54 protein-coding genes and 1 rRNA gene (1 of these 55 running past the window's edge) are annotated in these 57,671 nt (G+C 73.9%); 16 read left to right on the top strand and 39 right to left on the bottom strand.

Features of this window, described 5'->3' with window-relative positions:
- The 4 genes from ACI794_RS10860 to ACI794_RS10845 form a co-directional block, all read right to left on the bottom strand.
- Positions 1–2,572: the 5' portion of a vitamin B12-dependent ribonucleotide reductase gene (locus tag ACI794_RS10860; protein WP_456616357.1), read on the bottom strand. The gene continues 308 nt to the left of window position 1, outside the view; 2,572 of the gene's 2,880 nt are visible here — the first part of the coding sequence; it begins with the start codon at positions 2,570–2,572; the stop codon falls past the left edge of the window.
- Between the two features lie 143 nt (positions 2,573–2,715).
- Complete coding sequence (nrdR, locus tag ACI794_RS10855) at positions 2,716–3,237, bottom strand: transcriptional regulator NrdR (protein WP_456580000.1); 522 nt, start codon at positions 3,235–3,237, stop codon at positions 2,716–2,718.
- Between the two features lie 460 nt (positions 3,238–3,697).
- Positions 3,698–4,438, bottom strand: a complete 741-nt coding sequence (locus tag ACI794_RS10850; protein ID WP_456616356.1) for a hypothetical protein — start codon at positions 4,436–4,438, stop codon at positions 3,698–3,700.
- Positions 4,439–4,548: 110 nt separating this feature from the next.
- Positions 4,549–5,043 carry a LysM peptidoglycan-binding domain-containing protein gene (locus ACI794_RS10845; RefSeq protein ID WP_456616355.1) on the bottom strand — a complete coding sequence of 165 codons (495 nt, stop codon included), beginning with the start codon at positions 5,041–5,043 and terminating at the stop codon, positions 4,549–4,551.
- Positions 5,044–5,248: 205 nt separating this feature from the next.
- Between ACI794_RS10845 and lexA the strand changes: the two genes are divergently transcribed.
- Entirely contained in the window at positions 5,249–6,013 is a 765-nt protein-coding gene (gene lexA, locus ACI794_RS10840; protein ID WP_456616354.1) for a transcriptional repressor LexA, read from the top strand.
- A gap of 64 nt (positions 6,014–6,077) precedes the next feature.
- Here the strand turns inward: lexA and ACI794_RS10835 are convergent, their stop codons facing one another.
- The 5 genes from ACI794_RS10835 to ACI794_RS10815 all read right to left on the bottom strand — a co-directional run bounded on the left by ACI794_RS10835 (position 6,078) and on the right by ACI794_RS10815 (position 12,375).
- Positions 6,078–6,866, bottom strand: a complete 789-nt coding sequence (locus tag ACI794_RS10835; RefSeq protein WP_456616353.1) for an enoyl-CoA hydratase/isomerase family protein — start codon at positions 6,864–6,866, stop codon at positions 6,078–6,080.
- On the bottom strand, positions 6,863–8,698 hold the full coding sequence (locus ACI794_RS10830; protein WP_456616352.1) for an ABC transporter permease: 1,836 nt from the start codon (positions 8,696–8,698) through the stop codon (positions 6,863–6,865). The genes ACI794_RS10835 and ACI794_RS10830 overlap by 4 nt, the downstream gene beginning before the upstream one ends.
- A gap of 52 nt (positions 8,699–8,750) precedes the next feature.
- Complete coding sequence (locus ACI794_RS10825; RefSeq protein WP_456603113.1) at positions 8,751–9,806, bottom strand: extracellular solute-binding protein; 1,056 nt, start codon at positions 9,804–9,806, stop codon at positions 8,751–8,753.
- A gap of 101 nt (positions 9,807–9,907) precedes the next feature.
- Complete coding sequence (locus ACI794_RS10820; protein WP_456603112.1) at positions 9,908–11,089, bottom strand: ABC transporter ATP-binding protein; 1,182 nt, start codon at positions 11,087–11,089, stop codon at positions 9,908–9,910.
- On the bottom strand, positions 11,086–12,375 hold the full coding sequence (locus tag ACI794_RS10815) for a CaiB/BaiF CoA transferase family protein (protein ID WP_456603111.1): 1,290 nt from the start codon (positions 12,373–12,375) through the stop codon (positions 11,086–11,088). Before ACI794_RS10815 ends, ACI794_RS10820 begins: the two co-directional genes overlap by 4 nt.
- A gap of 108 nt (positions 12,376–12,483) precedes the next feature.
- Here ACI794_RS10815 and ACI794_RS10810 point away from each other — a divergent pair, with 108 nt between their 5' ends.
- Positions 12,484–13,239: an IclR family transcriptional regulator gene (locus ACI794_RS10810; protein WP_456603110.1), complete on the top strand. Its 756-nt coding sequence runs from the start codon at positions 12,484–12,486 to the stop codon at positions 13,237–13,239.
- A gap of 3 nt (positions 13,240–13,242) precedes the next feature.
- Here ACI794_RS10810 and ACI794_RS10805 read toward each other — a convergent pair whose 3' ends face one another.
- From ACI794_RS10805 to ACI794_RS10780, 6 genes are all read right to left on the bottom strand, one after another.
- Entirely contained in the window at positions 13,243–14,328 is a 1,086-nt protein-coding gene (locus tag ACI794_RS10805) for a hypothetical protein (protein WP_456603109.1), read from the bottom strand.
- Complete coding sequence (locus tag ACI794_RS10800; protein WP_456603108.1) at positions 14,300–15,022, bottom strand: phosphatase PAP2 family protein; 723 nt, start codon at positions 15,020–15,022, stop codon at positions 14,300–14,302. Before ACI794_RS10800 ends, ACI794_RS10805 begins: the two co-directional genes overlap by 29 nt.
- 48 nt (positions 15,023–15,070) lie before the next feature.
- Positions 15,071–16,534: a GTPase HflX gene (hflX, locus tag ACI794_RS10795; RefSeq protein WP_456616351.1), complete on the bottom strand. Its 1,464-nt coding sequence runs from the start codon at positions 16,532–16,534 to the stop codon at positions 15,071–15,073.
- A gap of 142 nt (positions 16,535–16,676) precedes the next feature.
- Complete coding sequence (gene dapF, locus ACI794_RS10790) at positions 16,677–17,549, bottom strand: diaminopimelate epimerase (RefSeq protein WP_456603106.1); 873 nt, start codon at positions 17,547–17,549, stop codon at positions 16,677–16,679.
- A complete protein-coding gene (gene miaA, locus ACI794_RS10785; RefSeq protein ID WP_456616350.1) occupies positions 17,546–18,466 on the bottom strand; it encodes a tRNA (adenosine(37)-N6)-dimethylallyltransferase MiaA in 921 nt (306 codons plus the stop codon). The genes dapF and miaA overlap by 4 nt, the downstream gene beginning before the upstream one ends.
- Positions 18,463–19,188 carry a hypothetical protein gene (locus tag ACI794_RS10780; RefSeq protein WP_456603104.1) on the bottom strand — a complete coding sequence of 242 codons (726 nt, stop codon included), beginning with the start codon at positions 19,186–19,188 and terminating at the stop codon, positions 18,463–18,465. Before ACI794_RS10780 ends, miaA begins: the two co-directional genes overlap by 4 nt.
- Before the next feature lie 40 nt (positions 19,189–19,228).
- Between ACI794_RS10780 and ACI794_RS10775 the strand changes: the two genes are divergently transcribed.
- Positions 19,229–20,767 carry a DUF349 domain-containing protein gene (locus tag ACI794_RS10775; RefSeq protein ID WP_456616349.1) on the top strand — a complete coding sequence of 513 codons (1,539 nt, stop codon included), beginning with the start codon at positions 19,229–19,231 and terminating at the stop codon, positions 20,765–20,767.
- A 72-nt stretch (positions 20,768–20,839) separates the two neighbouring features.
- Here the strand turns inward: ACI794_RS10775 and miaB are convergent, their stop codons facing one another.
- Complete coding sequence (miaB, locus tag ACI794_RS10770; protein WP_456616348.1) at positions 20,840–22,315, bottom strand: tRNA (N6-isopentenyl adenosine(37)-C2)-methylthiotransferase MiaB; 1,476 nt, start codon at positions 22,313–22,315, stop codon at positions 20,840–20,842.
- Between the two features lie 203 nt (positions 22,316–22,518).
- Between miaB and ACI794_RS10765 the strand changes: the two genes are divergently transcribed.
- The 5 genes from ACI794_RS10765 (at position 22,519) to ACI794_RS10745 (ending at position 26,436) form a co-directional block, all read left to right on the top strand.
- Positions 22,519–23,274: an amino acid ABC transporter ATP-binding protein gene (locus ACI794_RS10765; protein WP_456580012.1), complete on the top strand. Its 756-nt coding sequence runs from the start codon at positions 22,519–22,521 to the stop codon at positions 23,272–23,274.
- Positions 23,275–23,297: 23 nt separating this feature from the next.
- A complete protein-coding gene (locus ACI794_RS10760; protein ID WP_456603101.1) occupies positions 23,298–24,194 on the top strand; it encodes a glutamate ABC transporter substrate-binding protein in 897 nt (298 codons plus the stop codon).
- Positions 24,195–24,267: 73 nt separating this feature from the next.
- The gene (locus ACI794_RS10755) at positions 24,268–24,915 is read left to right on the top strand and encodes an amino acid ABC transporter permease (RefSeq protein WP_456603100.1); all 648 of its coding nucleotides are present in this window, start codon (positions 24,268–24,270) and stop codon (positions 24,913–24,915) included.
- Positions 24,912–25,802, top strand: coding sequence for an amino acid ABC transporter permease (locus ACI794_RS10750; RefSeq protein WP_456603099.1), 891 nt, complete (start codon positions 24,912–24,914; stop codon positions 25,800–25,802). The genes ACI794_RS10755 and ACI794_RS10750 overlap by 4 nt, the downstream gene beginning before the upstream one ends.
- Before the next feature lie 163 nt (positions 25,803–25,965).
- Positions 25,966–26,436: a hypothetical protein gene (locus tag ACI794_RS10745; protein ID WP_456603098.1), complete on the top strand. Its 471-nt coding sequence runs from the start codon at positions 25,966–25,968 to the stop codon at positions 26,434–26,436.
- Positions 26,437–26,510: 74 nt separating this feature from the next.
- Here ACI794_RS10745 and ACI794_RS10740 read toward each other — a convergent pair whose 3' ends face one another.
- From ACI794_RS10740 to ACI794_RS10725, 4 genes are all read right to left on the bottom strand, one after another.
- Positions 26,511–27,158 (bottom strand): regulatory protein RecX, encoded by a 648-nt coding sequence (locus tag ACI794_RS10740; protein ID WP_456616347.1) that lies wholly within the window; start codon positions 27,156–27,158, stop codon positions 26,511–26,513.
- A gap of 7 nt (positions 27,159–27,165) precedes the next feature.
- A complete protein-coding gene (gene recA, locus ACI794_RS10735) occupies positions 27,166–28,203 on the bottom strand; it encodes a recombinase RecA (protein WP_456603096.1) in 1,038 nt (345 codons plus the stop codon).
- A 175-nt stretch (positions 28,204–28,378) separates the two neighbouring features.
- Positions 28,379–28,573, bottom strand: a complete 195-nt coding sequence (locus tag ACI794_RS10730; RefSeq protein ID WP_456580019.1) for a DUF3046 domain-containing protein — start codon at positions 28,571–28,573, stop codon at positions 28,379–28,381.
- A 146-nt stretch (positions 28,574–28,719) separates the two neighbouring features.
- Positions 28,720–29,997: an MFS transporter gene (locus ACI794_RS10725; protein WP_456616346.1), complete on the bottom strand. Its 1,278-nt coding sequence runs from the start codon at positions 29,995–29,997 to the stop codon at positions 28,720–28,722.
- Between the two features lie 91 nt (positions 29,998–30,088).
- Between ACI794_RS10725 and ACI794_RS10720 the strand changes: the two genes are divergently transcribed.
- Entirely contained in the window at positions 30,089–34,693 is a 4,605-nt protein-coding gene (locus ACI794_RS10720; protein ID WP_456616345.1) for an ATP-dependent helicase, read from the top strand.
- An 11-nt stretch (positions 34,694–34,704) separates the two neighbouring features.
- Here ACI794_RS10720 and ACI794_RS10715 read toward each other — a convergent pair whose 3' ends face one another.
- Positions 34,705–35,289: an antibiotic biosynthesis monooxygenase gene (locus ACI794_RS10715; RefSeq protein WP_456616344.1), complete on the bottom strand. Its 585-nt coding sequence runs from the start codon at positions 35,287–35,289 to the stop codon at positions 34,705–34,707.
- Between the two features lie 98 nt (positions 35,290–35,387).
- Here ACI794_RS10715 and ACI794_RS10710 point away from each other — a divergent pair, with 98 nt between their 5' ends.
- The gene (locus ACI794_RS10710; protein WP_456603092.1) at positions 35,388–36,245 is read left to right on the top strand and encodes a DNA-formamidopyrimidine glycosylase family protein; all 858 of its coding nucleotides are present in this window, start codon (positions 35,388–35,390) and stop codon (positions 36,243–36,245) included.
- A 108-nt stretch (positions 36,246–36,353) separates the two neighbouring features.
- Here ACI794_RS10710 and ACI794_RS10705 read toward each other — a convergent pair whose 3' ends face one another.
- On the bottom strand, positions 36,354–37,244 hold the full coding sequence (locus ACI794_RS10705; protein ID WP_456603091.1) for a PspA/IM30 family protein: 891 nt from the start codon (positions 37,242–37,244) through the stop codon (positions 36,354–36,356).
- 64 nt (positions 37,245–37,308) lie between these two features.
- On the opposite strand from ACI794_RS10705, the gene ACI794_RS10700 reads away from it, so the two are divergent.
- Positions 37,309–38,316, top strand: coding sequence for a PfkB family carbohydrate kinase (locus ACI794_RS10700; RefSeq protein ID WP_456603090.1), 1,008 nt, complete (start codon positions 37,309–37,311; stop codon positions 38,314–38,316).
- Positions 38,313–38,831, top strand: coding sequence for a GNAT family N-acetyltransferase (locus ACI794_RS10695; protein ID WP_456616343.1), 519 nt, complete (start codon positions 38,313–38,315; stop codon positions 38,829–38,831). The genes ACI794_RS10700 and ACI794_RS10695 overlap by 4 nt, the downstream gene beginning before the upstream one ends.
- Here the strand turns inward: ACI794_RS10695 and ACI794_RS10690 are convergent.
- From ACI794_RS10690 to nthA, 9 genes are all read right to left on the bottom strand, one after another.
- A complete protein-coding gene (locus ACI794_RS10690; RefSeq protein WP_456603088.1) occupies positions 38,807–39,298 on the bottom strand; it encodes a TetR/AcrR family transcriptional regulator in 492 nt (163 codons plus the stop codon). The genes ACI794_RS10695 and ACI794_RS10690 overlap by 25 nt on opposite strands.
- Before the next feature lie 19 nt (positions 39,299–39,317).
- A complete protein-coding gene (locus ACI794_RS10685; RefSeq protein WP_456603087.1) occupies positions 39,318–39,719 on the bottom strand; it encodes a helix-turn-helix domain-containing protein in 402 nt (133 codons plus the stop codon).
- Between the two features lie 106 nt (positions 39,720–39,825).
- Positions 39,826–40,365, bottom strand: coding sequence for a CinA family protein (locus tag ACI794_RS10680; protein ID WP_456603086.1), 540 nt, complete (start codon positions 40,363–40,365; stop codon positions 39,826–39,828).
- A 6-nt stretch (positions 40,366–40,371) separates the two neighbouring features.
- A complete protein-coding gene (pgsA, locus tag ACI794_RS10675) occupies positions 40,372–41,037 on the bottom strand; it encodes a CDP-diacylglycerol--glycerol-3-phosphate 3-phosphatidyltransferase (protein ID WP_456580030.1) in 666 nt (221 codons plus the stop codon).
- A 6-nt stretch (positions 41,038–41,043) separates the two neighbouring features.
- Complete coding sequence (gene rimO, locus ACI794_RS10670; protein WP_456603085.1) at positions 41,044–42,498, bottom strand: 30S ribosomal protein S12 methylthiotransferase RimO; 1,455 nt, start codon at positions 42,496–42,498, stop codon at positions 41,044–41,046.
- 185 nt (positions 42,499–42,683) lie between these two features.
- Entirely contained in the window at positions 42,684–45,191 is a 2,508-nt protein-coding gene (locus tag ACI794_RS10665; RefSeq protein WP_456603084.1) for a DNA translocase FtsK, read from the bottom strand.
- 148 nt (positions 45,192–45,339) lie between these two features.
- Positions 45,340–45,702 (bottom strand): nitrile hydratase accessory protein, encoded by a 363-nt coding sequence (locus ACI794_RS10660; RefSeq protein WP_456580033.1) that lies wholly within the window; start codon positions 45,700–45,702, stop codon positions 45,340–45,342.
- Complete coding sequence (gene nthB, locus ACI794_RS10655) at positions 45,702–46,334, bottom strand: nitrile hydratase subunit beta (RefSeq protein WP_456616342.1); 633 nt, start codon at positions 46,332–46,334, stop codon at positions 45,702–45,704. Before nthB ends, ACI794_RS10660 begins: the two co-directional genes overlap by 1 nt.
- The gene (nthA, locus tag ACI794_RS10650) at positions 46,331–46,957 is read right to left on the bottom strand and encodes a nitrile hydratase subunit alpha (protein WP_456603082.1); all 627 of its coding nucleotides are present in this window, start codon (positions 46,955–46,957) and stop codon (positions 46,331–46,333) included. The genes nthB and nthA overlap by 4 nt, the downstream gene beginning before the upstream one ends.
- 286 nt (positions 46,958–47,243) lie before the next feature.
- On the opposite strand from nthA, the gene ACI794_RS10645 reads away from it, so the two are divergent.
- Positions 47,244–49,178, top strand: a complete 1,935-nt coding sequence (locus ACI794_RS10645; RefSeq protein ID WP_456616341.1) for a prolyl oligopeptidase family serine peptidase — start codon at positions 47,244–47,246, stop codon at positions 49,176–49,178.
- Between the two features lie 85 nt (positions 49,179–49,263).
- On the opposite strand, the gene ACI794_RS10640 is transcribed toward ACI794_RS10645, so the two are convergent.
- The 6 genes from ACI794_RS10640 to thyX form a co-directional block, all read right to left on the bottom strand.
- Positions 49,264–49,746 (bottom strand): DinB family protein, encoded by a 483-nt coding sequence (locus ACI794_RS10640; protein ID WP_456616340.1) that lies wholly within the window; start codon positions 49,744–49,746, stop codon positions 49,264–49,266.
- Positions 49,743–51,443, bottom strand: a complete 1,701-nt coding sequence (locus ACI794_RS10635; RefSeq protein WP_456603079.1) for a ribonuclease J — start codon at positions 51,441–51,443, stop codon at positions 49,743–49,745. Before ACI794_RS10635 ends, ACI794_RS10640 begins: the two co-directional genes overlap by 4 nt.
- Positions 51,440–52,336, bottom strand: coding sequence for a 4-hydroxy-tetrahydrodipicolinate synthase (dapA, locus tag ACI794_RS10630; protein ID WP_456603078.1), 897 nt, complete (start codon positions 52,334–52,336; stop codon positions 51,440–51,442). The genes ACI794_RS10635 and dapA overlap by 4 nt, the downstream gene beginning before the upstream one ends.
- Before the next feature lie 9 nt (positions 52,337–52,345).
- Positions 52,346–52,867: a dihydrofolate reductase gene (locus ACI794_RS10625; RefSeq protein WP_456603077.1), complete on the bottom strand. Its 522-nt coding sequence runs from the start codon at positions 52,865–52,867 to the stop codon at positions 52,346–52,348.
- Positions 52,864–53,670, bottom strand: coding sequence for a thymidylate synthase (locus tag ACI794_RS10620; RefSeq protein ID WP_456603076.1), 807 nt, complete (start codon positions 53,668–53,670; stop codon positions 52,864–52,866). Before ACI794_RS10620 ends, ACI794_RS10625 begins: the two co-directional genes overlap by 4 nt.
- Before the next feature lie 74 nt (positions 53,671–53,744).
- The gene (gene thyX / locus ACI794_RS10615) at positions 53,745–54,497 is read right to left on the bottom strand and encodes an FAD-dependent thymidylate synthase (protein ID WP_456603075.1); all 753 of its coding nucleotides are present in this window, start codon (positions 54,495–54,497) and stop codon (positions 53,745–53,747) included.
- Between the two features lie 39 nt (positions 54,498–54,536).
- Here thyX and ACI794_RS10610 point away from each other — a divergent pair, with 39 nt between their 5' ends.
- The gene (locus tag ACI794_RS10610; RefSeq protein WP_456603074.1) at positions 54,537–54,968 is read left to right on the top strand and encodes a YkvA family protein; all 432 of its coding nucleotides are present in this window, start codon (positions 54,537–54,539) and stop codon (positions 54,966–54,968) included.
- Here ACI794_RS10610 and ACI794_RS10605 read toward each other — a convergent pair.
- Entirely contained in the window at positions 54,931–56,154 is a 1,224-nt protein-coding gene (locus ACI794_RS10605; protein WP_456603073.1) for a winged helix-turn-helix domain-containing protein, read from the bottom strand. The two genes, ACI794_RS10610 and ACI794_RS10605, sit on opposite strands and share 38 nt — an antisense overlap.
- 65 nt (positions 56,155–56,219) lie before the next feature.
- Between ACI794_RS10605 and ACI794_RS10600 the strand changes: the two genes are divergently transcribed.
- A complete protein-coding gene (locus ACI794_RS10600) occupies positions 56,220–56,777 on the top strand; it encodes an N-acetyltransferase family protein (RefSeq protein ID WP_456603072.1) in 558 nt (185 codons plus the stop codon).
- Positions 56,774–57,436, top strand: a complete 663-nt coding sequence (locus tag ACI794_RS10595) for a DUF2461 domain-containing protein (protein ID WP_456616339.1) — start codon at positions 56,774–56,776, stop codon at positions 57,434–57,436. Before ACI794_RS10600 ends, ACI794_RS10595 begins: the two co-directional genes overlap by 4 nt.
- Before the next feature lie 109 nt (positions 57,437–57,545).
- Here the strand turns inward: ACI794_RS10595 and rrf are convergent.
- A 5S ribosomal RNA gene (gene rrf, locus ACI794_RS10590) occupies positions 57,546–57,662 on the bottom strand.
- Positions 57,663–57,671 lie beyond the last annotated feature (9 nt).

Below are 57,671 nucleotides of genomic sequence, written 5' to 3'. Positions count from 1 at the left end.
CGGTGAAGATGCCCAGGCCGGCCCGCTTCTCGACGGGCAGGTGGTCCAGCGCCAGGCGCCGGAAGATGTAGTCCATCACCGACTGGGCGATCCGGATGTCCGGGTCGTCGGTCATGCCGGCCGGCTCGAAGCGCATGTTGGTGAACTTGGAGATGTAGGTCTCCAGCGGCACACCGTGCTGCAGCGCCAGCGAGATGCCGATCGAGAAGGCGTCCATGACACCGGCCAGGGTCGAGCCCTGCTTGCCGAGCTTCAGGAAGACCTCGCCGAGGCTGCCGTCCTCGTACATCCCGGCGGTCATGTAGCCCTCGGCGCCGGCGACGCTGAACGAGGTGGTGACGCTCGTCCGCTTCTTGGGCAGGCGCTTGCGGACCGGGTGCGACAGCGCGGTGGAGGTCGTGGCCTCGACCTTGACCTCGTCCTTGGTCCCGTCGTTCTTGCCCTTGCCACCGGAGAGCGGCTGGCCGACCTTGCAGTTGTCGCGGTAGATCGCGAGCGCCTTCAGACCCATCTTCCAGCCCTGGAAGTAGATCGTCTCGACGTCCTCGACGGTCGCCGTCTCCGGCATGTTCACCGTCTTGCTGATCGCGCCGGAGATGAAGGGCTGGACGGCGGCCATCATGCGGACGTGGCCCATCGGGGAGATGGCCCGCTCGCCCATGGCGCAGTCGAACACCTCGTAGTGCTCCGGGCGCAGGCTGGGCGCGTCGACGACGTGGCCGTGCTCGGCGATGTACTCGACGATCGCCTCGATCTGCTCCTCCTGGTAGCCCAGGCTGCGCAGCGCCCGGGGCACCGTCTGGTTGACGATCTGCATGGAGCCGCCGCCGACCAGCTTCTTGAACTTGACCAGCGAGAAGTCCGGCTCGATGCCGGTCGTGTCGCAGTCCATCATGAAGCCGATCGTGCCGGTGGGGGCCAGCACCGAGGCCTGGGCGTTGCGCCAGCCGTTGTCGGCGCCGATCTCCAGGCACTCCTGCCACTGCTGGGTGGCGATCTTGAGCACGTCGGCGTCGTCGGCGCCGACCGGGCGGATGGCGTCGTTGGCCGCGGCGTGCTTGCGCATGACCCGGGCGTGGGCGTCGGCGTTGCGGGCGTAGCCCTCGTACGGGCCGACGATCCCGGCGAGCTCGGCCGAACGCCGGTAGGCGGTGCCGGTCATCAGCGAGGTGATCGCCGCGGCGAGCGTCTGGCCGCCGCGCGAGTCGTAGGCGTGGCCGGTCGCCATGAGCAGCGCGCCCAGGTTGGCGTAGCCGATGCCCAGCTGGCGGTAGGCCCGGGTCGTCTCACCGATCGGCTCGGTCGGGAAGTCTGCGAAGCAGATCGAGATGTCCATCGCGGTGATGACCAGCTCGACGGCCTTCACGAAGTTCTTGGCGTCGAACGTGCCGTCGTCCTTGAGGAACTTCATGAGGTTCAGCGACGCCAGGTTGCACGAGCTGTTGTCCAGGCTCATGTACTCCGAGCACGGGTTGGACGCGTTGATGCGGCCGGTCTCGGGGTTGGTGTGCCAGTCGTTGATCGTGTCGTCGTACTGGATGCCCGGGTCGGCGCACTCCCAGGCGGCCTGGGTGACCTTGCGGAACAGGGCCTTGGCGTCCACGGTCTCGATCACCGAGCCGTCGAGGCGGGCGCGCAGCCCGAACTCGTCGCCCTCCTCCACGGCGCGCATGAACTCGTCGGAGACGCGGACCGAGTTGTTGGCGTTCTGGTACTGGACGCTGGTGATGTCCTTGCCGCCGAGGTCCATGTCGTAACCGGCGTCGCGCAGCGCGCGGATCTTGTCCTCCTCGCGCGCCTTGGTCTCGATGAACTCCTCGATGTCGGGGTGGTCGATGTCGAGGACGACCATCTTCGCCGCGCGGCGGGTCGCGCCACCGGACTTGATGGTGCCCGCGGAGGCGTCGGCGCCGCGCATGAAGGACACCGGCCCGGAGGCGGTGCCACCGGAGGACAGCAGCTCCTTGGAGGAGCGGATCCGGGAGAGGTTCAGGCCGGCACCGGAGCCGCCCTTGAAGATCAGGCCCTCCTCGCGGTACCAGTTGAGGATCGAGTCCATCTCGTCGTCGACGGCGAGGATGAAGCAGGCGCTGACCTGCTGCGGGGCGCTCGTGCCCACGTTGAACCAGACGGGACTGTTGAAGCTGAAGTACTGGTGCAGCAGCATCCAGGTCAGCTCGTGCTCGAAGATCTCGGCGTCGCCCTCGGTGGCGAAGTAGCCGTGCTCGCGGCCGGCCTCGGTGTAGGTGAGCACCACTCGGTCGATGAGCTGGCGCAGGCTGGTCTCGCGCTGCGCGGTGCCGACGGCGCCGCGGAAGTACTTCGTGGTGACGATGTTGGTGGCGTTGATGCTCCACTCGGCGGGGAACTCGACACCGCGCTGCTCGAAGTTGATCGAGCCGTCCCGCCAGTTGGTCATGACGACGTCGCGACGCTCCCAGGTCACCTCGTCGTAGGGGTGCACACCAGCGGTGGTGAAGACGCGCTTGATCTTGAGGCCCTTGCCCCGGCTGGGCGTCTTGGTGCTGCGGCGGGTGCGGGGGCCGGCCACGCGGTCGTCGGTGTCGGTCATGGTGTGGAGCTCTCCCTGGTCGTGTGTCGCGTGGTGCGTCGCGGGGTTGCGCGGTGGTGCTGCGCGGTGGCGGATCGGGGGCTGGGGAAGAGCCGCGATCGGTAACTGCTCGAACTGCTGTCTATCGGGTGGTACCGACACTTCTAGGTGCCGGCGCCGGTGCCGGTGGGGACCGGCTGCCGGGGCGCGGGCGGGCCCGTCTCCCCCGGTGACGAGGCGGGCTGCCGGGCCTTGAGCTCGGCGATCTCCCGTTCGAAGTCCGCCACCGAGGTGAAGGACCGGTAGACGCTGGCGAACCGCAGGTAGGCCACCTCGTCGAGCTCGCGGAGCGGGCCGAGGATGGCCAGGCCGACCTCGTGGCTCGGCACCTCCGCGGCGCCGGTGGCGCGGACGGCGTCCTCCACCTGCTGGGCGAGGAGCTTGAGCTGGTCCTCGTCGACGGGCCGGCCCTGGCAGGCCCGCCGGACGCCGGCGACCACCTTGCTGCGGTTGAACGGCTCGCTGACGCCGTTGCGCTTGACGACGGCGAGCACCGCTTCCTCGACGGTGGTGAACCGCCGCCCGCAGGCCGGGCACGAACGACGACGACGCGTGGTGGCGCCCTCGTCGGTCTCCCGGGAGTCGATGACCCGGCTGTCGGAGTTGTGGCAGAACGGGCAGCGCACGGTGGTTCACCTCCTCCGCCGGTGGGCCTGCCACGGGCCGCCTGTGGAGCCCCCTGGGGACATCCGGTGGATGCGACGGGGAGAACCTGAGGATCGGCCTGTGGACGGGCTTACAGCTCTGTAACTACTAGATGTGGGGGAACCCTAGGACGGCCCACACAAGATGTGCAAGTGATCGTCGGCTCGGCGTGTTCCGCCCCGACACTGCCGTGCGCAGGCGGAACAGCGGGCCCCAGCCGTCACAGACACACCGCGGCGACACGCCGGCGCGGGCCCCGCCGCGGCGGGCCGGCTGCACAGGGGTCGGTCGGCGCGAGGCGGGCAGGGAGCTCCGGCCGCCCGCGCCGGCGCGGGGGCGCAGCCGCCGGGCGCTCCGCCCGCACAACCGCGGACGCACGGCCGGACGCGGCGGGGCGCGCAACCGCGAGGGCCCGGCGCCGGTGCGCGCGCCACCTGCCGATCAGGCGCTGAGGGACCCGTCCACCCGGCGTCGGCGGGAGTGCGGGATCTGGTCGCTCAACCGCATGGGACGGGTCAGCAGCTCGGGCTCGAGACCGGCCGGCGGGGTCCAGTCGCGCCCGAGCGGTCGCAGCTCCACGGGCGGCGCGGAGCGCGCGGCCGGGATCACCCAGGCAGGCACACCCCCATCCCGGACCGGGGCGGCGGACGCGGCCGGCGTGCCGCCGGCGACGAGGGGGGCGAGCTCGGCGTCGGCCGCCCGGTGCCGCCCGACGACCGGGCCCGGCGCGATGGCCGGTGCCCGGTGCCGACCGGACGGGTGCACGGGCACGGAGGAGGCGGTCGCCGCCCGGATCTCGTCGCCCTCGGGTGCGCGTCGGCGACCACCCGTGCGAGCCGGAGCCGACCGCTCGGGGCGGCTGTCGCGCACCCGAGGGAGGCTGGCGGTCGCCTCGGGGTCGGTCGAACGACCACCACCCGACCGGAGCGCCGGCTGCGCGGCCATCAGCTGCGTCCCGGGACGGGCGGACGCGGGTTCCGGGAGCCGCACGGTGTCCAGCGCCGTCCACATCGCCTGCTCGACCCCGTCGACCACGGTCCGCACCCGCATCTGGCACGCGCCGGAGTCGTCGTGCCGCCAACCCAGCAGCTCCCCCGCCCGCCAGGCACCCGCGTGCAGCACCTCGACGGCCTGGGGATGACGGGTGAACACGGCGGCGCGGTTCTCCATGACGCTCGACACGCGACGACCGTAAACGGACGACCAGCACTCAGCGTAAACGTCCCCATACGCAGGGTTGACGAAGTCGCCGATCCGCATTGTGAACGTCTCGCGTGGTGCAGGGGCACCCGTCAGGGCAACAGCAGCACCTGACCAGGGGTGATCTGTGCGGTGTCGAGCCGGTTCAGCCGCCGGATGTCGACGATGACGTCCCGCACGTCCCGCCCCTCGGCCACCGCGCCGGCGATGGACCACAGGGTGTCGCCCGGCTCGACGATGACCTGGGTCGTCCCCATCAGCTGGAGCCCGCCGTCTGCCTCACCCAGCACCGCACCGGCCAGGGGCACCAGGGCGAGGCCGAGCAGCAGAACGGCCACCGCCACCGCCCGGCGCCCACGCGCGGTCAGCCGCAGCGGCGGCGGCGGAGCGGCGCTCCTGCTACCGGGGGCCGTCCGCACGACGGTCAGGCGCCGCCCGGGCTCTCCCACCCGGGGCGCGACGGCCGCCGAGTAGGACGTCGGTGGCGGCAGCACCCGGAGGTGCCGGGCGGGCCGGGCCCCGGCGCCCGCCTCACCTCCACCGACCGCCGACCCGCCGGAAACCCGCAGCGCAGCGCCGCCGTCCATGTCTCCCACCCTCCCGACCGACGCGAGCCGGTCCGAACACACGTTCGATTCGAACGTCTGTCCGATGTCTACCGGACAGGACCGACAGAAGCGATGCGACACGGGAAACTTTCGAACACGTGTTTGAACTGGGCGCCGATCGGCGCTACGGTTCCACCCGACGACGACGGTCGAGCGCTGCACGGGCAGCCGGCGAGGAGGAGACGTGGCGGACTCGAAGGGGACCTCCGGCGCCGGTCGCGGCACCAGGGCAACGGCCCGGGAGGCTGACGGTTCCGCGTCGGTGCGGGCGTTCCCCGACCGCACGGCGGACGGCGACGGCCTCACCCAGCGGCAGCGCCGGGTCCTCGAGGTGATCCGCGACTCGATCGACCGCCGTGGGTACCCACCCTCGGTCCGCGAGATCGGCGAGGCGGTGGGCCTGTCCTCGGCGTCCTCGGTCGCGCACCAGCTGTCGGTCCTGCAGAAGAAGGGGTGGCTGCGGCGCGATCCGAACCGTCCGCGCGCCCTCGACGTCCGGCTCCCCGGCGACGCCGCCCGCGGGGTGGTCGCGCACACCGAGCCGCCGGTGGTCGGTGACGGCATGCAGGCGTCGGCGCCCACCTACGTCCCGCTCGTCGGGCGGATCGCTGCCGGTGGCCCCGTCCTGGCCGAGCAGGCGGTGGAGGACGTCTTCCCCCTGCCGCGCGAGCTGGTCGGCGAGGGCACGGTCTTCATGCTCAAGGTGGCCGGCGACTCGATGGTCGAGGCGGCGATCTGCGACGGCGACTGGGTCGTCGTCCGCCAGCAGCCGACCGCCGAGAACGGCGAGATCGTCGCCGCGATGATCGACGGCGAGGCGACGGTCAAGACCTACAAGCGGCGCGACGGCCACGTCTGGCTGCTGCCGCACAACCCGGCGTACGAGCCCATCCCGGGCGACGAGGCGACCATCCTCGGCCGGGTCGTGAGCGTTCTCCGACGGGTCTGAGCCGCTGACGTCGACGGCCGGCCGGGTTCTCCTCCCGACCGGCCATCGACGTCAGCGGGGTCGATCAGCGCCGCTGGTAGTCGCCGTCCCGCTTCTCGAAGAACGCCCGCAGCGCCTCCTGGTGGTCATCGGTGCGGAACATCTCCAGGAAGCGCTTGGTCTGCAGCGCCTGACCCTGCGCGAAGTCCATCTCGAACGCGCCGGTGACGGCCTCCTTGGTCGCCTCCACCGACAACGGCGCGCGGGTGGCGATGCGCTGGGCTTTTGCGAGCGCCGCGGGCATGAGGTCACCGGGCTCGTGCACCTCCGTGACCAGTCCCCAGTTGAGCGCCTGCTGGGCCGTGTAGCGGGCGCCGGTCAGCAGGATCTCCTTGGCCGGGCCGAGCCCGATGACGCGCGGCAGACGCCAGAAGCTGACGATGAGGCCCACGTTGACGCCGGCGGCCACGAAGAACGCCTCCGTCGATGCGATGCGGATGTCACAGCAGAGCGAGAACTCCAGGCCGCCGCCGATCGTGGCCCCGTTGATGGCGGCGATCACGGGTGCCCGGAAGTTCTGCACGCCGTTGAGCACCCGGCTGAACTCGGCGAGGTAGTCGGTCAGCTGCTCGTCGCTCATGGACTGGTCCTCGCCCAGGTGGGCCCCGGCGGTGAATGCGCGCCCCTCGCCGGTGATCACCAGGCAGCGGACGTCCTCGTCGGCGTCCAGGATGTCCAGCGCCCTCATGAACGACCGCCGGCTCTCCCAGCTGAACGTGTTCGACGGAGGGCTGTCCAGCGTGAGGACGGCGATGTGCGGCGTCTCGTAGCGCAGGTGCACGCCGGTGCCGACATCAGTGGTGGTCTCGGTCATGCTGCTTCCTCCGGGGGTGTGTTGAGTGCGACGGACGGCTCGCGGCGGGACCGCCGGGTGGGCTCGCCGGGTTTGCGGTCGAGCAGGCGCATGGCGATCACGGTCACGACGATGTTGATCAGCAGGATCACCACGGAGAGGGCGCCGACCCGCTGGTACAGCGACTCGCTCGCCAGGTTGTAGAGCACCGTGGCGACGGTCGGGTTCGCGCCGGTGTAGAGGAACACCGACATCTCCAGCTCCCGGAACAGGAGCACGAAGTTGAGCAGGCCCGCCGCCAGGAGCGACGGCCGCAGCAGCGGCACGGTGATCCGCCGCCAGGTGCGCGCCCAGGAGGCCCCCAGGCTGCGCGATGCCTCCTCCACCTCGGCCCCGATCTGGCCCATCCCGGCGTGGACGTAGGCGAACGTCAGTGGCAGGGCGCTGCCCGTGTAGGCGATCAGCAGGATCGTCAGCGTCCCGCCCAACCCGAACGGCTGGGCCGCGTAGGCGATGATCAGCCCGATACCGAGGACCGCACCCGGGAAGGCGAGCGGCGCGGCCATCGCGCCCACGATCACCGCGTTGCTGCGCGCCTTGGTGCGGTGCACCAACCACGAGGCGAGCAGCGCCACGGCCAGGGCCAGCACCGTGCCGCCGATGGCCAGCACGAAGCTGTTGCCCATGGCCGCGGCGATGAGGGGCCGGCCGAAGACCTCCTCGTAGTTGCCGGTCAGGGTGAAGTTGTCCCACCCGAGCGGGCGCCCCAGGGCCTTGCGGAACGACGTCACCAGCAGCATGCCGAACGGCAGGACCAGGCTCAGCACCACGACGGCCACGCAGAACGCCACCGCCGCGTAGCGACCGGCGCCCAGGTGCGTCACGTCCTGCCGGCCCGGCTTGCCTCCGATGACGGTGAACTTCCGGCCGCCCACGATCTTGCGCTGGATCAGCAGCAGCGCCGCGATGATGACGAGGATCGGCACGGAGATCACCGCCGCCACCTCGATCCGCGGCGGGAACTGCATGAGGCTCAGCAGCACGGTGGGGATCGTCTGGAACCCGGTCGGCGCGCCCAGGATCGCCACGGGACCGAAGATGATCGCCGAGGAGACGAACACCAGGATCGAGCCGGCGATCAGGGCAGGCGCGATGACCGGGAACGTCACCGTCCGCAGCACCCGCCAGCGCGACGCGCCGAGGCTGGCCGCGGCCTGCTCCAAGGCGGGGTCGATGCCTTCGAGGGCCGCCGAGACGGGCAGGAAGACCAGCGGGTAGAGGAACAGGGAGAGCACGAAGATGATCCCCCACGGCGTGAAGATGTTGAACGGCGACTCCTCGAGCCCGAACAGCGACATGAGCGCCGTGTTCAGCACGCCGTTGCGCGGCCCCAGGAGCAGCACCCAGCCCAGTGCGGCGATGAAGCTCGGCGCCGCGAACGTCAGGACGGCGCTCCCGCGGAAGAACCGGCGCATCGGCATGTCCGTGCGCACGGTGAACCAGGCCAGCGGCAGCCCGATCAGGAGACTCCCGAGCACCGTGCCGCACGCGATCCAGACCGAGTTGCGGATCGCCTCCAGCAACTGGGGCTCGGAAGCCAGCAGCGCGTAGTTCGACAGGGTGAGGCCGCCGTCGTCCGCCACGAAGCTCTGCCCGAAGACCTGCGCGATCGGGTAGCCGACCAGGATCAGCAGCGCCAGCACCCACACGATGCGCATGGCGCGCTCGAACCCGGTCGACCGGCGGCGGCGCGGCGCCCGTGCAGGGGGCGGGCCCCCGGCGGTGCCGGACGCCGACCGCTCGCGCGGATCGGCGCCCGGCGCCGTGGGGGTCGCGGAGCGGCTCAGCGCCACGTCCCGCTCCGCCTGCGCGAGCCGGCGGTTGCGCCGGCCCGACCCGCCGCGCTCACCGGCTGAACAGTTCGGCGAAGCGTGCCACCACCTGGTCTCCCCGGGCGGCGATCTCCTCCAGATCGGCGGGGAGGAGCGTGGCGTCGGAGAGGTCGGCACCCTCGGCCGGCTGCGGCGCGCCCTCGAGCACGCTGCGCCCGCCGAGCTCGACCAGCGCGTTCTGGTAGTCCTCGCTGAGCTGGTACTGCAGCAGGAGCTTCGCTGCGTTGGGCCGGGGTGCGTCGGCGAGCATGGCCAGCTCGCTGGTGAAGGTCGGCACGCCGTCCTCCATGAACGCGATGGCCAGCGGCTCACCCTCGTCGGCAGCGCTGATCACCGCGGACTCGATCGCGGGGACGCCGATGTCCGCCTCGCCGGTCAGCACGAGCTGAGCCAGGGCCAGGCTGCTGTCGGTGACGATCACCTCCCGCTCGGCCAGCTGCTGGAGCCATTCCTCGCCGTACAGCCCGGTGAGCGTGGTGTAGTAGGCGAGGGCGGTGCCCGACGCTCCCGGGTCGGAGCTCACGATGGTGCCCTCGGCCGAGGAGGCGAACTCCTCCCACGTGGTGGGCAGATCGGCGGGATCGGTGCTGGCGTCGTTGTACATGATGCCGAGCGGCACGAGGCTGTACGGCACCTGCGGGTTGTCGGGGTTGTCGAGGCCCTCGATGATCTCGTCGGCGTTCGGGATGTCGGCGTCGACGATGATGCCCTCGTCGGCCCACTGCTGGAGCGTGTCCGGGTCGGTCAGGCTGACCACGTCGGCGTTGAGCGAGCCGCTGGCGAGCTCCGCGGAGATGGAGTTGGCGACCGCGCCGGAGTCCTCGCGGGTGAACGTCACCTCGACGTCGAAGAGCTCCTGCATCCGCTGCTGGAGGAGCTCGACCCCGGGGCGGGTGTGCCCGCCGGCGTAGATGACGACGCCGCCCTCCTCCTGGGCGGCGGCGATGAGGTCCTCGCTGATGCCCTCGACCCCGGCTGCTCCACCGCCGCTCCCCTCACCGCCCTCCGCTGCCGGCTCGGAGCCGTTGCCGCACCCGGCGAGGAGGACGGCGGACAGGGGGAGCGCCAACAGGGCGTTCCTGCGACGGGTGGTGTGACGAGTCGACACGGTGCCTCTTCTCGGACGGCGGTGCGGGGCGGGTGGACGGACGGCGGTGCGGGAGATCCCGGTCATGCGGCGGACCGCCGGGCCGGAGCTGGGGCGGGCGTGGCGCCCTCGGTCGTCGAGGGACCCGGGTGGTCGTCGCGGCCCGGGGCGGGGGCGGCCGGGCCGTCGCTGACGATGGCCACCGCGGCGCCGTCCACCTGCACGACGACGTCCTGACCGGCGTCGAACCGGCCCAGGCCGGGGCCCGTGGCCTTCAGCGGCTCGGCGAGCCCGGGCAGATCGACGGCGTACTGCACGTGGTCGCCGAAGAACAGCGCCTCGCTGACCCGCGCGACCCCGGCTGCGCCGGCGTTGCCGGCGACGAGCCGGAGGTCGACCGGCCGGATCGACACGGAGACCTGGTCGCCCGCACGCACCACCACGTCCGCCGGGTGGGGCGCGGTCACCGTGATCCCGGCAGGGAGCCGGAGGGGCACGCCGTCCGAGGAGGGCGGACCGCACACGGTGGCGGTCAGCAGGTTCGTCGCACCCAGCGCCCGCGCGACGAAGCCCGTCCGCGGTCGCCGGTAGACCTCCTCCGGCGGGCCGACCTGCACCACGCGACCGGAGTGCATGACCACCAGCCGGTCGGCCAGCGAGAGCGCCTCCGCCTGGTCGTGGGTGACGTAGACCATGGTGACGCCGAGCGACCGGTGGATCCGCTTGATCTCCGAGCGCATCTCCTCTCGCAACCGGGTGTCCAGGTTGGACAACGGCTCGTCGAGCAGCAGCAGGGCGGGGTCGTTGACCAGCGCGCGGGCGAGGGCGACCCGTTGCTGCTGACCGCCGGAGAGCTGGTGGGCGTAGCGGTCGGCGAGACCGTCCAGCTGCACCATGGCCAGCGCCTCGTCGGTGCGGCGGCGGACCTCCGCGCGGCTCACCTTCGCCGTCGTCGGTCCGTAGCCGACGTTCTCGCGCACGCTGAGGTGCGGCCAGAGGGCGTAGCTCTGGAACACCACGGACATCTGGCGGCGCTCCGGCGGGACGAAGACGCGGGGGCCGACCAGCACTCTGTCGCGCAACCGGATCTCCCCCGCGTCCGGGCGCTCGAAGCCGGCGATCATGCGCAGGCACGTGGTCTTGCCGCAGCCACTGGGCCCCAGCAGGACGACGGCCTCGCCCTCCTCGATCGACAGGTCCACCTGGTCGACGACCGGGGCCGCGCCGAAGCTCTTGGTCAGACCGGACAGGACGAGATGCGTCACGCGGGGACCTCCGTCGGATCGAGGGGGCTGGGCGCCGCACCGGGCGTCGGGCGGGCGTGGTCGTCCGGCGGCGTCGTCACGAGGACACCGACGGAGAGGAGCTCGTCGATCTCCTCGGCGGCCATCCCGGCTTCGGCCAGCACCTCGCGGCTGTGCTCGCCGAGGAGGGGAGCCGGACGGCGGATCGCCGACGGGGTGCCGGAGAGCTTCACCGGTGCGCCGATGTGGCGCACGGTGCCCATCCGCGGGTGGACCGTCTCGACGAGCATGTCCCGGGCCTGCACGTGCGGATCGGCGTAGACCTGCTGGATGTCGTAGAGGGGCCCGCTGGGCACGCCCGCCGCGTGCATGACCTCGAGCCACTCTGCGGTCGTCCTCTGCCGCAGCGTCGCCGCCAGCTCGCCGGCCAGCTCGAAGCGGTACTCCATCCGCGCGGCGTTGGTCGCGAACCGAGGGTCCTGCAGCAGGCGCTCCAGCCCCAGGCCCGCGCAGAGCCGCTCCCAGTTCCGGTCGTTGGCCGCGCCGATGGCGATCCACCCGTCGGCCGTGGGCAACGCCTCGTACGGAGCCGACAGGCGGTGCGCCGACCCCATCGGCCGGGCGACGTCGCCCAGGCTGAAGAACATCGCCGTCTCCCAGACGGTGTAGGCGATCCCCGCCTCCAGCAGCGACGTGTCGACGAACTGGCCCTCCCCCGTCCTCAGCCGGTGGATGTAGGCAGACAGGACGCCGTACGCGCCGAACAGCCCGGCGTTCAGGTCGCAGATGGGGACGCCGACCTTGGCCGGCGGCCGTCCGGGCTCACCGGTCATGCTCATCAGCCCGCTCATCGCCTGGGCGATGAGGTCGTAGCCGCCGCGACCGGCGTAGGGGCCGGTGGCACCGAATCCGGAGATGGAGCAGTACACGAGCGCCGGGTTCGCGGCCCGGAGGGCCTCCTGCCCCAGCCCGAAGCGGTCCAGCAGCCCGGGCCGGAAGTTCTCCACGAGGACGTCGGCGTCCCTGGCCAACCGCCGGACGACCTCGGCACCGCGGGGGTCCTTCAGGTCGACGGCGATGCCACGCTTGTTGCGGTTCATGGCGTTGAAGGCCGGCGAGTGCTCCACGTCGGGGCCGCGGGACATCCGGCGGGTGTCGTCCCCGCCTCCGGGTCGCTCGATCTTGATGACATCGGCGCCCATGTCGGCCAGCAACATCGAGCAGTACGCCCCCGCCATGACCTGGGTGAGGTCGAGGACCCGTACGCCCGAGAGGGCGCCCGAAGGGACCTGGTGCGACACGTGCATCTCCCGACCGCCCTGGCGACACCGTGCCACTGTGTGGCACACTTTGCCGCGCAGTGGCACGAAGTGGTGCGCGCCACAGTAGGTCGGAGGAAAGGTGGCGTCAATCACATGAGGTCGGTGTCCGTCGCGCTGGCTGTCCTGGAGGCGGTGTCGGAGCAGCAGCCCGTCGGCGTCAGCGACCTCTCCCGGTCCATGCAGCTGCCCAAGTCGACGGTCCAGCGCATGCTGCTGACGCTCGGGGACCTGGGGTGGATCCGCGCCGGCGCCGAGGAGCCCACGCGCTGGTCGCTCACCGCCAAGGCCCAGGCCATCGGGTCACGGCACCGGGGCGACGAGGAGATCCGGCGCATCGCGCTGCCGGCGATGCACCGGCTCTCCGCGGCGACCGGCGAGACCGTGCACCTGTCCGTCCCGGAGGACCGGCGGATCGTCCTGCTCGACAAGATCGACGGCGTCCACCCGGTGCGGACGCACACCTCCGTCGGGCACGGCGCACCCCTCCACACGACGGCGTCCGGGAAGGCCGCCCTCGCCGCGATGCCCGAGCCGCGGGCCGCAGCCCTGCTGCGCGCGGCGCCCCTGGAGGCGCTCACGCCGCACACCGACACCGACCCGGAGGCGTTGCTCCGGGAACTGCCGCGGGTGCGCCGGCAGGGCTACGCGGTCACGGTCGGCACGCGGCACCCGGACATCGCCGCCGTCGGGGCCGCCATCCTGGACCGCGCAGGCCTGCCCGTGGCGACCCTGAGCCTGTCCCTGCCCTCCCAGCGCTTTCCCCGGCGCCTGTGGCCGGTGCTCGGGGAACAGGTCACCAGGGCCGCAGAGGAGTGCAGCCGGCAGCTCGGCTGGCAGCCGGAGGCCTGACCCTCAGGTCCGGCGGCGCAGCCGTCCGGTCAGCCAGACCACGATCGTCGCCACGCCGGCGGCGATCAGGGCCGCGGCGATCGGCGACCGGTCCGACCGGGTGAGCTCGGCGAAGGACTGCACGGGGACAACGTCGGTGGGAGGCGTGCTCGCCGCTCCGGCCGGCACCGGCACCACCGCGACGGGGCTGGGCAGCCCCTCGCTCGCGACCACGAGCGCTCGGCTGTCGGCGGTGAAGCTGATCGCCTCGCCCTGCGGCGACTCCGGGAGCGCCACCCGCGTCGGCTCCCCGGCCAGCGCACCGACGACGTCGGAACCCGCCAGGGGCCAGACGTAGGCGTCGGTGTAGGTGCGCAGGGCCAGCGCACTCCCGTCGCCCGCCACTGCGCCACCGGTGACGAGGAGCTGACCGGCTCGGCCCACCGGCCCACCCGGGGTCCCGGTGAGGGTGATGTCCACCGTGCCCACCCGCTCCAGCGGCACCACGCCGCCGTCCACGAGCGCCCCGGCGGGCCGGTACACGCCACTGGACCCGAGGACCTCCTTGGTGACGAGGTAGGGGGTCCCGTCCGGGGCCAGGAGCAGCGCCTCGGCGTCGTGCGCGCCGTCGGGGTAGGTCAACCGGTGCAGCGCGGCCGTGCCGTCGGGCCGGAGCACGTGGAACGCCACGGTCGGGCGGACGCCGCCGTTGTCACCGATGTCGGCCACCCAGACGCTGCCGTCGGACGCCACGCCGAGGTCCTCGGGGTCGAACGGGTCGGCCGCACCGGTCTGGACGTCGACGACGGCGCAGGTGGAGTCCAGCCCGTGCACCGCGACCTGGTCGCCGCCGTCGTTGAGGGCGAGCATCTGCTCCCCCACGACCACCAGGCCGGAGAGCTCGGCGAGCCGCGGGTCGGTGATCGAGCACCGGACCTCGGGGGCCGGCGCCGGCGCGGCGGGCGAGCCGGCGGTGGGTGCCACCGGGGCGGGCGCCTCCGCGTGAGCCGGAGCGGGTGCCAGCACGACCGTGCCGACGACCAGCGTGCTCGCGGCGAGGAGCCGGCACGTCCGGGCGCGGTCAGGGACGAGGACGGCCTGCTCGGGCACGTACCCAGCGTGACAGAACCACCGCGTCCAGTGCATGAACCACGCCCAACAGGACGATCCCGACGGCGGCCCCGACGAGCGCGTCGGTGACCCAGTGGAAGTCGAGCGACACCATCGCCACCCCCGTGGCGACCGGTCCGACCACGCTCAGCCACCAGAACGCCCGCTGCACGGTCGCCGGCAGTCCGTACTCGACCGCCTGCCAGCGGGCCACCCCCCACATGAGCACCGCGTTGGCCACGTGCCCGGAGGGGAACGAGACGCCGTCGGCGTGGAAGAAGTAGGACCCCGGGAACGCCGGCGCCGTCCGCCCGAGGCCGTGCTTGATGGCGTAGACGACCGCGGTCAGCACCCCCAGGGCGAGGAGCACCCGGACCGCCGGCAACCAGGCGCCCCGTCGCCAGAGGAGGTGGCCGACCAGGACGGCGAGCACGACGAGGATCGTGACCCGCCCGCCGAGCTGGGTGACCACCCACACCGCCGGGTAGCCCGGCGTGTCCCGCAGTCCCCAGTCGCTCACGATCTCGGAGACCCGCAGGTCCAGCCGCTCGGTCGGGCCGTGGGCGAGGAGGTCGGCGGTGATGAGCACCGCCACGACCAGCGCCGCGGCGACCAGCCACCACGGCGGCCGGCCGACGGGGACCACGGGCGCGGCCCGCGGTGCCTCCGTCGCCTGCACGGCTCCCCTGGTCACGCCGCCACGGTACCGGGCCGTGACCGGATCGTGATCAGTGCAGGCCGGTCAGCCGACCGGGACCGCGAACTCCTCGAGCACCGCCGCCAGGGCGCCGTCGACCCGGGCGGTGAGCCGGGTGCCGCCGGCCTCGTGCAGTTCGCCGAGCACCTCGCCGTCGCGGTGCACCCGCGCCACCAGGTCCCCGCGCTCGTAGGGCACCAGCACGTCGACGTCGACGTCCGGGTGCGGCAGCCGCTCGGCCACGAGCCTGCGCAGCGAGTCGATGCCGAGCCCCGTGCGTGCGGACACCCACACCGCACCCGGCAGGGCCTGCCGGAGCATGATGATGTCCTCCTCGCTCATCGCATCGACCTTGTTGACCACGATCAGCTCGGGCACCGCGGCGGCGTCGATCTCGCTCAGGACCACGCGCACCGCGTCGATCTGGCCGAGCGGGTCGGGGTCAGAGCCGTCGACGACGTGCAGCAGCAGGTCGGCCGCGGCCACCTCCTCCAGCGTGGAGCGGAAGGCGTCCACCAGCTGGTGCGGCAGGTGGCGCACGAAGCCGACGGTGTCGGTCAGCGTGTACTCCCGGCCGTCGGGCGACTGGGCCCGGCGGACCGTCGGGTCGAGGGTCGCGAACAGCGCGTTCTCCACGAGCACGCCGGCGCCGGTGAGCTGGTTGAGCAAGCTGGACTTGCCGGCGTTGGTGTACCCGGCGATCGCGACGCTCGGCGTCGCGTTGCGGTCCCGGCTGGAGCGCTGGGTCGCCCGGGCGGTCGCCATGCCGGCGATCTCCCGCCGCAGCTTGCTCACGCGGGCGCGGATGCGCCGGCGGTCGGTCTCGATCTTCGTCTCACCCGGACCGCGGGTACCGATGCCGCCACCGCCGGCGACCCGGCCACCGGCCTGCCGGGACATCGACTCACCCCAACCGCGCAGCCGCGGCAGCATGTACTGCATCTGGGCGAGCTCGACCTGCGCCTTGCCCTCCCGGCTGGTGGCGTGCTGGGCGAAGATGTCGAGGATCAGCGCCGTCCGGTCGACGACCTTGACCTTGAGCACCTTCTCCAGCTGGTTGAGCTGGCCGGGGGTCAGCTCGCCGTCGCAGATCACGGTGTCGGCGCCGGTGGCGGCGACGATGTCGCGGATCTCGGCGGCCTTGCCCGAGCCGACGTAGGTGGCGGCGTCGGGCTTGTCGCGTCGCTGGCTCACGGCCTCGAGGACCTGGGAGCCGGCGGTCTCGGCGAGGGCGGCGAGCTCGGCCAGCGACCGGTCGGCGTCGGCCTGCGTGCCCTCGGTCCAGACGCCGACGAGGACGACGCGCTCCAGCCGCAGCTGGCGGTACTCGACCTCGGTGACGTCGGCGAGCTCGGTGGAGAGGCCGGCCACCCGGCGCAGGGCGCCGCGCGCCTCGAGCGTGTAGGAGCCGGTGGTGTCGTCGGCCTCGTCCCACCGCCCGGCCGGGGCGGTACGGGGCTCGAGATCGGCCTGCTCGTCGACGGGCAGGGCATCGGGGGCGGTCGTCATCGTGTCCAGCGTGGCACGGTCCTTCGAGGAAAGCACCTGAGTTGTCATCGCCGGGTACAACGCATCTGCCCTCCGCCTGCATCCCGATCGGCGGCACGAGTACGGCCTCCGCGAGCGGAGGGCCCCGGGAACCCACGCCGGCTCAGCCCGTGAGCCACTCCGCGCACAGGGTGCCGGCCGAGACCAGCACGGCCGGGCCGCTGAGCACCGTCGTCGTCGCGGTCACGTGGACCGACAGGCGACCCCCGGGGACGTCGACGACGACGGTCCCCTCTCCGGCGCCCTCGGCCCGGAGTGCCGCGTAGGCGGCGGCACACGCGCCCGTGCCGCAGGACCGGGTCTCGCCCACACCTCGCTCGGAGACCCGCAGCCGCACGTGCGCGCCGGGCTCCAGGACGTTGACCAGCTCGACGTTGACCCCCTCGGGGAACAGCGCCGGGTCGAACCCTGGCGTGCCGGTCAGGTCGAGCTGCTCGACGGGCACCTCGGTGAGGCAGGCCAGGTGTGGGTTGCCCATGCTGACGGCGAGCCCGGCGAAGGTCCGGCCGTCGACGACCGCCTCCCCCTCGCCGAAGGGGCGCGCCGGGCCCATGTCCACCCAGTAGCCGCCGTCGGCGCCGGCCCCGACCCGCCGGGCCCCGCCGCGGGTGCCCACCAGCAGGCCGCCGGCGCAGGAGCCGCGGTCCACCAGCCCCTCGCCGACGAGCGCGTGCAGGAACAGGCGGATGCCGTTGCCGCACATCTCTGCGTAGGAGCCGTCGGCGTTGCGGTGGTCCATGAACCACTCGCACCGCTCGAGGTCATCCCCCAGCACGTCCGCCGCGTCCGGGACGTGGGCGCTGCGCACCAGCCGCAGCACGCCGTCACCGCCCAGGCCGGCCCGCCGCTCGCAGAGCCGCCGGACCATCGCGGCGTCGAGGCGGTCGCCGGCCCACACGGTGCCGTGGGGGTCGGGCAGCACGACGAAGTCGTTCTCGGTGCCGTGGCCGATCAGCACGCGGGGCGAGGAGGTCACCGGTCGATCGTAGGCCTGGTGATCACCGCCGCCGCCGCGTCGGCCAGGTCGGTCCGGGCGGCGTCGAACCACGTCGTCGCTGCGTCCCGGCGGAACCACGAGCGCTGCCGCCGGACGAAGCGGCGGGTCGTGGTGACGGTGCGCTCCCTCGCCTCGTCGGACGTCAGGACGCCGTCGAACTGCGCCAGCACCTGCGCGTAGCCCAGGGCGCGGGAGGCGGTCGGTCCCTCGCGCAGCCCGTCGGCGGCGAGCGCCGCGACCTCGTCGACGAAGCCCGCCGCCCACATCCGGTCCACGCGCGCCGCGATCCGCTCGTCGAGCTCGGCGGGCTCGCGGTCCAGGCCGAGCACCACGGCCGGGTAGTGCGGGCGCGGTTCGGGCAGCTGGGCGCGGAACGGCCCGCCGGTGAGCTCGACGACCTCCAGCGCGCGCACGATCCGCCGTCCGTTGCTCGGCAGGACGGCGGCGGCGGCCTGCGGATCGAGCTCGGCGAGCCGGGCGTGCAGCGCGGCCGGGCCGACGGCGGCGAGCTCTTCCTCCAGCCGGGCGCGGACGGCCGGGTCGGTGCCCGGGAAGTCCAGCTCGTCGAGGACGGCCCGCACGTAGAGCCCCGAGCCGCCGACGAGCAGCGGCACGGTGCCGACGGCACGCAACCGGTCGATCTCCGCCCGCGCCCGCCGGCGGTACTCCGCGACCGAGGCCGGCTCGCGCACGTGCCAGAGGTCCAGCAGGTGGTGCGGCACACCGCCCCGCTCGGCGAGGTCGGGCTTGGCCGTGCCGATGTCCATGCCGCGGTAGAGCTGCATCGAGTCCGCGTTCACCACCTCGCCGCCCAGCCGCCGGGCCAGTTCGACGGCGAGCGCGGTCTTGCCGGTGGCCGTCGGCCCGACGACCGCGACGACCGGCGGCGGCGTCACGCCACCATCCAGTCGGCGACGGGGTAACCCACCCCGAACGGCGCGGCATCGTGGCGCAGCCGGGCGGTGACGTGCCGGCCGGCGAGCGCGGCCCCCACCGCGCGCCAGACGGGCACCCCCGCGGCCAGCAGACCCGCCTCCGCGGCCGGGTCCAGCGCCGCCAGCGCGGCGGCATCCCCCGACGCCAGGGCGGTGGCGACCGCCGCGTCGAACGGCTCGGCCGCCGGGTCCAGGTACCCGGGCGCCTTCACCGAGCGCCGTGCCGAGCCGTCCCCCATGACCAGCACCCCGACCGGCGCCGGCAGGTCGCGCATCAGCTGGCCGACGTCGGCCGGGCCGACCCCCACGCGGGTGCCGGCGAACGCCGCCTGGTCGAGCAGCCAGGCGCCCACCGTGTGCGCGAGCGGGAGCCGCCTCCCCTCGGGGCGCAGCCGGCCGTCGAACGGCAGGTCGAGGTCGACGCCGAAGCCACGGAGGTCGCCGCCGTCGCCGGGACCGAACCGCTCCCCCGGCAGCGGCCCCGGCCCGACCACCACGACCACCTCCGGTCCGGCGCCGAGCAGCGCGGTGACCGCCTCTGCACAGGCCTCGCGCAGGGCGGTGCTCTCCGGCGAGGGCCGCCCCTCCACATCCGTGACCAGCAGGGGCGGGCACGGGCAGAAGGCGACGGCGGCCGACGGACTGGGCGCCCGGACCGGGACGCCGCCGGGGAAGGAGGTCACGGCAGCAGTCTCGCCGATGGGACGTGGGACACTGCCGGACGTGTCGAGCACGGACGACCCCGGCAACGGGGTGCAGCAGGCCGCTCCGCCGATTGCGGAGACCACCGAGACCCCTGAGACCCCCGCCCCGGAGGAGGCGACGCCGACCGGCGGCCCGGACGCGGTGACCCCCGCGGCCGGCACCGCGGCCGCGCCATCGCCCGCGGAGGCGGCGCTCGCCGACCCCACGGCGGATCCGGGCGCGCCCACCGGGGAACCCGACGCCTCCGTCGAGGCCCCGGGAGCGGCGGTGGCAGCCGCCGCGCCGACGCCGACGCCGGCGCCCGCCCCCGCCCCGGCGCCGACGGCCGCGCCGGTGGAGACCGTGGTGAGCGACCCGTCGCAGTGGGGTCGCGTGGACGCCGACGGCACCGTCTTCGTGCGCACCGCCGACGGCGAGCGCGAGGTCGGTTCCTGGCAGGCCGGCGAGGCCGAGGCGGGGCTGGCCCACTACGGCCGCCGCTACGACGACCTCGCCACCGAGGTGTCCCTCCTCGAGGCGCGGCTCAAGGCGCACACCGGCAACCCCGCGGAGATCAAGGCCAAGGCCGAGGCGCTGGCCGGGTCGATCCCGACCGCCGCCGCCGTCGGCGACCTGGAGGGCCTGGCCACCCGGGCCCGCGCGATCGTGGAGACCGCCGAGGCCGCCGCCGTCGAGTACCGCGCCGAGAAGGCCGCCGCCCGCGCCGCGCAGGTGGCGCGCAAGGAGGCCCTGGCCGCCGAGGCCGAGCAGATCGCGGCCGAGTCGACGTCCTGGAAGGCCGCCGGGGACCGTCTCAAGGCGATCGTCGAGGAGTGGAAGACCATCCGCGGCATCGACCGCAAGACCGACGACGCCCTGTGGACGCGGTTCGCCGCCGCCCGGGACGCCTTCGGCCGCCGCCGCGGTGCCCACTTCGCCCAGCTCGACGCCCAGCGCAGTGAGGCCCGCTCGGCCAAGCAGGAGCTGATCCAGGAGGCGCAGCGGCTGTCGGCCTCGACCGACTGGGGCCCCACCAGCGCGGCGATGCGCTCGCTGATGGACCGCTGGAAGGCGGTGCCGCGCACCGGCCGCGACGGCGACGACGACCTGTGGAAGCAGTTCCGCGCAGCGCAGGACGTCTTCTTCAGCGCCCGTGCCGAGCAGGACAAGGCGCGCGACGCCGAGCAGGTCGCCAACCAGCAGGCCAAGGAGCAGCTGCTGGCCGAGGCCGAGCAGCTGGACCCCAGCAAGGACCTGCGGGGGGCGCAGAACGCGCTGCGCAAGATCCAGGAGCGCTACGACGCCATCGGTCACGTGCCCCGCGGCGTGATGCGCCAGCTCGAGGACCGGATGCAGGCGGTGGAGCAGAAGGTGCGCGGCGCCGCCGACGCCGGCCGCGTGCGCACCACTCCGGAGAACCCGATGGTCGCCTCCATGCGGGCCGCCGTCACCAAGGCCGAGGAGCAGCTGGCCAAGGCCGAGGCGGCGGGTGACGAGCGGCGGATCGACGAGGCGCGGGCCAACCTGCAGACCCGCCGGGAGTGGCTCGCCGAGGCGGAGAAGTCCGCCCGCCGGTAACCCCCCGGGCATAGGAGGCTCCACCTGCGGAATCGGCCCCGCGGGACGCAGGTAGAGCCTCCTATGCCTCCGTCAGCAGCCGGTGACCACCGGCAGCGGTGCGGGGACGCCGACCTGCGGCATGCCCAGCGAGACGCCGGGCGTCGTCGGCCGGGTGCCGGCCTCGCTCGCGTCGCCGGCCCTCGTGCGGCGGTGGGACACCAGCGGGCCGTCCGCGACCAGGTGGTGCGGCGCGGCCTGGGTGACGACGGTCTCGACGACGTCGCCGGGCCGCACCCCGTCGGCCGCGGTGAAGTGGACGAGGCGCCCGTCGCGGGCCCGGCCGGAGAGGCGGCCGCGTGCGGCGTCCTTGCTCCCCTCCCCGGCGGCGACGAGCAGCTCCACCCGCCGGCCGACGAGCCGGCGGTTCTCCTCCCAGCTGACCTCGTCCTGCAGCGCGGTGAGCCGGAGGTAGCGCTCCTGCACGACCTCCTTGGGCAGCTGCCCGTCCATCTCGGCGGCCGGGGTGCCGGGCCGCTTGGAGTACTGGAAGGTGAAGGCGCTGGAGAACCGGGCGGCCCGGACCACCTCGAGCGTCTGCACGAAGTCCGCCTCGGTCTCGCCGGGGAAGCCGACGATGATGTCGGTGGTGATCGCGGCGTCGGGCATGGCGGCGCGGACGCGGTCGATGATGCCGAGGTAGCGCTCCTGCCGGTACGCGCGGCGCATCCGCTTGAGCACGTCGTCCGACCCCGACTGCAGCGGCATGTGCAGCTGGTGGCAGACCGCCGGCGTCTCGGCCATCGCGGCGATGACGTCGTCGGTGAACATCGCCGGGTGCGGGCTGGTGAACCGGACGCGCTCCAGCCCCTGGATGCGGCCGGTGGCGCGCAGCAGGTCGGCGAACGCGCTGCGGTCGCCGAAGTCGCTGCCGTAGCTGTTGACGTTCTGCCCGAGCAGGGTCACCTCGAGCACGCCCTGGTCCACCAGCGCCTGCACCTCGGCCAGGATCTCGCCGGGGCGGCGGTCCTTCTCCTTGCCGCGCAGCGCCGGGACGATGCAGAACGTGCAGGTGTTGTTGCACCCGACGCTGATCGACACCCAGCCGGAGTAGGCGGAGTCCCGCTTGGCGGGCAGCGTCGAGGGGAAGACCTCGAGGGACTCCACGATCTCGACCTGCGCCTCGGCGTTGTGCCGGGCGCGTTCGAGCAGAACCGGCAGCGAGCCGACGTTGTGCGTGCCGAAGACGACGTCGACCCAGGGTGCCCGCGTGACGATCTCGCCGCGGTCCTTCTGCGCGAGGCAGCCGCCGACGGCGATCTGCATGCCGGGGCGGGCGTCCTTGACCGGGCGCAGGTGCCCGAGGTTGCCGTACAGGCGGTTGTCGGCGTTCTCGCGCACGGCGCAGGTGTTGAGGACGACGACGTCGGCGTCGTCCCCGTCCGCGGCGGCGGTGTACCCGGCCGCCTCGAGCAGGCCGGAGAGCCGCTCGGAGTCGTGCACGTTCATCTGGCACCCGTAGGTGCGCACCCGGTAGGTGCGGGCGGGGCTCGCGGTGGGGCTGCTCATCTCGACACGGAGGATACGGCGCGGCCCGGGACGACCGGGGGCGTTCCGGGCCGACCGTCACGGAGGGGGTTCAGCACCCAGCGCGGCAGCGGTCACCCGAACGGGCGGATCGGGCCCGGTGACCCCCTGACCGGCCGTGTTCGTTACGCCTTCGTGATCCCACGGTGCGGGAACCGCGACCTCCCGCCCCTAAGGTCCCCAGGGTGACCAGCCGTCCGAACGGAGAGCCTCTCGTCCGCCTGTCCGGGGTGAACAAGTGGTTCGGCGAACTGCACGTCCTGCAGGACATCGACCTCGAGATCGCCCGGGGCGAGGTGGTCGTCGTCATCGGCCCGTCGGGGTCGGGCAAGTCGACCCTGTGCCGCGCCATCAACCGCCTCGAGTCGATCGAGAAGGGCGAGATCGTCATCGACGGCGAGCGGCTGCCCGAGGAGGGCAAGCAGCTCGCCCGCCTGCGCGCCGACGTCGGCATGGTGTTCCAGAGCTTCAACCTCTTCGCGCACAAGACCATCCTGGAGAACGTCACCCTCGGGCCGATCAAGGTGCGCAAGCGGTCGAAGGCCGACGCCGAGAAGCGGGCCCGCGAACTGCTCGACCGCGTGGGCGTCGGCGCGCAGGCCGACAAGTACCCGGCTCAGCTCTCCGGCGGCCAGCAGCAGCGCGTGGCCATCGCACGGGCCCTGGCCATGGACCCCAAGGTCATGCTGTTCGACGAGCCCACGTCGGCGCTGGACCCGGAGATGATCAGCGAGGTCCTCGACGTCATGGTCGGGCTGGCCGCCGACGGGATGACGATGATCGTCGTCACCCACGAGATGGGCTTCGCGCGGAAGGCGGCCAACCGCGTCGTCTTCATGGACGGCGGCCGGGTCGTGGAGTCCTCCGACCCCGAGACGTTCTTCAGCACCCCGAGCTCCGACCGGGCCAAGGACTTCCTCTCCAAGATCCTGAACCACTGACCGTTCCTACGGAAGGACAGCTCATGCGCACCACCCGCTACGCCGCCTCGCTCGCGGCCCTCGGCTTCATGCTCGCCGCCTGTGGTGGCAGCGAGGCCGGCAACCAGGCCGAGGACGCCGCCGACTCGACCGTCGAGGTCCAGGAGGAGGTCGACTTCGAGGCGGGTACCACGATGGCCGAGCTCGCCGAGGCGGGTTCCATCACCGTCGGCACCAAGTTCGACCAGCCCGGGTTCGGTCTCCTGAACCCCAACACCGAGACCCCCGAGGGCTTCGACGTCGAGATCGCCAAGCTGATCGCCGCGGAGCTCGGCATCGCCCCCGAGGACATCGAGTGGACCGAGACCGTCTCGGCCAACCGCGAGCCCTTCCTGCAGAACGGCCAGGTCGACATGGTGGTGGCGACCTACACCATCAACGACGCCCGCAAGGAGCTCATCGACTTCGCCGGCCCGTACTACGAGGCCGGCCAGGACATCATGGTCGCGGCCGGCAACCCGGAGGGCATCGAGGGCCCCGAGGACCTGGCCGGCAAGAACGTCTGCTCGGTCGAGGGATCCACGCCGGCGCAGAACATCCGGGACAACTACCCGGAGGCGACCCTCACGCTGTTCGACGTCTACTCCAAGTGCGCCGACGCCCTCGCCAACGGCCAGGTCGACGCCGTGACCACGGACAACGTCATCCTCACGGGCCTGGTCGCCGGCAGCGACGGAGCCTTCGAGCTCGTGGGCAACCCGTTCACCGAGGAGCCGTACGGCATCGGCGTGCCGAAGGGTGACGACGAGTTCCGCGCGTTCATCAACGACACGCTGGAGGAGGCCTACGAGAGCGGCGCCTGGGCCGACGCCTGGGACCGCACCGCAGGCGCCATCAGTGGCCAGGAGGCCCCCGAGCCGCCGGCCGTCGACCGCTACTGAGCACCCCGGCGCTGCGGGGCGGGAACTCCTGCCCCGCAGCGCCGCTCCATGACCAGCCCCGAGAGGAGGCGGCGTGCAGTTCCTCGCTGAGAACTTCGACCTGCTGTGGGACGCGTTCCTGACGACGCTGAGCCTGTCGCTGCTCGCCGGCCTGCTCGCCCTCGTGCTGGGCACGCTGCTGGCGGCCGCGCGCGTCAGCCCCATCCCGCCGCTGCGCGGGCTGGCGACCTTCTACGTCGAGACCTTCCGCAACACGCCGCTGACGGTCGTCTTCTTCTTCCTCATCTTCGGGCTGCCGCAGATCGACTTCATCCTCGGCTTCTACACCGGGGCGGTGCTCTCCCTCGGGCTCTACACCGCGGCGTTCGTCTGCGAGGCGGTGCGCTCGGGGATCAACGCGGTCTCGACCGGTCAGGCCGAGGCGTCCCGCGCGATCGGCCTCACCTTCGGGCAGTCGCTCCGCGAGGTCGTCCTCCCGCAGGCGTTCCGCACCGTCGTCCCGCCGCTGGGCAACGTCTTCATCGCCATGGTGAAGAACAGCTCGATCGCCGCCGGCTTCGCCACCAGCGAGCTGAGCTCCCTGCTCCCCCGCCTGGTCAACGCGGACGCCGGGCAGTTGACCGCCGTCCTGCTGGGGGTCGTGATCGCCTACATGATCATCACGTTGCCGCTCGCGTTCGGCGTGCACAGCCTGGAGCGACGGGTGGCGATCCTCCGATGACCACGCCGGTCCTCTTCGACATCCCCGGCCCCAAGGCCCGCGCGCGCATCCGGATCGGTACCGGCGTCGGGATCCTGCTGATCCTGGGGATCCTCGCGCTCGTCCTCATCCGGCTCGCCGGCAACGGCCAGCTGGAGAGCCAGCGCTGGGCCGTGCTGTTCGACGCGCGCACCGGCGTGCCGCAGACGCTCGGCCGCGCGTTGGTCAACACGCTCCAGGTCGCCGCGGTCGGCATGGTCGTGGCCACGGTCCTCGGCCTGCTGCTGGCCGTCGGACGGCTGTCGGATCACCGCGCGGTGCGCTGGCTGGTCGGCACCTACATCGAGTTCTTCCGGGCCATCCCGCTGCTGGTCGTCATCTTCGCGCTCTACTTCGTCCTGCCGAAGTACGACGTCGAGCTCTCCGCATTCCAGGCGCTCGCCGGCGGGCTCATCCTCTACAACTCGGCGGTGCTCGCCGAGATCTTCCGGGCCGGCATCCTGTCGATCGACAAGGGCCAGCGCGAGGCCGCCTTCGGCATCGGGATGCGCAAGTACCAGGTGATGTCGCTGGTGCTGCTCCCCCAGGCGACGAGGCGCATGCTCCCGGTGCTCATCGCGCAGCTGGTGGTCCTGCTGAAGGACAGCTCCCTCGGCTTCATCATCGGCTACTTCGAGCTGCTGCGAGGTGCGCGCAGCCTCGTGGAGTTCTTCTCCCTGAGCTTCGGCAACCAGTACACCTTCCAGCTGTACGTCGCCGCGGGCCTGATCTACATCATCATCAACGTGCTGCTCTCCCAGCTGGCGAAGATCGTCGAGCGCCGGACCCGCCGGGCGGCGACGACGGGCGGCGGTGCGCCGAAGCTGCCGGCGGACGTGCAGATGGGTGGCGGCGGGGGCGCAGTCTGAGCCTCCGCACCGTTCCGCGGCGGTGCGGACGACGCGGTCGCCGGCTCCGCCCGGAGTGCTGCGGACTGCGCCTCCGACCAGGCCGTTCCCGTCCGGCTCAGTCGTCCCACCCGGGCGCGCCGGAGTACGGCGGAGCGCATCCGTCGCGAGACTGGTCGGCACGATGGAGACGATGCACGCGGCCGGTCGCCGCACCCTTCCCCCGGTCCCGCGGACCGCTGCCGAGACGAGCCCGCCGGTCGTCCACCTCACGATGGCCGCCCCCGCTCCCCTCGACGCGCTCGCCCGGCTCGACGAAGGGCAGGCGTTCGTCGCCCGCCTGCGGTCGGCGGCTACGGCGTTCGCCGACGCCGCCGGGGCGGAGAGCGCCGTCGTCCGGGAGGTCGTGCCGCCGGCCCGGCACCGGCGCTCGCGCTGCCGGGTGGTGTTCCGGTACGCCGACGGCGCCGAGACCGACCTGACGTTGCTCGGCGAGCGCCGGCGCTCGGGGACGTCCGCGGCCGACGGGTTCGACGCCGAGATCACCCGGTGGCTCGCCGACGGTCAGCGCCGCGACCCGGCCTGGCTGGTGGCCGACGACGAGGCCCCCGACGGCGTGGCCGTCGACGTGACCGCCTGGGTCACCACCGGCTGAGCGCGGAGACGCGACCGGAGGTGGTCCGGTGCCCCCGGGCCGCCTCCTGTCGCGTCGGGCGAGGCGCGACCGGCTCAGGGCAGCGCGCGCTCCTCGTCGACGCCGGCGTACTCGTCCTCGTCGGCGGCGCCGACCTCGTCCAGGACGTCGCGGACGACGGCCGCCGCGAGCCCGCCGTTGTAGCCCTTGCGCGCCAGCATGCCCATGAGGCGCCGGGTGGCCGTCTGGCGGTCCAGCCGGCGCATCCCGGGCGCGCGACGCTCCACGAGCCGGCGGGCCGCCGCCCGTTCGTCGTCGTCGTCGACCAGCTGGACGGCTTCTGCGGCGGTCTCGGGGTCGACCCCCTTGGCGCGCAGCTCCGCGGAGAGCGCTCGCCGGGCGAGCCCGCGGCCGGCCTGCCGGCTGCTGACCCACGCCCGGGCGAAGGAGGCGTCGTCGATCAGCCCGACCTCGGTGAACCGGTCGAGCACGGCCTCGGCCGCGTCGTCCGGCACCCCTCGCTCGGCGAGGAGGTCGGCGAGCTGCCGCCGCGTCTTCGGTGCCCCCGTCAGGGCGCGCAGGCAGATGCCCCGCGCGACCTGCTCGGGGTCACCAGGCTCGTCCTCCGGGGAACCGGGGGCGACGTCCGGGGTCAGGGGATCGTCGCCACCCGGCGTCCGCGGGCGCCGGGCGGCCCGGGTGTCCCCGAAGCCGCGCCGGCGGGACGGTCGCCGCTGGTCCACCGGCAGGTCAGAAGTCGGTGGCGTCGACCGGCGCCGGGGCGTCCAGCTTCGGGCCGATGCCGAGCTTCTCCTTGACCTTCTTCTCGATCTCGTCGGCGAGGTCGGGGTTGTCCTTCAGGAAGTTGCGGACGTTCTCCTTGCCCTGGCCCAGCTGGTCGCCCTCGTAGGTGTACCAAGCGCCGGACTTCTTCACGATGCCCTGCTCGACACCGGCGTCGACGATGCCGCCCTCCCGGCTGAAGCCCTGACCCCAGAGGATGTCGAGCTCGGCCTGCTTGAACGGCGCGGCCACCTTGTTCTTGACGACCTTGATGCGCGTGCGGCTGCCGATCGCGTCGGTGCCCTGCTTGAGGGTCTCGATGCGGCGGACGTCGAGGCGGACGGACGAGTAGAACTTCAGCGCGCGACCACCGGTGGTGACCTCGGGCGAGCCGTAGACCACGCCGACCTTCTCGCGCAGCTGGTTGATGAAGATCGCCGTCGTGCCGGAGTTGCTCAGCGCACCGGTGATCTTGCGCAGCGCCTGGCTCATCAGACGGGCCTGCAGACCCACGTGGCTGTCACCCATCTCGCCCTCGATCTCGGCGCGGGGCACCAGAGCCGCCACGGAGTCGATGACGATGATGTCGAGCGCACCGGAGCGGATCAGCATGTCGGCGATCTCGAGGGCCTGCTCACCGGTGTCGGGCTGGCTGACCAGGAGGGCGTCGGTGTCCACACCGATGGCGCGGGCGTACTCCGGGTCGAGCGCGTGCTCGGCGTCGATGAAGGCGGCGATGCCGCCGTTGGCCTGGGCGTTGGCCACCGCGTGCAGGGCGACCGTGGTCTTACCGGAGGACTCCGGCCCGTAGACCTCGATGACCCGGCCGCGCGGGAGGCCGCCGATGCCGAGGGCGATGTCGAGGGCGATCGACCCGGTCGGGATGACCTTGATCGCCTGGGCGGCCTCGTCGCCCAGCCGCATGACCGAGCCCTTGCCGAACTGCTTGTCGATCTGGGCGAGGGCCATGTCGAGGGCCTTGTCGCGGTCGAGCGTTGCTGCCATGGTGCGTCACCTTCGGTTCGCGAGAAGCGGGTCGGGACCGACGCTAGGGCGAGGCACCGACAGTTTTCGGATTCCAGGGCGGGCTGGGGAGAACCGGCCGGCCTGTGGACGCCACAGTAGGCCGAACACGTGTTCGATCGCCAGGCCGACACGCCGCACCGGGGAACCGGCCGGCTCAGCGCTCCTTGACCGGCACGTCGAAGGCCTCGCAGACGGCCAGCCACACCTTCCGCACCGGCACGCCGGCCTCGATGGCGTCCAGCGCCGTGCGGCCGCCGAGGTCGGAGAACACGTGGTCGCGCGCCACGCTCTGGGCGCGCATCGACCCGAACTGACCGTCCAGACGGGACCAGAACTCCTGCAGCCGCACGCCACGACGCTAACCCGTCCGCCCCCGGCCGCGCTGCCGCCGCCCTACCCTTGCGCGCATGATCCCGGGCACCGGCTCCTCGACGCTCGACACCGTCCTCGAGATCGGCATCGTCATCGCGCTCGTCGCGCTGATCGTGCTGCTGATCAGGAACTACCGCGGGCGCTGACCCGCCAGCCCAGCCAGACCACGACGAGCGGGAGCACCAGGGCGGCGGAGACCCCGGAGACCAGCCCGAACCCGCCCCAGGCCAGCAGCGGGCCACCGACCACCCCCGCCAGCGCGGCACCGAGCCCCATCAGCAGGTCGGTGCCGCCCTGCGCGGTCGGCCGCAGCTCGGGCCCCACCGACGCCGTCACCAGCGCCGAACCCGCGATGAGCCCGCAGGACCAGCCGAGGCCCAGCAGGAGCAGCCCGGCACCGAGCTGCACCGAGTCCGCCGGCGCCGCCGTCCCCGAGATCGCGGCCGCGGCCAGCAGCAGCCCGGCGCCCAGGGCGACGACCGTGGGGGCCCCCGCCCGGTCGGCGAGCATGCCCACCAGCGGGGAGAAGAGGTACATCCCGGCGACGTGCACGCTGATGACCAGCCCGACGAGGCGGAGCACCGCCCCCTCCGGGCCGCCGGCGTGACCCATGTGCACCGGCGTCATCACCATGACGCCGACCATCACCGAGTGGGCGACCACCACCGCGGTGAGGCCCAGCCGCCCGGCCGGGGTGGCCCAGACCGCCCGCAGGGCGGCACCGGTGGCGTGCCGCGGCCGCGGACCGCCACCACCCCCGCCCAGCGCCCGGGCCACCAGCAGTGGATCGGGGCGCAGGAGCAGCAGGAAGCCCACCGCCACCACCGCGAACACGATCGCCGACACCACGAAGACGCCGCCCAGCGCGGGCAGGCCCAGGGCCTCGCCGAGCTCGGCACCGGGTGCGGCCAGGTTCGGGCCGACCACGGAGCCGACGGTCGTGGCCCACACGACGAGCGAGAGCGAGCGCCCGCGGTGCTCGGGCTCGGCGAGGTCGGCGGCGGCGTAGCGGGACTGGAGCCCGCACGCCGTGGCGGCACCGAACAGGAACAGCCCGCCCAGCAGCAGGAGCAGGGAGGACACCGCCGCGGCCACGACGGTCACCACCGCGCCGACCACGCTGAGGCCGTAGCCGACGGCGAGCCCCGCCCGCCGGCCGGCCGAGTCGCTGATCCGGGCGAGGGGCACCGCCAGGACCGCAGCCCCCAGGACGCCGGCGGTCTGGCCGAGGCCGGAGGCGGTGTCGGTGCCGGCGACGTCGCGGGCCAGCAGCCCGCCGGCGGTGATGCCGACCGTGACGCCGAGCCCCGCCAGGGCCACGCCGCCGCTGAGGACGCCCAGCGTGCGGCGCTGCACGCGGGCGACGTCGACCGTGGCCTCGGGTTGCTGCAGCGGTGTCACGTGCGCTCCCGTCTCCCCGGGCGGGTGGTTCCCGCCCTCCGGCGTCCGCGCCGGTCAGCGAAGTGTCGTACACGGCGGGGACACTGAGCGCGTGCCCGCCCGCCCGACCTCCGGCCGCCCCGAGGGCCGGGGCGCCCTGACCAGGTTCTCCGAGCCCACCCGCGCGTGGTTCACCGGCGCCTTCGAGCAGCCCACGGGCGCGCAGGAGGGCGCCTGGGAGGCGATCAGCAGCGGCGAGCACGCCCTCGTGGTGGCGCCCACGGGCTCCGGCAAGACGCTCGCCGCGTTCCTGTGGTCCCTCGACCGGCTGGCCGCCACCCCACCGGCCGACGAGCGGACCCGGTGCCGGGTGCTCTACGTCTCCCCGCTGAAGGCCCTCGCCGTCGACGTCGAGCGCAACCTGCGGGCCCCGCTCGCGGGCATCGGCCAGGCGGCGGCGCGGCTCGGGCTGTCCCGGCCGGAGATCACGGTCGGCATCCGCTCCGGCGACACCCCGGTCGACGAGCGGCGCACCTTCGCCCGCCGGCCACCCGACATCCTCATCACCACGCCCGAGTCGCTCTTCCTGCTGATCACCAGCCAGGCCAGGGAGGCGCTCCGCGGCGTCGAGACGGTCATCGTCGACGAGGTCCACGCCGTCACCGACTCCAAGCGCGGCGCGCACCTGGCCGTATCCCTCGACCGGCTCGACGAGCTGCTGGAGCGGCCGGCGCAGCGGATCGGGCTCTCGGCGACGGTGCGGCCGATCGAGGAGGTGGCCACCTTCCTGGCGGGTGGGCGCCCGGTGCAGGTCGTCTCCCCCGCCTCGACCAAGGAGTGGGACCTCTCGGTGGTCGTCCCGGTCGAGGACATGAGCGAGCTGGGCCAGCCCACCGGTGAGCTGGAGGGCTCGGCCGCCGGGCACCAGCCGCGCACCTCGATCTGGCCGGCGGTCGAGGAGCGGGTGCTCGACCTGGTGCAGGCGCACCGCAGCACGATCGTCTTCGCCAACTCCCGCCGGCTGGCCGAGCGGCTGACCAGCCGGCTGAACGAGCTGGCCTACGAGCGGCAGACCGGTGAGCCCGTGCCACCGGGCACCAACGCCGCGGCGCTGATGGCGCAGGCCGGCTCCGGCGGCGGCCTGCCCGAGGCGTTCCAGCCGGTGGCGGCGGCCCACCACGGGTCGGTCTCCCGCGAGCAGCGGGCGATCGTCGAGGAGGCGCTGAAGTCGGGTCGGCTGCCCGCCGTCGTCGCGACCTCGAGCCTCGAGCTCGGCATCGACATGGGCGCGGTCGACCTCGTCGTGCAGGTGGAGGCGCCACCCACGGTGGCCAGCGGCCTGCAGCGCGTCGGCCGGGCCGGGCACCAGGTGGGGGCGGTCAGCCGTGGCGTGCTGTTCCCGAAGTACCGCGGCGACCTCGTGCAGTGCGCGCTGGTCGCCGAGCGGATGCAGGCGGGTGCCATCGAGTCCATCCGCTACCTGCGCAACCCGCTCGACGTGCTGGCCCAGCAGATCGTCGCGATCGTCTCCGAGCGGCCGCGCACCGTCGACGAGGTCGGCGCGCTGGTCCGCCGCTCGGCGGCGTTCTCCTCGCTGCCGGAGTCGGCGCTGCACGCCGTCCTCGACATGCTCGCCGGGCGCTACCCCTCCGACGCCTTCGCCGAGCTGCGCCCGCGGCTCACCTGGGACCGCGTCACCGACACCCTCACCGCCCGCGCCGGCGCCCAGCGGCTGGCCGTCACCAGCGGCGGCACCATCCCCGACCGCGGCCTGTTCGGCGTCTTCCTCGTCGGTGGCGAGGGGACCGGCGGCCGCCGGGTCGGCGAGCTGGACGAGGAGATGGTCTACGAGTCGCGGACGGGTGATGTGTTCCTCCTGGGCTCCTCGTCCTGGCGGATCGAGGAGATCACCCACGACCGCGTGCTGGTCACCCCCGCGCCCGGCCAGCCGGGGAAGATGCCGTTCTGGCACGGCGACGCCCCCGGGCGCCCACTGGAGCTCGGCCGGGCGCTGGGCGCCTTCCTCCGCGAGGTCGGCTCCGCGACGCCGGAGGCGGGCCTGGAGCGCGCCCGCGCCGCCGGCCTGGACGAGTGGGGCGCGGCCAACCTCGCCGCCTACCTGGCCGAGCAGAAGGCGGCCACCGGCCACCTCCCCGACGACCGCACGCTGCTCGTCGAGCGGTTCCGCGACGAGCTCGGCGACTGGCGGCTGGTGGTCCACTCCCCCTTCGGCGCGCAGGTCAACGCGCCCTGGGCGCTGGTCCTCGCCGCCCGGCTGCGCGAGCGCCACGGCGTCGACGTCTCGGCCATGCACTCCGACGACGGCATCGTGCTGCGGCTGCCCGACACCACCGGGGAGCCGCCCGAGGCCGACCTCGCCGTCCTCGACCCCGACGACGTCGAGCGCGAGGTGACCGCGGAGGTCGGCAGCTCCGCGCTGTTCGCCAGCCGGTTCCGCGAGTGCGCCGCCCGCGCGCTGCTCCTCCCCCGGCGTGACCCCCGCCGTCGCACGCCGCTGTGGCAGCAGCGCCAGCGCGCCGCCCAGCTGCTGGGCGTGGCCAGCGAGTTCTCCTCGTTCCCCATCACGCTCGAGGCCGCCCGCGAGGTGCTGCAGGACGTCTACGACGTGCCGGGCCTGGTCGAGCTGATGCGCGACGTGCGGGCCCGGCGGGTGCGGCTGGTCGACGTGCAGACCGAGACCGCCTCGCCCTTCGCCCAGTCGCTGCTGTTCGGCTACGTCGGCCAGTTCCTCTACGAGGGCGACGCCCCGCTCGCCGAACGGCGCGCCCAGGCGCTCGCCCTCGACACCGGCCTGCTCGCGGAGCTGCTCGGCCGCTCGGAGCTGCGCGAGCTGCTCGACGCCGAGGCGATCACCGAGATCGAGGCGGAGCTGCAGCGGCTCCCCCAGCAGCGGCACCCGCGCGACGTCGACGGCGCCGGCGACCTGCTCCGCGTGGTCGGCGACCTCACCGCGGCCGAGGCTGCGCGCCGGGGGGTGCCGCAGCCGTGGCTCGACGAGCTGGTCGCCGCCCGCCGGGCGCTGGTCGTCCGCATCGCGGGCGAGGAGCGGCACGTCGCGATCGAGGACGCCGGCCGCCTGCGCGACGCCCTCGGCACCGCGCTCCCCGTCGGGGTGCCCGAGGTGTTCACCGAGCCCGTCGCCGACCCCCTCGCCGACCTCGTCGGCCGCTACGCCCGCACCCACGGCCCGTTCCAGCCGGCCGAGGCCGCCACCCGGCTGGGCCTGGGGGTCGCCGTGGTCACCGCGACGGTGCAGCGGCTGACCGCCACCGGCCGGCTCGTCTCCGGCGAGTTCCGCCCCGGCGGCACCGGCCAGGAGTGGTGCGACGCCGACGTGCTCCGCTCCATCCGCCGGCGCAGCCTGGCCAAGCTGCGCCAGGAGGTCGAGCCGGTGCCCACCGGGACGCTGGCGCGGTTCACGCCGTCCTGGCAGGCGGTGGGCGGCCGGCTGCGGGGCGCCGACGGCGTGCTGGCGGTCGTCGAGCAGCTCGCCGGCGCCCTGGTGCCGGCCAGCGCCCTGGAGTCGCTGGTCCTGCCGGCCCGGGTGCGGGACTACTCCCCCGCGATGCTGGACGAGCTCACGAGCGCCGGAGAGGTGCTGTGGGCCGGTGCCGGCGGACTGCCGGGTGGGGACGGCTGGATCAGCCTGGTGCCCGCCGACCTCGCCCCGCTGCTGCTGCCCGAACAGCTCGAGGTCGCCGGCGAGGGGCAGCCGCTCCTCGACCTGCTCGCCGGCGGCCAGGCGCTCTTCTTCCGCGGCCTCTCCGACGCCCTGGGCGCCACCGACGACGCCGCGCTCGCCGACCTGGTCTGGGACCTGGTGTGGGCCGGCGCGCTGACCAACGACACCCTGGCCCCGCTGCGCACCCGCCTCGGTGGCGGCGGCACGCACAAGCGGGCCGCCGCCGCGCCGCGGGTCACCCGCAACCGGTACGGGCGCCCGCGGCTGACCCGCGCCGCCATGCCGAGCCGCGGTGGCCCACCCACGGTGGCCGGGCGCTGGTCGCGGCTGCCCGACCGGGAGGCCAACGCCACCCGGCGCACGACCGCCCGCGCGGAGGCGCTGCTGGAGCGGCACGGCGTCCTCACCCGGGGCGCGGTCATGGCCGAGCAGGTGGTGGGCGGCTTCTCCGCGGTCTACCCGGTGCTGCGCGCCTTCGAGGAGAACGGTCGCGCGCGCCGCGGCTACTTCGTCGAGACCCTCGGCGCGGCGCAGTTCGGCACCCCCGGCTCGGTCGACCGGCTGCGCAGCTTCGCCTCGGCCGACCGGCTGCCGGCCGGCGCCGTCGTGCTGGCCGCGACCGATCCGGCGAACGTGTACGGGGCGGCGCTGCCGTGGCCGGAGCGGCCCGGCAGCGAGGACGCCGCCGCCGACATCGGCGAGGGCACCGGCACCGGGCGGAAGGCCGGGCACCGGGCCGGGCGCAAGGCGGGGGCGCTGGTGGTCCTGGTCGACGGCGACCTGGTCCTCTACGTCGAGCGCGGCGGGAAGACGCTGCTGTCCTGGACCGAGGACGAGCAGACCCTCAAGGAGGCGACGACGGCGCTGTCCGGCGCGGTGTCGGCCGGGGCGCTGGGTCGGATGGTGGTGCAGAAGGCGGACGGCGCGTCGGTGCACGAGTCGACGCCCCTGAGCAGCGCGCTGCAGGCGGCCGGGTTCGCCGCCACCCCCCGCGGCCTGCGACTGCGGGGCTGATCAGCCGGGGGTCAGCGGCGCCGTGAGCCGTGCAGCCACGGGGCGCACCAGCGGCTCAGCCGCGGCATGAGCAGGCGCAGCGCCGTCACGACGTAGACGGCCGACAGCAGGAGCCGCAGCGGCCAGGGCCAGCTGCCGAGGAACGGCACGGCGAGCACCTGGAACAGCGAGGTGAACAGCAGGACGACGGCGACGGTGAGCAGCCAGCTCCGCCACGCCGGCCCCGGCCGCGGCGGGACGGCGAAGAAGCTCTCCAGACCCACCGCCCGTGCGACCCGCTCGTCCTCGACCATCCCGGGCAGCCGCGCGAGGAACGCCTGCCGCTCCGGCGAGCGCTCCCAGGCGGCCAGCGAGTCGGCGTCGGCGAACCGGTAGACCAGGTGGTACTCGGAGCTGCCGGGCCCCGGCTGGAGCAGCGACGCGCCCAGGTTGCCGGGGTAGCCGGCGGCCTCCGCCAGCACCGCGCGGGCCGCCCGCTCGAACGCCGCCCGCCGGTCGGGCCGCACCACGCGGGCGACGGTCACGGTGACCGGCTGGGCGTCGGGGGACGTCGCCGCGCCCCCGAGCCGGGTGCGCAGTCGCAGGGGCACGCTCACGCTGAGGGCAGCGCACGGGGCCGCGGCCGCCTTCCCGGATGTCGGCGCTCTCACACACCCAGGGGGCAGGTGGGGACGCAGCCGGGGATCATGGTCGCGTGCCCGAGGGAGACACCGTCTGGCTGGCGGCGAAGCGGATGAACACCGCGCTGGCCGGCGGCACGCTGCGCCGCGGGGAGTTCCGGCTCCCCCAACTCGCCGGGCTCGACCTCACCGGTGCCGCGGTCACCGAGGTCGTCCCGCGCGGCAAGCACCTGCTCATCCGGCTCGTCGACGGGCGGACGCTGCGCACCCACTTCCGCATGGACGGCAGCTGGCACATCTACCGGCCGGGCGCCCGTTGGCGGGGTGGCCCGGCCTTCGAGGTGCGCGTCGTCCTGGCCACCGACGAGTGGGAGTGCGTCGGCTACCGGCTGCACGACGTCGAGATCGTGCCGACGGCGGAGGAGGACCGGCTCGTCGGCCACCTGGGCCCCGACATCCTGGCCCCGAACTGGGACCTCGACGAGGCGCTGCGCCGGCTGCGCGCCCAGCCCGAGGAGCAGGTGGGCGTCGCCATCCTCGACCAGCGCAACGTGGCCGGGATCGGCAACCTCTACAAGGTCGAGTCGCTGTTCCTGCTCGGCCTGAACCCGTGGGCACGGGTGGCCGACGTCGACGACCGGCTGGCGCCGCTGCTGCAGCGGGCGCAGCGGCTGATGCGCGCCAACCTCGAGCACCCCGAGCAGAGCACCACCGGCGACCTCCGCCGCGGCCACGACCACTGGGTCTACGGGCGGAAGGGCAAGCCCTGCCGCCGCTGCGGGACGCCGATCCTGATGGGCGACCAGGGGCCGCACCTGCAGGAGCGGGTCACCTACTGGTGCCCCCGCTGCCAGGCCGCGGACTCCCCGATCGCCCCCACCGCGCGCACCGGCGAAGCCGGCCGGCCCCGACCGGTCGCCACCCCGGGCTGAGCGCCCCCCGCCCCGCACCGGTCACGGCGCGGGGCCGACCCGTACAGCCCCCTGCAGGGTTCCCGCCGCGAGCGTGCGAGCGGCGGGGGCAGGGGGTCCGCCTACTGCTCACGCCTGCTCGGGGCGCTCCACGGGCTGGGCCTGCGGCTGGGTGGCCGCTTCGGGCGCCGGGGCGCCCTGCTCGATGGCGCCCGCGGTGGCGCTGCCCTCGACGGCCTGCGTGCCGCCGCCCATGGAGGCGCGGATCTGGTCCAGCCGCGAGGCGCCGGCCACGTCGAGCGTCGCCTTCTGCACCTCGAGCATGCGGCCCTCGACCGACGACTGCGCCAGCTCGGCCTGGCCCAGCGCGTTGGCGTAGCGGGCCTCGATCTTGTCCCGCACCTCCGCGAGGCTCGGGGTGTTCCCCGGCGCGGAGAGCTCGTTGACCTGCTTCATGGAGGCGGCGACGTGCTCCTGCATCTTCGCCTGCTCCAGCTGGCTCATGAGCTTGGTGCGCTCGGCCAGCGTGGTCTGCAGGCGCATGCGGGACTGCTCCACCGCGCCGCGCGCCTGCTCGGCGGCCTGCAGCGCCTCGTCGTGGCTGCGCTTGAGGTCCTCCATCGACTGCTCGGCGGCCACCAGCTGGGTGGCGAACGCCTGCGCGGCCTGCTCGTACTCGGCCGCCTTCGCCGCGTCCCCCTTGCTCCGCGTCTGGTCGGCCAGCACGAGCGCCTGGCGGGCGGAGGCCTGCAGCTTCTCCACCTCGCTGAGCTGCCGGTTGAGCCGCATCTCCAGCTGGCGCTGGTTGCCCAGGACCGCAGCCGCCTGGTTGGCCAGCGACTGGTGGCGCTGCTGCTCGGCCTCGATCGCCTGGGCGATCTGGATCTTCGGGTCGGCCCGCTGGTCGATCTGGGCGTTGGCCGAAGCCGTGAGGTACTTCCACAGCTTCACGAACGGGTTGGGCATGAGGTCCTCCTGCTCCGGCGCGGTCGCCGGCCCGGCGATGCTCGTCCCCAGCATCGTCCCAGGTGATCACCCTCGGCAACCGACGCGGACCGTCCGCGCCGCCACTAGGGTTCGCATCGTGCCACCCGCCGACCCCGTCCTGTGCGTCCTCGGGGAGCTGGTCGTCGACCTGCTGCCCGTCCCCGGAGCCGCCGACGGCAGCACCGCGCCGCACTACGTCGCCCGCCCCGGCGGGAACGCGCTGAACGTCGCGGTCGCCGCCGGCCGCCTCGAGGCCCCGGTGCGGCTGCTGGCCCGGCTGGGCACCGGGCCGCTGGCCGTCAACCTGCGCCGGCACGCGGAGCTGGCCGGGGTCGACACGGCCGGCTTCGTCGAGGCCGCCGAACCGGTCAGCCTCGCCGTGGTCGGCGTCGGGGCCGACGGCTCCCCCGACTACGGCTTCCACGTGCTCGGCGCGGCCGACTGGCGGTGGACCGACGAGGAGCTCGGCCGGGTGCTGCCCGACGCCGTGGGCGCGCTGCACGTCGGCTCGATCTCCAGCTGGACGGAGCCGGGTAGCGGCGCGATCGCCCGGCTGGTCCGCCGGCTCTCGGGTCGGGCGCTGATCAGCGTCGACCCGAACATCCGCCCGATGCTCGCCGAGGGGCCGGTCGGGGCCTCCTTGGGCAACGACCGCGCCGCCGTCACCGGCCGGCTGGACGAGCTCGTCCGCCACGCCGACGTCGTCAAGCTCAGCGCCGAGGACCTGGCCTGGCTGGAGCCCGGCACCACCGACCTGGACGACGCCGCGCGCCGCTGGGCCGAGCGCGGCCCCGCGCTGGTCGTCCTCACCGATGGCGGCGCACCGCTGCGCGTCGCCCGCCCCGGCCGGCCCGTGCTGCACCGCGAGACCCCACGCGTCCCCGTGGTCGACACGGTGGGCGCCGGCGACTCCCTGGCCGCGGGCCTGCTGACCGGCCTGCTGGGCGCGGGGATCACCACCCGCACCGCCCTGGACGGCGCCCCCGACGACCGGCTGCTGGCCCTGGTGGACGACGCCGCGCTCGTGGCCGCGGTCAACTGCACCCGCGTCGGCGCCGATCCCCCCACCCGGGACGAGCTCGCGGCCGCGCGGGGCGACCGGTGACCGCCGGGGACCTCCGGCTGGTCGGCTTCGAGGAGCTCTCCGCGGGTGCGCTGCGCGGCCGGCTGCTGGCCCGGCGCGCCGAGTTCTGGGCGGGCTCCGCGCTCGACGACGACGCCGTCACCGCGCTGCACGACCCGGTGTTCTTCCACCAGCTGGGCGGCTTCGGCGCGGTCGCCCTCACGCCGGACCAGGGGGACGCCGGCTACCTGCTCGGGGTGGTGAGCGCCGACCGGCTCGCCGTCGTCCAGGCCGTCGCCGTCCATCCCGCCTGGCGGAGCCGCGGGGTCGCCACGCGGCTGCTGGAGCGCTTCTCGGGCCTCGCGGCCGGGGTCGGCGCACGGGTCGCCCAGGCCGTCGTGCTGCCCGCGGACGGCGGCGCCGCCGCGCTCGCCGCCCGTCTCGGTGCTCATCCGGCGCCCTCGCCCGGGCACGCCGGGCCCGGCGAGGACCGCGTGGTGTTCACCCGCTCCCTGCCGCTGGAGCCCTCGGCTCAGCCCACCGGCTCCAGGAGCTGACCGAGCCGCGCCGCCTGGCGGCGCCGCTGCGTGGTGAGCCCCGGCTGCAGCACCACGCCGAGCAGCCACCGCCCGGCCAGCTGCGCCGCGTCCTCGTCGGTACCGAGCGCGGCGGCCAGGCGCCGGGAGAGCTCGGCCCACTCCTCGGGCCCGGGCGCCAGCAGCTCGCCGAGCCGGTCGGGCTCGGTCGCAGCGAGCCCGCGCAGCACCGGGTGGGTGGCGAGTTCGTCGGCGAGCGCGGCCAGCCCCTGGGCCGGTGGCAGGCCCGCGGCGAGGTCGGTCAACCGCTGCAGCTCCGCGGCCAGCAGCGCGCGCAGCACGTCGTCCTTGGTGCGGAAGTGGTTGTACAGCGTGGCCTTGGCGACCCCGGCCGCGGCCGCGATCGACTGCATCGTGGTGCGCCGCAGCCCGTGTGCGGCGAAAGCCTGGGCGGCGCCCGCGAGGAGCCCCGCCCGGGTGCGGTTCACGCCGCCGGGTGCCGGCTGCTCAGGCGGCGAGCGACACCGCGTCGTGCCGCCGTGCGGTGCGGCCCTCCCCGACGCCGACCAGGGCCAGCGCGGGCTCGGTGGCCGCGTCGGACGGCTGGGGGGCCGCCACGGTCTCGCTCGGCACAGCCTCGCCGGAGCCCGCCAGCGGGCGGACGTCGGCGCCGGCCGCGGCACCGCGGAGCTCGAGGCTCACCTCGGCGAGCAGGTCGGCGAGCTCCACCTCGAGGGCGTCGCAGATGGAGGCGAGCAGCTCGGAGGAGGCCTCCTTCTGCCCCCGCTCCACCTCGGACAGGTAACCCAGGCTCACCCGGGCGGCGCCGGAGACGTCGCGCAACGTGCGGTGCTGACGCAGCCGGTGGCCGCGCAGGGTGTTCCCGAGCTGGGTGCGCAGCAGCGTCATGGCCGTCTCCTGTCCTGCGAGCGGGGAAGCGGCGGTGCCATCGGGCACCGTGCGCTCACGGTACGCGGCGCGTCCGCCGTCAGCCCACCGACGGGGCCGAGTCCGCTCATGGCGTAACGCCGTCGGCCGGGTGGGCGTTCCCGTCGACTGCCGCGCGGAGCCGGTCGAGCAGGGCCGTGAATGCGCCGGTCACCGCGCCGGCGCGCACCGCGGCGCGGTCCCCCGGGAGGTCGAGCCGGGCGACGTCGGTGCGCCGCCCGTCGCTCACGCCGAGGAAGACCGTGCCGGGGCCGTGCCCGTCGACGGGGTCGGGGCCGGCGACCCCGGTGAGCCCGAGGCCGAACGAGGCCGCGCACCGGGTGCGGATGCCCTGGGCCAGCGCGGCCGCCGTCTCCCGGCTCACCGGTCCGTGCGCGGCGAGCAGGTCGGCGGGCACCCCGGCGAGCGTGGTCTTCAGGTCGGTGGCGTAGACGACCGCACCCCCGCGCAGCGTCGCACTGGCGCCGGGCACCGCGGCGAGGGTGGCGCAGAGCAGCCCCGCGGTGAGCGACTCCGCGGCCGCCACGGTCCCACCGCGGGCGAGCAGCGCGCGGTGGACCTCACCGGCGAGCGCCTCGAGCGCGGCGGAGCCGTCCGCGGTGGCCACGGCCGGTCAGGCGGCGGTGTCGCGACGGGTGGAGGGGTCGGCGCCCGACTGCCGGCGGGCCGCCGCCGCCCGCATGGCACGGGCGCTCGTCTGGCGCAGCGTGATCGCGCGGTAGACGTAATCCAGGCCGGTGAGCACGGTGAGCACCACGGCCGCGGCCATCACCCACCAGCGCGCGGTGGCCAGCGCGCCGCTCAGCGGCAGGATGTACAGGCCGATCGCGAGGGCCTGCAGCACCGTCTTCGCCTTGCCGCCGCGGCTGGCCGCGATGACGCCGTCCCGGATGACCCAGAAGCGCAGCAGGGTGACCCCCACCTCGCGCACCAGGATCACCGCGGTGACCCACCAGGGCAGCAGGGCGAGCACGGACAGCCCGATGAGCGCGGTGCCGGTCAGCGCCTTGTCGGCGATCGGGTCGGCGAGCTTGCCGAACTCGGTCACCTGCCCGGTCCGCCGGGCGATCAGCCCGTCGTAGCGGTCGGTGAGGATCGCCAGGCCGAAGACGAGGGTGGCCCAGTAGCGGCTGCTGTCGTCGAGGGTCTCGTCCTGCAGCAGGAGGACGGCGAAGACAGGGACCACGGCCAGCCGCAGCACGGTGAGCGCGTTCGGCACGTTGACCAGCCGCACCGACTGCGGGGGCGTCGCTGCCGGGTCGGGGGCCACGTCGGTCACCTGCCCCTACCGCGCGGCCGTGGCGACGGCGGGCACGCGGACGTCGGCGAGCAGGTCGATGCCCTCGGTCCCGACCACCCGGGCCACCACCACCTGCCCGGCGACGGCGCCGGCCGGGACGCCGCTGACCGTCGTGGTGCCGTCGGCGTCGGGGTCCTGGTGGGCGGCGTGCCCCGACCAGGTGCCGGAGCCCTCCTCCGCCGAGAGGTCCTCGGTCAGCAGCACCTCGACCTGCTCCCCGATCCGCTCCTCGGCGCGCTGCGCGGTGAGCTCCTCGACCAGGTCGGTGATGCGGCGCACGCGGGCGTCGATCTCCGCCTGGTCGAGCTTGCCGTCCAGTCGCATCGCCTCGGTGCCCTCCTCGTCGGAGTAGCCGAACACACCGACCGCGTCCAGGCGGCCCTCGGTGAGGAAGCGCTCCAGCTCCGCGACGTCGTCCTCGGTCTCCCCCGGGAAGCCGAGGATGACGTTGGTGCGGAACCCGGCGCCGGGGGCCAGGCTACGGGCCCGCTCGATCGTGCGCAGGAAGTCCTCCGTGCCGCCGAACCGCCGCATGCGACGCAGCAGCGTCGGGGAGGAGTGCTGGAAGGACAGGTCGAAGTAGGGGGCCACCCCGTCCGTGCCGGCGATGACCTCCAGCAGCCCCGGGCGCAGCTCCGCCGGCTGCAGGTAGGCGACCCGCACCCGCACGATCCCCTCCACGGCGGCCAGCTGCGGCAGCAGCTTCTCCAGCGTCCGGAGATCGCCAAGGTCCTTGCCGTAGGAGGTGGAGTTCTCGCTGACCAGCACGAGCTCGGTCACGCCCTGGGAGGCCAGCCACTGCGCCTCGGAGAGCACCTCCGCCGGCGGGCGGGAGACGAACGCGCCCCGGAAGGTGGGGATGGCGCAGAACGCGCAGCGCCGGTCGCACCCCGAGGCCAGCTTGATCGCCGCCGAGGGGCCGGCGGCCAGCCGGCGCCGGCGGAGCCAGTCGTGCCCGGGGATGGCCGGCCCGGCGTCCTCGACCCGGCCACCGGCCCCGGCGAGGACGGCGGAGCGCTCGACCGGGCTGATCGGCAGGAGGGTGCGGCGGTCGCGCGGCGTGTGCGGCACGAGCGGGCGGCCGGCGAGGACGTCGTCCAGGCGGCCACCGATCTGCGCGTAGTCGTCGAAGCCCAGGACGGTGGCCTCGGGCAGCGCGTCCGCGAGCTCGGAGCCGTAGCGCTCGGCCATGCAGCCGACGGCGACCACGGAGGCGCCGGAGTCGGTCGCGGCGAGGATCGCGTCGACGGAGTCCTTCTTGGCGGTCTCGATGAACCCGCAGGTGTTGACGAGCACCGCGTCGGCACCCTCGGCGTCCTCGACGAGCTCGTACCCCTCGGCGGCGAGCCGGCCGGCCAGCTCCTCGGAGTCGACCTCGTTGCGCGCGCACCCGAGGGTCACCACGGCCACGGTCCGGGCAGGGCTGGGCGTGGCTGTCACCCGCCCATCGTAGGTGAAGGACCCGCGTGCCCCCCGTCACTCACATGTTCGCGACGGGCGGGCCGTTCCAGAACGTCACGTCCCCCCGTCACGCACACGTTCGCGACGGGACCCTGCACGCGGGCCGTTCCAGAACGTCACCAGAAGGGCCCCGTCCTCCTCGGACGGGGCCATGCCCGGGACGGTCACATGCCGCCGCGGAGGGTGAAGAGGGTGGCCTCGAGCTCGTCGGGCTTGACCAGCACGTCGCGCGCCTTGGAACCCTCGGAAGGGCCGACGATGCCCCGGCTCTCCATGAGGTCCATCAGCCGGCCCGCCTTGGCGAAGCCGACGCGCAGCTTGCGCTGCAGCATCGACGTCGACCCGAACTGGCTGGTGACGATCAGCTCGACGGCCTGGACCAGCAGGTCCAGGTCCCCGCCGATGTCCTCGTCGATCTCCTTCTTCTCGCCTGCGCTGCCCGCGGAGAAGACCTCTTCCCGGTACTCGGGCTCGGCCTGCCGCTTGGTGAACTCGACGACCGCCTCGATCTCGGCGTCGGTGACGAAGGCGCCCTGGACGCGCATCGGCTTGCCGGCGCCGATGGGCATGAAGAGCGCATCCCCCATGCCGATCAGCTTCTCCGCGCCCGGCTGGTCGAGGATGACCCGGCTGTCCGTGAGGCTGGAGGTGGAGAACGCCAGCCGCGAGGGCACGTTGGCCTTGATCAGGCCGGTGACGACGTCGACCGAGGGCCGCTGGGTCGCCAGGATCAGGTGGATGCCGGCGGCACGCGCCTTCTGGGTGATCCGGACGATGTGCTCCTCGACGTCGCGCGGGGCCACCATCATCAGGTCGGCGAGCTCGTCGACGATCGCGAGGATGTAGGGGTAGGGCCGGTAGACCCGCTCGCTGCCGGGCGGGGCGGTGATCTCGCCCTTCTCGACCTTGCGGTTGAAGTCGTCGATGTGCCGCACGCCGGTGGACTTCATGTCCTGGTAGCGCTGCTCCATCTCCTCGACCAGCCAGGCCAGCGCGGTGGCGGCCTTCTTGGGGTCGGTGATGATCGGCGTGATCAGGTGCGGGATGCCGTCGTAGGGCGTCAGCTCGACCATCTTCGGGTCGACCAGGATCATCCGCAGCTGGTCCGGGGTCGCCCGCAGCAGCAGCGAGGTCAGGATCGAGTTGACGCAGCTGGACTTACCGGCACCGGTGGCACCGGCGACCAGGAGGTGCGGCATCTTCGCCAGGTTCGCGCAGACGAACCCGCCCTCGATGTCCTTGCCGAGGCCGACCAGCATCGGGTGCGGGTCCTGCTTGGCCGCCTGCGAGCGCAGCACGTCGCCGAGGCTGACCTTCTCGCGGTCGGTGTTGGGCACCTCGATCCCGACCGCCGACTTGCCCGGGATCGGGGCGAGGATGCGGATGTTGTCGTTGGCCACCGCGTAGGCCATGTTGCGGGTCAGGGCGGTGATCTTCTCGACCTTCACGCCCTGGCCGAGCTCGACTTCGTAGCGGGTGACCGTCGGGCCGCGGGTGAACCCGGTGACGGCGGCGTCGATGTTGAACTGGTCCAGGACGCCGGTGATCGCCTCGATGGCGACGTCGTTCGCCTTGGACCGGGCCCGCGGCGGGTCACCGGGGCGCAGCGTGGAGAGCGCCGGCAGCACGTAGTCGCCCTCGACCGGCTGGATGGAGAGCTGCTCGGGCTCGGTGATCGGGGGCAGGTCCTCCGGCGGGGAGGTGCGGTCCTCGACCGGGCGCCGGATCGACGGCACGGGCGGCGGGGGCGCCAGCACGGTGTGCTCGGGCTCGGTGGTGCTGGTGGCCTCCGGCGCCTCGGCGTAGGCGCCGTGGTCGATCGGCCCCGTGGTGAGGAGGTCCTCGGAGAGGGAGCTGCGGCGCCGGCGGCTCTTCGGCGCGGGCTGCTCGTCCTCCTCGTCGTCGTCGACGTCCTCGTCGTACTCGTCGTGGTCGTCGCGGCCGAGCAGCCGGTCGGTGAACTCGCGCATGCGCTCGGGGATCTGGTGCACCGGCGTCGCGGTGATCACGAGCAGGCCGAAGAAGGCCAGCAGGCCGAGCAGCACGACGGTGACCACCGCGCCGACCCCGGCGACCAGGGGGGTGCCGACGGCCCAGCCGAGGAGCCCGCCGGAGCCCGGCTGCCCCGCCTGGGGGACGGACGGCGTGCCGACGACGTGGGCGATGCCGAGGACCGAGGCGAGGGTGCACAGCCAGCCGATGGCCAGCCGGCCGCGTGCCTCCGGGCGGGGACCGCGGCGCAGGAGCCGCAGGGCGGCGACGAGCAGGACGACGGGCAGCACCATCACCAGCGAGCCGACGATCCAGCGCACGCCGTCGGTCAGCGCGGCGCCGACCGGCCCGATGCCGTTGCTCCAAGCGGCGGCACCCAGGACGATCGCCAGCCCGAGGACGGCGAGGCCGACCCCGTCCCGGCGGTGCTCGGGGGCCAGCGGCTCGGCCTCCTCCGGCCGGGCGACCGAGCGGGCCAGGCCGCCGGCGCCACGGGCGAGCAGGTTCCAGCCCCCGCTGGCGACCCGCCAGAGCGAGGGGCCGGAGGACGACGTCGTGCGGGCCGGCTGCCGCCGGTTGGGCGCCCGCTTGGCGGCGGGCCGCTTCTTGCTCGCCGCCGTCGACCCCGACCGGCTGCGGGTGGCGGCCGGCCGGCGGTTCGGCGTGGTGCGGGCAGGCATGCGTCAGACCGTAATCCCGACGAGGGTCCGGGACGGCCAGGCCGGGTGTCGTGTCCCGCACGCGGGGCCCGTCTCCGGACCCGGCTGCCGCCGGGCCGGCTCCGCGGATGTGCCCGCGAGCGGCGGCTCCGGTCGGCAGCGCCGTCGCTCAGAGCTCGATCGGCATCCCGTGCGGTGTGCGGGCGGCGGCCTCGTGCCAGGCTCTCGTCGCCCCCTCGATGTCCTCCTCGGTCGCGATGCCACGGGTCCGGAGCATCTCGGCCAGCGCGTCGGCCCAGCGCTCGTAGTAGTCGCTGCCGTCGGGCCGGCCACCGGACACGTGCCGTCCCAGGGTGCGGGCCCACTCCGACCACGTGAACGCACCTGCCTCGTGCAGGGTCACGGTCATCGCGAAGACCTGCGCCTGCCAGGGAGCGGCGAAGACCTGCTCGCTGCCCGGGGGCGGCAGCGGCAGCTCGTGCCCCGCAGCCGCGGAGATGCGGGCCAGCGTCCCGGCGGCGGTCGTGTCCATCAGGCGGCCTCCAGATAGGGCTCCCAGGCGTCGATCGACACGGTGACGGTCGGATCGGCGCCCTCCCCCCAGAGCTCACCCGCGCTGAACTCGACGGTGTAGAGCCATTCGGGGGCCGGGTCCGGCTCCTGGCCGAGCGGCACGGCATGGCGATCGGGGAAGACGTGCGCACCACGGACGGCGACCACGGTGCCGACACGGCCTCGCGCGTAGCGGGGCAGACGCGTGTGCCCGCTCGGGTTGATGGTGCGGGTCCGCACCTGCTGGCCCGCCCGGAACACCGGCCCGGTCCCGATGGGCCGCTCGTAGCTGGACCGTGACGAGAACAGCCCGGTGAGCTCCTCGGCGGTGCGCGCCCTCAGGCCCTCCCGGTCCAGGAGCTCGAGCCTGCGGACGGCGTTCTCCACCGCGAGGAACCAGATGCGGTAGTAGCTGCTGGCCAGGTACTCGGCCGGGGGCAGGGACTCGCGCTCGTGCCGCATCTGATCGATGTTCCAGAGCCCGAGTGCGCCGAGCGCGAGCGTGATGGCGAAGGAGCGCCTCTCCCACTCGTCGTGGAACGGGGGTTCGCCGGGCTCCGGAATGACCGGTCCGAACCCCTGCATGCCACCCGTGTCGTGGACGCCGTTCACCGGGCGGCGCCCGAGGGTGCGTGGACCAGCCCGGTACCGATCATGCTGTCCCGGGTCACGAGCTCGGCCAGTTGCCCCTCGCTCATACCCTCCGTCCCCTCAGGGCGCACCGGGATCACCAGGTAGCGCACCTCCGACGTCGAGTCCCAGACCTTGATCTCGGTGTCCTCGGGCAACGAGACGCCGAAATCCGCCAGCACCCCGCGCGGGTCGATCACGACCTTCGACCGGTAGGCCGGCGACTTGTACCAGACCGGCGGGAGCCCGAGCACCGGCCACGGGTAGCACGAGCAGAGGGTGCAGACGACCATGTTGTGTCGATCCGGGGTGTTCTCCAGGGCGACCATGTGCTCCCCCTGGCGCCCCACGTGCCCCAGCGAGGCGATGGCGGCGTCCGCGTCCTCGAGCAGCCACCGCCGGTACTCCTCGTCCGTCCAGGCCTTGGCGACGACCTGGGCACCGTTGTGCGGACCGACCTCCTTCTCGTAGCGCTCCACCACGGCGTCCAGGGCGTCCCGGTCCACCAGGCCCTTCTCGGTCAGCAGGGTCTCGAGCGCGCGGACCCTCGCGTCCATCTCGGACAGCTCGCTGTACTGCGGATGGTCGTGGTCGTGGTCGTCCATCGGTGGTCAGGGGTCCGGCGCCGCTCGGCGGCCCCGTCGCCCCATCCCCCTTTCCGTTCGGAGGTGCGTCCGGCCCCGGTCGACCGTCCATCCCTGGTCGGGTGACCGTGGCCTGGCACGGGCGCTGCGGCGCCGGCCGTCGCCGGGCACCCACCTGCCTGCCTGGAACGGCGCCAGGACGCCATCATGGGCTGCACGCTAGTAGCCGGTTTCCCGTCCGGCCACAGGTCCGGGCCGGTCCTGCTGAGCGCCGACGAGCGGGGTGATCCCGGCTAACGTCACGGGCATGAGCGCCCCGCTCCCCCACGGCAGCTGGCCCACGCCCGTCACCTCCGAGCTCGTCGTCCGGTCGGCGGCTCGGCTCGGAGAGGTGGTCGTGGACGGCGACGACGTCTGGTGGGCCGAGTCGCGCCCGGCCGAGGGCGGGCGCACGGTGCTCGTGCGGCGCACCCCGGACGGCGTGGTCACCGACGCGCTCCCGGCGCCCTGGAACGCCCGCACCCGGGTCCACGAGTACGGCGGCGGCGCGTGGACCGTGTCCGCTGGCGTCCTGTGGTTCACCGACTTCTCGGACCAGCGGCTGTACCGACTTGCACCCGGTGACGACACCCCCACCGCGGTCACCCCGGAACCGGAGATCCCGTCCGGCGTCCGGTACGCCGACCTCGTGGTGGTCGCGGGCGGCGTGCTCGCCGTCCGCGAGACGCACACCGCCTCCGGTGCGGCGGCGGACGTCGTCAACGAGATCGTGCGCATCGGTCACGACGGGGCCACCGAGGTGCTCGTCTCCGGCCCCGACTTCGTCTCCGACCCGCGCCTGGCCCCCGATGGCGTCACGCTCTCGTGGCTGCAGTGGGATCACCCGCACATGCCGTGGGACAGCGCGCAGCTCGTCGTCCGGTCGGCCGACGGCACCGACCACGTCCTCGCGGGCGGCCCGGGCGAGTCCGTCGTCCAGCCGCGCTGGGGCGGGGACCTCGAGCTGTGCTGGCTCGACGACCGTACGAACTTCTGGTCGCTGTACCGGAAGCGGCCGCACGAGCAGCCGACGCTCGTCGCCGACGTCGGCAGCGACATCGCCGGCCCGCAGTGGCTGTTCGGCCAGTCGCGCTACGCCCTGCTCGCTGACGGCCGGATCGCGCTGGCCTACGGCCGGGCCGGCCGCGACCGCCTGGCCGTGCTCTCCCCCGGCGGCGAGCCGCGGGAGCTGGATCTGCCCTACGGCTCCTTCCGGTACGTCATGGCGCAGGGGGCTCAGGTGGTCTGCGTCGCCGGCGGCCCGGCGAGTGAGCCGGTGGTGCTGCGCGTGGACGTCGACAGCGGCTCGGCGGAGGTGCTGCGGCCGGCCCGTGACCTCGGGCTGGACCCGCCCTGGTTCTCCTCCCCCGAGCACGTCACCTTCCCGACCGAGGACGCCGGCACGGGGATCGGGGAGGCGCACGCCCTGGTCTACCCACCGACCAACCCGGAGGCGACCGCCCCGCAGGGCGCGCTGCCGCCGCTGCTGGTCGTGGTGCACGGGGGCCCGACGTCCGGCGCCGTTCCCGTGCTCAACCTGGAGATCCAGTACTGGACGTCGCGCGGCTTCTGCGTCGCCGACGTCGACTACCGCGGCTCGGTCGGCTACGGCCGCCGGTACCGGGACGCGCTGCAGGGGCGCTGGGGCGTGGTGGACCTCGACGACGTCGTGGCCTGCGCCCGCTTCCTCGCCGGCAGCGGACGGGTGGACCCGGCCCGCATGGCGATCCGCGGCGGCTCGGCCGGCGGGTACACGACGCTGGCCGCGCTCACGATGCGCCCGGGCGTCTTCACCGCGGGCGCCAGCCACTTCGGGGTCGCCGACCTGGGGGCGCTGGCGGCCGAGACGCACAAGTTCGAGTCCCGCTACCTGGACGGGCTGGTGGCCCCCTGGCCGTCGGGCCGGGCGGTCTACGACGAGCGCTCGCCGATCAACCACGTCGACGCCCTCGACACGCCGCTGGCGGTCTTCCAGGGCGACGAGGACGCGGTCGTGCCGCCGGACCAGGCCGAGGCGATCGTGGCCGCGCTGCGCGACAAGGGCGTCCCGCACGCCTACCTGCTCTTCGCCGGCGAGCAGCACGGCTTCCGCAAGGCGGAGAACATCCGGGCCGCCCTGGACGGCGAGCTGTCCTTCTACGCCCAGGTGTGGGGCTTCGACCTGCCCCCCGGCGAAGGCATCACGCCCATCATGATCAGGTGACCTGGTCGTGCGGTGTCCTCCCTCACCGCGCGCCGAGAGGGAGGACGCTCGACGATCAGGTGACCTGATCCCGGCGCGGGGCCGGTCAGCCGGTGGCGAGGACCTGCTCGCGCAGGATGTCGGCGTGCCCGCAGTGCTGGGCGAGCTCGCGGAGCACGTGGAGGTACACCCAGCGCAACGGCAGCGGCCCGCGGCGGTTGCCGTGCACCAGGTCGTCGAGGTCGAGCCCGGCGACCGCCCGGCGGGAACCCTCGCAGGCCGCTCGGTGCGCCTCCGCCACGGAGACGGTCGTGTCGCCGTCCAGGAGCACGAACGACTCGTCGGGCGTGGCCGGGATGCCGATCTCGGCGCGGGAGCGGCCGCTGACCGCCTCGTCGAACCACACCTGCTCCACGAATGCGGCGTGCTTGACCAGCCCCAGCAGCGTGGTCCGCGAGGGCACCAGCGACCGGCGTGCCTGCTCCTCGCTCAGCCCGTCGAGGCTGCGGCGCAGCAGCGCCCGGTGCTCGTCCAGGAGCGCCTCCAGCTGCACCCGGAGGGGCGCGGCGGTGACCTCCGGGCCGCTCACACCTCGAGGACGGTCGGAATGATCATCGGGCGCCGGCGGTGCTTGTCCGAGACCCACTTCCCGACGGTGCGTCGGATGATCTGCGACAGCCGGTGCGCGTCGACGCCCTCGTCGGCCAGCGCGCGCTTGAGGTTGTCCTCGACCAGCCGGAGCACCTCGTCGAACGCCGCGGGGTCGTCGGAGAACCCCTTGGTCGACAGGTGCACCGGGCGCACGATCGTCCCGGTCGACGGCTCGATGACCACCGTGAGCGCGACGAACCCCTCGTCGCCGAGGATGCGCCGCGCCTGCAGCGCCTCCTCACCCACGTCACCGACGTTGAGCCCGTCCACGTACACGTTGCCGATGGGCACGGAGCCGACGATCGTCGCCTTGCCGTCCACGAGGTCGACGACGACGCCGTCCTCGGCCAGGAGGATCCGGTCGGCGGCCATGCCGGTCTCCTCGGCGAGCTTGGCGTGCGCCCGCAGGTGCCGCCACTCCCCGTGCACCGGCATCAGGTACCGGGGCTTGGCCACGTTGAGCAGCGTGCGCAGTTCGCCCGCCGGGGCGTGCCCGGAGACGTGCACCCGCGCCGTCTCCTTGTGCACCACCGTCGCGCCCAGCCGGGCGAGGCCGTTGATGACCTTGTAGACGGCGGTCTCGTTGCCCGGCACCAGGGAGGAGGCGAGGACGACGGTGTCGCCGGCCTCGATCGTCACCTGGTGGTGGTCACCGCGGGCCATGCGGCCGAGCGCCGACAGCGGCTCGCCCTGCGACCCGGTGCTGACCAGGACGACCTGCTCGGGCGGCATCTTGGCCGCGTCGTCCAGCGAGACCATCAGCCCGGGAGCCACGCGCAGCAGGCCCAGGTCTCGGGCGACGCCCATGTTGCGCACCATCGACCGACCGACCAGGGCCACCTTGCGGCCGTGCTTGTCGGCGCAGTCGAGCACCTGCTGGATGCGGTGCACGTGGCTGGCGAAACTGGAGACGATCAGCCGCTGCGAGGCGCGGGCGAAGACGTCGTCGAGGACCGGGCCGATGGACCGCTCGGGGGTGACGAAGCCGGGCACCTCGGCGTTGGTGGAGTCGGCCAGCAGCAGGTCGATGCCCTCCACGCCGAGGCGCGCGAACGCACCCAGGTCGGTGAGGACGCCGTCCAGGGGGAGCTGGTCCATCTTGAAGTCGCCGGTGTGCACGAGCACGCCCGCCGGCGTGTGCACCGCCACCGCGAGGGCGTCGGGGATGGAGTGGTTCACCGAGATGAACTCGCAGTGGAACGGACCCGCCAGGTGGTCCTCCCCCGCGGCCACCTCGACCAGCGTCGCGTCCAGCCGGTGCTCGCGGAGCTTCGCCGCGACGAGCGCGAGGGTGAAGCGCGAGCCGACCAGCGGGATGTCCTCGCGGAGTCGCAGGAGATACGGGATGGCCCCGATGTGGTCCTCGTGCCCGTGGGTGAGCACCACGGCCACGACGTCGTCCAGCCGGTGCTCGATGACGCCGAAGTCAGGGAGGATCAGGTCGACCCCCGGCTGCTCGGCCTCGGGGAAGAGGACGCCGCAGTCGATGACCATCAGCTTGCCGTCGAACTCGAGCACCGCCATGTTGCGGCCGATCTCGCCGAGGCCGCCCAGGGCCATGACCCGCAGGCCGCCCTCGGGCAGGGGCGGGGGGGCCTTGAGATCGAGGTGCGGTTGGGTGACCTGACCACTCACAGGGTGACGCCTCCAGCGGCGAGGTCGTCGCGCAGCTGCGCGAGCTGTTCGGGGGTGGCGTCGACCAGCGGCGGCCGGACCGGCCCCGCCGGCAGGCCGAGCGCGTTGAGCGCGGCCTTCACCGTGATGACGCCCTGGGTGCGGAAGACCCCGGTGACCACGGGGAGCAGCCTGTCGTTGATCTCCCTGGCCTTGACCAGGTCACCGGCCTCGACGGCGGCGATGAGCTCCACCAGCCGGGGGCCGACGAGGTGGCTGACGACGCTGACCATGCCCACGCCGCCCAGCGCGAGGATCGGCAGGTTCAGCATGTCCTCGCCGCTGTAGTAGGCGAGGTCGGTGCGCGCCAGCGTCCACGCCATCGCGCCGAGGTCGCCCTTGGCGTCCTTCACCGCGACGATCCGCGGGTGCTCCGCGGCGCGGACGAGCGTCTCCACCTCGATGGGCGTGCCGGTGCGGACCGGGATGTCGTAGAGCATCACCGGGAGGTCGGTGCTGTCGGCGATCGAGGTGAAGTGGCGGAGCACGCCCGCCTGCGGGGGCCGGTTGTAGTACGGCGTCACCGCCAGCAACCCGTGCACGCCCAGCTCGGCGGCGGTCCGCGCCTTCTCGATCGAGTGCGCGGTGTCGTAGGTGCCGACGCCGGCCACCACCGTGGCGCGGTCGCCGACGGAGTCCAGCACCACCTCTAGGACGGCGCGCTGCTCGGCGTCGCTGGTGGTCGGCGACTCCCCCGTCGTCCCGAAGACGACCAGCCCGTCGTTACCACCGCGGTCGACCAGGTGCGCGGCGAGCTCCTGGGCCCCGGCGAGGTCGATCGACCCGTCCTCGGCCAGCGGGGTGACCATGGCCGTGAGGAGGCGCCCGAACGGCCGGGCGGGGTCGGTGGTCATGGGGAGAATCTACCCAGCGGATCCGACGGGTTCCCGCACGTACTCCGACACCGCGAACCGCAGCCCCCCCGACGCCGACACCGACCAGCCCTCGGCCGGGGTGCGCGCGGTGCGCACCCAGCCCCCGTGCAGCGGGGGCGCCCAGGTGTCGCCGGCGACGTCGGTGTCGAGGTCGGTGACGACCACCCGCCCGGCGTGCGGCAGGAACGCTGCGTAGACCCCTCCCCCGCCGATCACCCACGCCGAGGGGTGCTCGGCGAGCACCTCGCCGACCGAGTGCGCGACGACCGCACCGTCGGCCGACCAGGCCGGGTCGGAGGTCAGCACGACGTTCACCCGCTGCGGCAGCGGGCGGAAGCGCGCGGGCAGCGACTCCCAGGTGCGCCGCCCCATCACCACCGTCGACCCGGTCGTGAGCCGGCGGAACAGCGCGAGGTCCTCGGGCAGGTGCCACGGCAGGCCGCCGTCGGCCCCGATGACCCCGCCGCGGGCCTGCGCCCAGATCATCGCGATGCCGCTGGGGCCGGTCACACCGCCACGGCTGCCCGGATCGCGGGGTGGTGCCGGTAGCCGCGCACGGTGAAGTGCTCGAACGTGTAGTCGAACAGCGACGGCGCGGGCGCCAGGTCCAGCGCCGGGAACGGGTACGGCTCCCGGGAGAGCTGCTCGCGCACCTGGTCGACGTGGTTGTCGTAGATGTGGCAGTCGCCGCCGACCCAGATGAACTCGCCGGGCTCCAGGCCGACCTGCGCGGCGATCATCCGGGTGAGGAGCGCGTAGCTGGCGATGTTGAACGGCACGCCGAGGAACATGTCGGCACTGCGCTGGTAGAGCTGGCAGGAGAGCTTCCCGCCGGCCACGTAGAACTGGAAGAACGCGTGGCAGGGGGCCAGCGCCATCTCGGGCAGAGCGGCGACGTTCCAGGCCGAGACGATCATCCGGCGGGAGTCGGGATCGGTGCGCAGCGTCTGCAGCAGGTTCTCGATCTGGTCGACGTGACCGCCGTCGGGGGTCGGCCACGACCGCCACTGGACGCCGTAGACGGGGCCGAGGTCGCCGTCGGCCGACGCCCACTCGTCCCAGATGGTGACGCCGTTCTCCCGCAGCCAGCCGACGTTGCTCTCACCGCGCAGGAACCACAGCAGCTCGACGGCGATCGACCGGAAGTGGACCTTCTTCGTCGTCACGAGGGGGAAGGTCTCGGAGAGGTCGTAGCGGAGCCGCTCGCCGAACAGGCTCACGGTGCCGGTCCCGGTCCGGTCGTCCTTCGGCGTGCCCTGCGCCAGGATGCGCCGCAGGAGGTCCTCGTACTGGGTGTCGATCGGGGCTGCCACGGACCCGAGCCTACGGCGGCCGGACGACGGTCAGCAGGCGACGCTGAACACCTGCCCCAGCCGTCGCGCGGGGCTCAGCCCTCGGCGACGAAGGGGCTGGCGGCGACCTCGGTGCCGTCGGCCAGGCGGCTGATGCGGAAGTCGCCGAAGACGCTGCCGGCCACCCGCTGCAGTTCGCGCAGGCAGGCGATCGCCAGCTCGCGGAGCTCGACGTCGGCGTGCTCGCTGGCCCGCATGGCGACGAAGTGGCGCCACGCCCGATAGTTCCCGGTGACGACGATGCGGCTCTCGGTGGCGTTGGGCAGCACCGCGCGGGCCGCCTGGCGGGCCTGCTTGCGACGCAGCGTGGCGTTCGGCACGTCGGCGAAGCGCTCCTCCAGCTTCTCCAGGAGCTCGGTGTAGGCGGCCGCGGCAGCGTCGGTCGCCGCCACGAACCGTGCGTGCAGCTCCGGGTCCCCGGCGATGACCGCGGGCTCCACGACGGCGGCGTCGGGCTCGGGCACGTAGCGCTGGGAGAGCTGGCTGTAGGAGAACTGCCGGTGCCGCACCAGCTCGTGGGTGAGCGACCGGGAGACCCCGGTGAGGTACATGCTCACGGTCCCGTGCTCGAGCACGGCGAGGTGCCCGACCTCCAGGATGTGCCGCAGGTAGCCGGCGTTCGTCGCGGTCGCGGGGTTGGGCTTGTCCCACGACTGGTAGCAGGCCCGGCCGGCGAACTCGGCGAGCGCCTGGCCGCCGTCGGCGTCGGTCTCCCACGGGACGTCGGCGGGTGCGGTGAACTGCGTCTGCGCGATGACCTGGACGCGGAGCGGCGCGATCTCTGGCACCTGCCGAGCCTACGGCGGGCCGCCGTCCAGACTGGGCGCGTGGACTGGTGGCGCCCGCTGCTCGCCGTGGCCGGCGGCCTGCTGCTGGTCTGGCTGCTGCTCCTGGCGGCCCTGTGGCACACCCGCCCGGACGGGCTGACCGTCCGCGACGCCCTGCGGCTGCTGCCCGACGCCGTCCGGCTGGTGCGCCGGCTGGCGGCCGACCGCACCCTCCCCACGGGGCTCCGGCTGCGCCTGTGGCTCCTGCTGGGCTACCTGATCTCGCCGTTGGACCTCGTGCCCGACGTGGTGCCGGTCCTGGGGTACGCCGACGACGTCGTCGTGGTTGCCTGGGCGCTCCGGTCGGTGGTGCGCCGTGCCGGCGAGGACGCCGTGGCGCGGCACTGGCCCGGGGAGCCGGCGGGTCTGGCGGTGGTGCGCCGGCTGGCCGGCCTCACGCCGGGACGGGCAGCACCCCCAGAGCCCGGCTGAGGTCGGGCGCCAGGTCGCCCCGGCCGACGACGGCGACGTCGTCGAGCGCCATCCAGCCCGCCATGAGCCGCAGCTCGTCGGCGAGCTCGGCAGCGACCACCCCGCGGTCGACGCCGTCCTCGGCATGCGCGGCCTGCACCCGCAGGGCGCCGGCCTTCCGGTCGGCCTTGAGGTCCACGCGGCCGACCAGCCGGTCGCCGAGCAGGAAGGGCAGCACGTAGTAGCCGTGCACCCGCTGCTGCGCCGGCGTGTAGATCTCCAGCCGGTAGCGGAAGCCGAAGATGCGCTCCACCCGCGGCCGCTCCCACACCAGGGAGTCGAACGGGCTGAGCAGCGCCCGCGCCCGGATCCAGCGGGGGCGGCGCGCTGCGGGGTCCAGCCACGCCGGCCGGCCCCACCCGGCCACCTCGACCGGCTGCAGCTCGCCGGCGTCGGCCAGCTCGGCGATCGCCGTCCGCGCGTCGGCCGGCCGGAGGCGGAAGTAGTCGCGCAGGTCGGTCTCGGTCGCCACGCCGAGCGCCCGCGCCGCCGTGCGCACCAGCTCCCGCACCGCGTCGGGCCGCTCCGGGGTGGGTGCGTCGAGCACCGCGGCCGGCAGCACCCGCTCCGGCAGGTCGTAGACCCGTTCGAACCCCGCCGTGCGGCGCGACGCGGTGAGGGCGCCGGTGAAGAACAGGTACTCCAGTGCCGCCTTGCCCGCGTGCCAGTTCCACATGCTGCCCGGCAGGTTGGGCCGCTCCTCCTGCAGCTCGCCGGCCCGCAGCGGCCCGTCGCGGCGCACCCGCTCCAGGAGGGAGGCCACGTACTCCGGCCGCTCCCGGTGCACCCGGGTCATGGTGCCCCACGCCTCCTCCTGCGCCGCGGCCATGCGCCAGCGCAGGAGAGGGTGCAGGCGGACCGGGAGGAAGGACGCCTCGTGCGCCCAGTACTCGAAGAGGTCGTGCCGCCGGTTCGCCAACGCGTCGAGGGCCTCCTGCGGGTAGGGCCCGAGCCGGCTGAAGGCGGGGAGGTAGTGCGAGCGGGAGAGCACGTTCACGGAGTCGATCTGCACCACGGCGAGCCGCTCGGTGAGCCGGCGGAGCTGTCGGGTGCCCACGGCGGTCGCCGGGCGCGGATCGGCGAAGCCCTGCGCGGCGAGGGCGATGCGCCGGGCGAGCGCGGCCGGCAACCGTTCGACGGGCGTCACGTCCGTGGATCCTGCCTCCCGGGTACGACACCCGCTGACCCGGCCCACGCCCCTACGCTGCCCGGGTGACCTCGATCCCCTTCCCCCGCCTCACGGGCTCCGCGGACGTGTCGGTGCGGCCGGCCCGGCCGGAGGACGCCGCCGCGATCGCACGGGTGCAGGGCGTCACCTGGCGGACCGCGTACCGCTCCCTGCTGCCCGCGGAGGTCCTCGAGGGGTGGGACGAGGAGGCGGTGACCGAGACCTGGCGCTCGGCCGTCACCTCGCCCCCGTCAGCGGGCCACCGGGTGCTGGTGGCCGTGGAGCAGGGGGCGGTGGTGGGCTTCGCGGCCGTCGCGACCGGGCCCGAGGCCGCGGAGATCAGCACGCTGCTGGTGGAGCCGCGCTGGGGCCGACGCGGGCACGGCAGCCGGCTGCTGGCCGCGGTCGCCGACCTCGCGTCCACCGACGGCACCACCCGCCTCCAGGTCTGGCTCGCGGAATCCGACCGAGCGTCCGCCGACTTCTACGAGTCGGCCGGATGGGCGCCCGACGGCTGGGCCCGCACGCTCGACACGGGGGCGGCGCCGCTGCGCGAGCTGCGGTGGCACGTCGAGCTCGACGGGGAGGACACGGACCGATGACCTTCGACGGGTTCCCGGACGAGGGACTGGTCTTCTACGAGGGCCTCGAGGCGGACAACAGCAAGGCGTACTGGACGGCGCACCGTCCCGGCTACGAGACCCACGTACGCGGGCCGCTCACCGCGCTGGTCGAGGAGCTGGCGCCGGAGTTCGGCACGGCGAAGGTGTTCCGCCCCTACCGCGACGTCCGGTTCAGCCATGACAAGACCCCCTACAAGACGCACCAGGGTGCCGTGGTGAACCCGGAGGGGCGCGGCGCCGGCGCCTGGTACGTGCAGATCTCGGCCGACGGGCTGACCGTCGCGGGTGGTTGCTGGCGGCTGGAATCCGATCAGGTGGCGAGGTACCGCCGCGCCGTGGCCGATCGGCTGCAGGGTCCCCGGCTGGAGCAGGAGGTGGGGCGACTGCGCGCCGGCGGGTGGGATATCGAGGGTGAGCGCCTGGTGCGCGTGCCCGCCGGCTACTCCGCCGACGACGACCGCATCGACCTGCTGAAGCACAAGTCGCTGCACGCCGCCCGTCGTTGGACGCCGGAGGACTGGCTGCACACCCGCGAGGCCCTGGACCGGGTCCGGGATGCCTGGCGCGATCTGAGGCAGTTGAACGCGTGGTTCGCCGACAACGTCGGGGCGACGACGAAGGAGGAGCGCCGGAGCTGACCCGCGGGTGCGGGCGCCCGGCGACGCTCCTGCTCCATTCCTCGGGCGATTGGCCCGGCAGTACGACGAAGGGCCCCAGCCTGGTGGCTGGGGCCCTTCGTGAATGGTTGTCCGGCGGCGTCCTACTCTCCCACCCCGTCTCCAGGGCAGTACCATCGGCGCTGAGAGGCTTAGCTTCCGGGTTCGGAATGTTGCCGGGCGTTTCCCTCTCGCCATGGCCGCCGTAACTCTGTGA

It is taken from the genome of Blastococcus sp. SYSU DS0541 (assembly GCF_054050875.1).
Note: the sequence above shows the minus strand (reverse complement) of the source record. Positions and strands in the feature narration are given on the sequence as shown.

Excerpts from the sequence above, each read along its gene's own strand:
- dapA (WP_456603078.1), bottom strand. The coding sequence starts at position 52,336 with ATGACCACCGACCCCGCCCGGCCGTTCGGGCGCCTCCTCACGGCCATG.
- ACI794_RS10660 (WP_456580033.1), bottom strand. The coding sequence starts at position 45,702 with ATGGACACGACCGCCGCCGGGACGCTGGCCCGCATCTCCGCGGCTGCG.
- ACI794_RS10810 (WP_456603110.1), top strand. The coding sequence starts at position 12,484 with ATGAGGTCGGTGTCCGTCGCGCTGGCTGTCCTGGAGGCGGTGTCGGAG.
- ACI794_RS10595 (WP_456616339.1), top strand. The coding sequence starts at position 56,774 with ATGACCTTCGACGGGTTCCCGGACGAGGGACTGGTCTTCTACGAGGGC.
- ACI794_RS10645 (WP_456616341.1), top strand. The coding sequence starts at position 47,244 with ATGAGCGCCCCGCTCCCCCACGGCAGCTGGCCCACGCCCGTCACCTCC.
- hflX (WP_456616351.1), bottom strand. The coding sequence starts at position 16,534 with ATGACGACCGCCCCCGATGCCCTGCCCGTCGACGAGCAGGCCGATCTC.
- ACI794_RS10835 (WP_456616353.1), bottom strand. The coding sequence starts at position 6,866 with ATGACCGAGACCACCACTGATGTCGGCACCGGCGTGCACCTGCGCTAC.
- ACI794_RS10760 (WP_456603101.1), top strand. The coding sequence starts at position 23,298 with ATGCGCACCACCCGCTACGCCGCCTCGCTCGCGGCCCTCGGCTTCATG.
- ACI794_RS10845 (WP_456616355.1), bottom strand. The coding sequence starts at position 5,043 with ATGGACGGCGGCGCTGCGCTGCGGGTTTCCGGCGGGTCGGCGGTCGGT.
- ACI794_RS10685 (WP_456603087.1), bottom strand. The coding sequence starts at position 39,719 with ATGACGCTGCTGCGCACCCAGCTCGGGAACACCCTGCGCGGCCACCGG.
- ACI794_RS10665 (WP_456603084.1), bottom strand. The coding sequence starts at position 45,191 with ATGCCTGCCCGCACCACGCCGAACCGCCGGCCGGCCGCCACCCGCAGC.
- miaB (WP_456616348.1), bottom strand. The coding sequence starts at position 22,315 with ATGAGCAGCCCCACCGCGAGCCCCGCCCGCACCTACCGGGTGCGCACC.
- recA (WP_456603096.1), bottom strand. The coding sequence starts at position 28,203 with ATGGCAGCAACGCTCGACCGCGACAAGGCCCTCGACATGGCCCTCGCC.
- nthA (WP_456603082.1), bottom strand. The coding sequence starts at position 46,957 with ATGGACGACCACGACCACGACCATCCGCAGTACAGCGAGCTGTCCGAG.
- ACI794_RS10745 (WP_456603098.1), top strand. The coding sequence starts at position 25,966 with ATGGAGACGATGCACGCGGCCGGTCGCCGCACCCTTCCCCCGGTCCCG.
- ACI794_RS10705 (WP_456603091.1), bottom strand. The coding sequence starts at position 37,244 with ATGCTGGGGACGAGCATCGCCGGGCCGGCGACCGCGCCGGAGCAGGAG.
- ACI794_RS10815 (WP_456603111.1), bottom strand. The coding sequence starts at position 12,375 with ATGCACGTGTCGCACCAGGTCCCTTCGGGCGCCCTCTCGGGCGTACGG.
- ACI794_RS10750 (WP_456603099.1), top strand. The coding sequence starts at position 24,912 with ATGACCACGCCGGTCCTCTTCGACATCCCCGGCCCCAAGGCCCGCGCG.